The organism is Salinigranum halophilum (genome assembly GCF_007004735.1).
GTDB classification, from domain to species: Archaea; Halobacteriota; Halobacteria; order Halobacteriales; family Haloferacaceae; genus Salinigranum; species Salinigranum halophilum.
In genome coordinates, this window is record NZ_SSNL01000004.1 from 555,491 (window position 1) to 612,648 (window position 57,158).

The 57,158-nt window shown below is 66.9% G+C and carries 52 protein-coding genes (2 of these 52 running past the window's edge); 22 read left to right on the plus strand and 30 right to left on the minus strand.

The window, feature by feature from the left end; translation table 11 throughout:
* Positions 1-451 carry the 5' portion of a DUF7992 family protein gene (locus tag E6N53_RS11370; RefSeq protein WP_142859362.1) on the minus strand. It extends 11 nt beyond the left edge of the window, so the window shows 451 of its 462 coding nt (coding positions 1-451); its start codon is at positions 449-451; the stop codon falls past the left edge of the window.
* A gap of 112 nt (positions 452-563) precedes the next feature.
* Complete coding sequence (locus tag E6N53_RS11375; protein ID WP_142859364.1) at positions 564-1,184, minus strand: phosphoribosyltransferase; 621 nt, start codon at positions 1,182-1,184, stop codon at positions 564-566.
* A 356-nt stretch (positions 1,185-1,540) separates the two neighbouring features.
* Between E6N53_RS11375 and E6N53_RS11380 the strand changes: the two genes are divergently transcribed.
* A complete protein-coding gene (locus E6N53_RS11380; RefSeq protein WP_142859366.1) occupies positions 1,541-1,984 on the plus strand; it encodes an Hsp20/alpha crystallin family protein in 444 nt (147 codons plus the stop codon).
* On the plus strand, positions 1,981-2,439 hold the full coding sequence (locus E6N53_RS11385) for a VanZ family protein (protein ID WP_236642338.1): 459 nt from the start codon (positions 1,981-1,983) through the stop codon (positions 2,437-2,439). The genes E6N53_RS11380 and E6N53_RS11385 overlap by 4 nt, the downstream gene beginning before the upstream one ends.
* 79 nt (positions 2,440-2,518) lie before the next feature.
* Here the strand turns inward: E6N53_RS11385 and E6N53_RS11390 are convergent, their stop codons facing one another.
* A complete protein-coding gene (locus E6N53_RS11390; protein WP_142859368.1) occupies positions 2,519-2,956 on the minus strand; it encodes a DUF2267 domain-containing protein in 438 nt (145 codons plus the stop codon).
* 122 nt (positions 2,957-3,078) lie between these two features.
* A complete protein-coding gene (locus E6N53_RS11395; RefSeq protein ID WP_142859370.1) occupies positions 3,079-4,098 on the minus strand; it encodes a DUF7544 domain-containing protein in 1,020 nt (339 codons plus the stop codon).
* 167 nt (positions 4,099-4,265) lie between these two features.
* Between E6N53_RS11395 and E6N53_RS11400 the strand changes: the two genes are divergently transcribed.
* The 3 genes from E6N53_RS11400 to E6N53_RS11410 all read left to right on the plus strand — a co-directional run bounded on the left by E6N53_RS11400 (position 4,266) and on the right by E6N53_RS11410 (position 7,587).
* Entirely contained in the window at positions 4,266-4,913 is a 648-nt protein-coding gene (locus tag E6N53_RS11400; RefSeq protein ID WP_142859373.1) for a hypothetical protein, read from the plus strand.
* Between the two features lie 242 nt (positions 4,914-5,155).
* A complete protein-coding gene (locus tag E6N53_RS11405) occupies positions 5,156-6,652 on the plus strand; it encodes an amidase (protein WP_136590455.1) in 1,497 nt (498 codons plus the stop codon).
* A gap of 92 nt (positions 6,653-6,744) precedes the next feature.
* The gene (locus tag E6N53_RS11410; protein WP_142859375.1) at positions 6,745-7,587 is read left to right on the plus strand and encodes an aldo/keto reductase; all 843 of its coding nucleotides are present in this window, start codon (positions 6,745-6,747) and stop codon (positions 7,585-7,587) included.
* A 55-nt stretch (positions 7,588-7,642) separates the two neighbouring features.
* Here E6N53_RS11410 and E6N53_RS11415 read toward each other — a convergent pair whose 3' ends face one another.
* The 4 genes from E6N53_RS11415 to E6N53_RS11430 are packed head-to-tail and all read right to left on the minus strand — an operon-like array spanning position 7,643 to position 13,950.
* Positions 7,643-8,818 carry a hybrid sensor histidine kinase/response regulator gene (locus E6N53_RS11415; protein WP_142859377.1) on the minus strand — a complete coding sequence of 392 codons (1,176 nt, stop codon included), beginning with the start codon at positions 8,816-8,818 and terminating at the stop codon, positions 7,643-7,645.
* Complete coding sequence (locus E6N53_RS11420) at positions 8,811-9,245, minus strand: response regulator (protein WP_201741127.1); 435 nt, start codon at positions 9,243-9,245, stop codon at positions 8,811-8,813. Before E6N53_RS11420 ends, E6N53_RS11415 begins: the two co-directional genes overlap by 8 nt.
* Before the next feature lie 8 nt (positions 9,246-9,253).
* Positions 9,254-13,048, minus strand: a complete 3,795-nt coding sequence (locus E6N53_RS11425; RefSeq protein WP_142859379.1) for a PAS domain-containing protein — start codon at positions 13,046-13,048, stop codon at positions 9,254-9,256.
* The gene (locus E6N53_RS11430) at positions 13,045-13,950 is read right to left on the minus strand and encodes a winged helix-turn-helix transcriptional regulator (protein ID WP_161596546.1); all 906 of its coding nucleotides are present in this window, start codon (positions 13,948-13,950) and stop codon (positions 13,045-13,047) included. The genes E6N53_RS11425 and E6N53_RS11430 overlap by 4 nt, the downstream gene beginning before the upstream one ends.
* 325 nt (positions 13,951-14,275) lie before the next feature.
* On the opposite strand from E6N53_RS11430, the gene E6N53_RS11435 reads away from it, so the two are divergent.
* The 4 genes from E6N53_RS11435 (at position 14,276) to E6N53_RS11450 (ending at position 18,231) form a co-directional block, all read left to right on the plus strand.
* Positions 14,276-14,851: a hypothetical protein gene (locus tag E6N53_RS11435; protein WP_142859383.1), complete on the plus strand. Its 576-nt coding sequence runs from the start codon at positions 14,276-14,278 to the stop codon at positions 14,849-14,851.
* 175 nt (positions 14,852-15,026) lie between these two features.
* Complete coding sequence (locus tag E6N53_RS11440) at positions 15,027-16,106, plus strand: signal peptidase I (protein ID WP_142859384.1); 1,080 nt, start codon at positions 15,027-15,029, stop codon at positions 16,104-16,106.
* Positions 16,107-16,168: 62 nt separating this feature from the next.
* Positions 16,169-16,915, plus strand: a complete 747-nt coding sequence (locus E6N53_RS11445) for a hypothetical protein (RefSeq protein ID WP_142859386.1) — start codon at positions 16,169-16,171, stop codon at positions 16,913-16,915.
* A 233-nt stretch (positions 16,916-17,148) separates the two neighbouring features.
* Positions 17,149-18,231 (plus strand): DUF5305 family protein, encoded by a 1,083-nt coding sequence (locus E6N53_RS11450; RefSeq protein WP_142859388.1) that lies wholly within the window; start codon positions 17,149-17,151, stop codon positions 18,229-18,231.
* Positions 18,232-18,244: 13 nt separating this feature from the next.
* On the opposite strand, the gene gfo6 is transcribed toward E6N53_RS11450, so the two are convergent.
* Positions 18,245-19,336, minus strand: a complete 1,092-nt coding sequence (gene gfo6, locus E6N53_RS11455; RefSeq protein WP_142859390.1) for a D-xylose 1-dehydrogenase Gfo6 — start codon at positions 19,334-19,336, stop codon at positions 18,245-18,247.
* 264 nt (positions 19,337-19,600) lie between these two features.
* Here gfo6 and E6N53_RS11460 point away from each other — a divergent pair, with 264 nt between their 5' ends.
* Positions 19,601-21,445: an L-aspartate oxidase gene (locus tag E6N53_RS11460; RefSeq protein ID WP_142859392.1), complete on the plus strand. Its 1,845-nt coding sequence runs from the start codon at positions 19,601-19,603 to the stop codon at positions 21,443-21,445.
* Between the two features lie 64 nt (positions 21,446-21,509).
* The gene (locus tag E6N53_RS11465; protein ID WP_142859394.1) at positions 21,510-21,770 is read left to right on the plus strand and encodes a ubiquitin-like small modifier protein 1; all 261 of its coding nucleotides are present in this window, start codon (positions 21,510-21,512) and stop codon (positions 21,768-21,770) included.
* Here the strand turns inward: E6N53_RS11465 and E6N53_RS11470 are convergent.
* Positions 21,767-23,071 carry an acetamidase/formamidase family protein gene (locus tag E6N53_RS11470; protein WP_136592060.1) on the minus strand — a complete coding sequence of 435 codons (1,305 nt, stop codon included), beginning with the start codon at positions 23,069-23,071 and terminating at the stop codon, positions 21,767-21,769. The two genes, E6N53_RS11465 and E6N53_RS11470, sit on opposite strands and share 4 nt — an antisense overlap.
* 149 nt (positions 23,072-23,220) lie before the next feature.
* Here E6N53_RS11470 and E6N53_RS11475 point away from each other — a divergent pair, with 149 nt between their 5' ends.
* Together E6N53_RS11475 and E6N53_RS21450 are read left to right on the plus strand one after the other, a co-directional pair.
* Positions 23,221-23,463: a hypothetical protein gene (locus E6N53_RS11475; protein ID WP_142859396.1), complete on the plus strand. Its 243-nt coding sequence runs from the start codon at positions 23,221-23,223 to the stop codon at positions 23,461-23,463.
* 159 nt (positions 23,464-23,622) lie between these two features.
* Positions 23,623-23,754: a hypothetical protein gene (locus E6N53_RS21450; RefSeq protein ID WP_269090096.1), complete on the plus strand. Its 132-nt coding sequence runs from the start codon at positions 23,623-23,625 to the stop codon at positions 23,752-23,754.
* 238 nt (positions 23,755-23,992) lie between these two features.
* Here the strand turns inward: E6N53_RS21450 and E6N53_RS11480 are convergent, their stop codons facing one another.
* On the minus strand, positions 23,993-24,679 hold the full coding sequence (locus E6N53_RS11480; protein WP_394344752.1) for a bifunctional 4-hydroxy-2-oxoglutarate aldolase/2-dehydro-3-deoxy-phosphogluconate aldolase: 687 nt from the start codon (positions 24,677-24,679) through the stop codon (positions 23,993-23,995).
* 114 nt (positions 24,680-24,793) lie between these two features.
* Here E6N53_RS11480 and kdgK1 point away from each other — a divergent pair, with 114 nt between their 5' ends.
* Positions 24,794-25,747 (plus strand): bifunctional 2-dehydro-3-deoxygluconokinase/2-dehydro-3-deoxygalactonokinase, encoded by a 954-nt coding sequence (kdgK1, locus tag E6N53_RS11485; RefSeq protein ID WP_142859399.1) that lies wholly within the window; start codon positions 24,794-24,796, stop codon positions 25,745-25,747.
* A gap of 51 nt (positions 25,748-25,798) precedes the next feature.
* On the opposite strand, the gene E6N53_RS11490 is transcribed toward kdgK1, so the two are convergent.
* The 8 genes from E6N53_RS11490 to E6N53_RS11525 form a co-directional block, all read right to left on the minus strand.
* On the minus strand, positions 25,799-26,659 hold the full coding sequence (locus E6N53_RS11490; RefSeq protein ID WP_142859401.1) for an SDR family NAD(P)-dependent oxidoreductase: 861 nt from the start codon (positions 26,657-26,659) through the stop codon (positions 25,799-25,801).
* Between the two features lie 6 nt (positions 26,660-26,665).
* Positions 26,666-27,817, minus strand: coding sequence for a cellulase family glycosylhydrolase (locus tag E6N53_RS11495; RefSeq protein WP_142859403.1), 1,152 nt, complete (start codon positions 27,815-27,817; stop codon positions 26,666-26,668).
* An 83-nt stretch (positions 27,818-27,900) separates the two neighbouring features.
* Positions 27,901-29,052: a galactonate dehydratase gene (gene dgoD / locus E6N53_RS11500; protein ID WP_142859405.1), complete on the minus strand. Its 1,152-nt coding sequence runs from the start codon at positions 29,050-29,052 to the stop codon at positions 27,901-27,903.
* A 6-nt stretch (positions 29,053-29,058) separates the two neighbouring features.
* Positions 29,059-31,860: a glycoside hydrolase family 2 protein gene (locus E6N53_RS11505; RefSeq protein ID WP_142859407.1), complete on the minus strand. Its 2,802-nt coding sequence runs from the start codon at positions 31,858-31,860 to the stop codon at positions 29,059-29,061.
* Positions 31,861-31,992: 132 nt separating this feature from the next.
* On the minus strand, positions 31,993-32,760 hold the full coding sequence (locus tag E6N53_RS11510) for a YesL family protein (protein ID WP_142859409.1): 768 nt from the start codon (positions 32,758-32,760) through the stop codon (positions 31,993-31,995).
* A complete protein-coding gene (locus E6N53_RS11515; protein ID WP_136601597.1) occupies positions 32,760-33,605 on the minus strand; it encodes a carbohydrate ABC transporter permease in 846 nt (281 codons plus the stop codon). Before E6N53_RS11515 ends, E6N53_RS11510 begins: the two co-directional genes overlap by 1 nt.
* Entirely contained in the window at positions 33,602-34,525 is a 924-nt protein-coding gene (locus E6N53_RS11520) for a carbohydrate ABC transporter permease (protein ID WP_136592051.1), read from the minus strand. The genes E6N53_RS11515 and E6N53_RS11520 overlap by 4 nt, the downstream gene beginning before the upstream one ends.
* 6 nt (positions 34,526-34,531) lie before the next feature.
* A complete protein-coding gene (locus E6N53_RS11525; protein WP_142859411.1) occupies positions 34,532-35,851 on the minus strand; it encodes an ABC transporter substrate-binding protein in 1,320 nt (439 codons plus the stop codon).
* A gap of 186 nt (positions 35,852-36,037) precedes the next feature.
* Here E6N53_RS11525 and E6N53_RS11530 point away from each other — a divergent pair, with 186 nt between their 5' ends.
* Positions 36,038-37,147, plus strand: a complete 1,110-nt coding sequence (locus tag E6N53_RS11530) for an ABC transporter ATP-binding protein (RefSeq protein ID WP_142859413.1) — start codon at positions 36,038-36,040, stop codon at positions 37,145-37,147.
* 20 nt (positions 37,148-37,167) lie between these two features.
* Here the strand turns inward: E6N53_RS11530 and E6N53_RS11535 are convergent, their stop codons facing one another.
* The 4 genes from E6N53_RS11535 to E6N53_RS11560 form a co-directional block, all read right to left on the minus strand.
* Positions 37,168-38,130, minus strand: coding sequence for an IclR family transcriptional regulator domain-containing protein (locus tag E6N53_RS11535; protein WP_142859415.1), 963 nt, complete (start codon positions 38,128-38,130; stop codon positions 37,168-37,170).
* A gap of 167 nt (positions 38,131-38,297) precedes the next feature.
* Entirely contained in the window at positions 38,298-39,377 is a 1,080-nt protein-coding gene (locus E6N53_RS11540; protein ID WP_142859417.1) for a glycerol dehydrogenase, read from the minus strand.
* A 953-nt stretch (positions 39,378-40,330) separates the two neighbouring features.
* Positions 40,331-42,619 (minus strand): hybrid sensor histidine kinase/response regulator, encoded by a 2,289-nt coding sequence (locus tag E6N53_RS21040; protein WP_201741128.1) that lies wholly within the window; start codon positions 42,617-42,619, stop codon positions 40,331-40,333.
* A 142-nt stretch (positions 42,620-42,761) separates the two neighbouring features.
* Complete coding sequence (locus E6N53_RS11560; RefSeq protein WP_142859420.1) at positions 42,762-43,415, minus strand: helix-turn-helix domain-containing protein; 654 nt, start codon at positions 43,413-43,415, stop codon at positions 42,762-42,764.
* A 156-nt stretch (positions 43,416-43,571) separates the two neighbouring features.
* Here E6N53_RS11560 and E6N53_RS11565 point away from each other — a divergent pair, with 156 nt between their 5' ends.
* From E6N53_RS11565 to E6N53_RS11585, 5 genes are all read left to right on the plus strand, one after another.
* A complete protein-coding gene (locus E6N53_RS11565) occupies positions 43,572-45,635 on the plus strand; it encodes a hydantoinase/oxoprolinase family protein (protein ID WP_142859422.1) in 2,064 nt (687 codons plus the stop codon).
* Positions 45,632-47,491 (plus strand): hydantoinase B/oxoprolinase family protein, encoded by a 1,860-nt coding sequence (locus tag E6N53_RS11570; protein WP_142859424.1) that lies wholly within the window; start codon positions 45,632-45,634, stop codon positions 47,489-47,491. Before E6N53_RS11565 ends, E6N53_RS11570 begins: the two co-directional genes overlap by 4 nt.
* 29 nt (positions 47,492-47,520) lie before the next feature.
* Positions 47,521-48,162, plus strand: coding sequence for an isochorismatase family protein (locus tag E6N53_RS11575; RefSeq protein WP_142859426.1), 642 nt, complete (start codon positions 47,521-47,523; stop codon positions 48,160-48,162).
* Positions 48,163-48,237: 75 nt separating this feature from the next.
* Positions 48,238-49,191 (plus strand): isocitrate lyase/PEP mutase family protein, encoded by a 954-nt coding sequence (locus E6N53_RS11580; RefSeq protein WP_142859429.1) that lies wholly within the window; start codon positions 48,238-48,240, stop codon positions 49,189-49,191.
* Between the two features lie 252 nt (positions 49,192-49,443).
* The gene (locus E6N53_RS11585) at positions 49,444-49,899 is read left to right on the plus strand and encodes a DUF5658 family protein (RefSeq protein WP_142859432.1); all 456 of its coding nucleotides are present in this window, start codon (positions 49,444-49,446) and stop codon (positions 49,897-49,899) included.
* 157 nt (positions 49,900-50,056) lie between these two features.
* On the opposite strand, the gene E6N53_RS11590 is transcribed toward E6N53_RS11585, so the two are convergent.
* The 3 genes from E6N53_RS11590 to E6N53_RS11600 all read right to left on the minus strand — a co-directional run bounded on the left by E6N53_RS11590 (position 50,057) and on the right by E6N53_RS11600 (position 51,725).
* Positions 50,057-50,554, minus strand: a complete 498-nt coding sequence (locus E6N53_RS11590; RefSeq protein ID WP_142859434.1) for a metal-dependent hydrolase — start codon at positions 50,552-50,554, stop codon at positions 50,057-50,059.
* Positions 50,547-51,083 (minus strand): OB-like fold-containing membrane protein, encoded by a 537-nt coding sequence (locus tag E6N53_RS11595; protein ID WP_142859436.1) that lies wholly within the window; start codon positions 51,081-51,083, stop codon positions 50,547-50,549. The genes E6N53_RS11590 and E6N53_RS11595 overlap by 8 nt, the downstream gene beginning before the upstream one ends.
* Before the next feature lie 90 nt (positions 51,084-51,173).
* Positions 51,174-51,725: a diadenylate cyclase gene (locus E6N53_RS11600; protein WP_142859438.1), complete on the minus strand. Its 552-nt coding sequence runs from the start codon at positions 51,723-51,725 to the stop codon at positions 51,174-51,176.
* A gap of 563 nt (positions 51,726-52,288) precedes the next feature.
* Here E6N53_RS11600 and E6N53_RS11605 point away from each other — a divergent pair.
* Both E6N53_RS11605 and E6N53_RS11610 read left to right on the plus strand, forming a co-directional pair.
* Positions 52,289-53,080: an HAD-IIA family hydrolase gene (locus E6N53_RS11605; protein WP_142859441.1), complete on the plus strand. Its 792-nt coding sequence runs from the start codon at positions 52,289-52,291 to the stop codon at positions 53,078-53,080.
* A gap of 236 nt (positions 53,081-53,316) precedes the next feature.
* Positions 53,317-54,585: an MgtC/SapB family protein gene (locus E6N53_RS11610; RefSeq protein ID WP_142859443.1), complete on the plus strand. Its 1,269-nt coding sequence runs from the start codon at positions 53,317-53,319 to the stop codon at positions 54,583-54,585.
* Positions 54,586-54,628: 43 nt separating this feature from the next.
* On the opposite strand, the gene phnE (E6N53_RS11615) is transcribed toward E6N53_RS11610, so the two are convergent.
* The 4 genes in view from phnE (E6N53_RS11615) to phnD are tightly spaced (at most 48 nt apart) and all read right to left on the minus strand, a layout consistent with a single transcriptional unit that may run on beyond the window.
* Complete coding sequence (phnE, locus tag E6N53_RS11615) at positions 54,629-55,420, minus strand: phosphonate ABC transporter, permease protein PhnE (RefSeq protein WP_142859446.1); 792 nt, start codon at positions 55,418-55,420, stop codon at positions 54,629-54,631.
* Positions 55,417-56,229 (minus strand): phosphonate ABC transporter, permease protein PhnE, encoded by an 813-nt coding sequence (gene phnE / locus E6N53_RS11620; RefSeq protein ID WP_142859448.1) that lies wholly within the window; start codon positions 56,227-56,229, stop codon positions 55,417-55,419. The genes phnE (E6N53_RS11615) and phnE (E6N53_RS11620) overlap by 4 nt, the downstream gene beginning before the upstream one ends.
* A complete protein-coding gene (phnC, locus tag E6N53_RS11625; protein WP_136601581.1) occupies positions 56,230-57,063 on the minus strand; it encodes a phosphonate ABC transporter ATP-binding protein in 834 nt (277 codons plus the stop codon).
* Positions 57,064-57,111: 48 nt separating this feature from the next.
* On the minus strand, positions 57,112-57,158 hold the 3' end of the coding sequence (gene phnD, locus E6N53_RS11630; protein ID WP_142859451.1) for a phosphate/phosphite/phosphonate ABC transporter substrate-binding protein. It continues 1,180 nt past the right edge of the window; only the last 47 of its 1,227 coding nucleotides appear in the window; its start codon lies beyond the right edge, outside the window; its stop codon occupies positions 57,112-57,114.

Sequence of the window (57,158 nt, forward strand, 5' to 3'; positions counted from 1 at the left end):
ACGTCTCGTCTTCGAACTGTCCCGCCCAGACGTCGTCGTCGGGTCCTACCTCGCTCCAGTCCCCGTAGGTGCTCTCGAGGAGTTCGAGCACCGTGTCCGCGAGGTCCGTCAGTTCCGCCGTCACCCGCGCCGCGAACTCGCCCCCGTCCGCCCAGGCGTCAGGGGGAGGCGGCACCTCCGCGCGGAGTCGCTCCTCGGCGGGGTCCCAGTAGAAGTCCAGCGCCGTGAACAGCCCCGCGTCGTTGACGGTTCGATACTCCGCCTCCGAGAGGTCCGCGTACGCGGCCCACTCGTTGAACGCCTCCTCCCACGCCCCGTCGAGCAGCACGTCCTCGACGGCCTCGCGGTAGCGGTCGGCCTCGTCCCCGCCGGCCTCATCGGGGTCGACGTCGGCGGGCAGGCCACGGTTCGTCAGGTCCGGGGGGGTCGGTGTCTCCACGTCGAGTGCCATAGCACAGAGTTGTCAGACGAGAATAAATATGTGGCCGCCCCTCGCCGACGGGTCGGGTGTCCCGTACGGATGGGCGCGGCTGGGACGGGAGTCGACGCGCCGCAGCGCCTCGTTAGTCGAGGTAGCGCATCGCCTCGTCGTCCGACACCTGCGTGAACGACGCGTAGAACTGCCCGACGGCCATGAACGAGGGTGGCGTCTCCACGCAGAGGACCTCGTCTGCCTCCGCGCCGAGCCGCTCGATCGTATCCGGGGGGCCGACGGGGACGGCGAGGACGACGCGCGCCGCGCCCGCCTCACGAATCTGGCGCAGGCACGCGATCGTCGTGGCACCGGTCGCGACCCCGTCGTCGACGACGACGACGGTCTTGTCGTGCAGGTCGAGCGGAGGTCGGTCGCCCCGATAGCGGTCGACTTTCTCCTGTGCGGCCGCGCGCTCGCGTTCGATGGCGTCGTCGACGTACGACTCGTCGACGCCGAGTTGGTCGATGTACTCGTCGTTCAAGAAGACCGTCCCGTCGGACGCGACGGCCCCGATAGCGAACTCGGGGTTGCCCGGCGCGCCGAGCTTCCGGGCCGCGACGATGTCGAGCGGGACCGCCAAGGCGTCGGCGACGGCGCGCCCCACCGGGAGGCCACCGCGCGGAATCGCCAACACGACGTCGGCCTCGACGTCGTGGCCCTCGATGAGGTCGGCGAGCTGTCGTCCCGCATCGGTGCGGTCGTCAAACATCGACGTGCCCTCCGGTCCACCGCCCACCGCGTCCGCACCAGTGTCGGGAACGACGGCTCGCCGCCCCCGGTCGTTCCGCCTCGCACTCGTCTCGGCTCCGTGACTGGACACTCATGGACTCGTCTCCCCACAACACTTGGCGCGACGATGACAAATACGCACCGCCGTCGGCGGGGTGCGCACGCGCATCGGTCGCCCGCTGTGTCCGACGCCAGCTCCGATAAATATCACTAAGAGAGACTGTATCGGTTCGGATAACGGACTGCTGTGCGTGAGAGAGAGTCGTTTCAACGTCGTGAGAACCGACCGCAGATTTATGCGAACCACCGTCGTATCAACTAAATGGGGTGAATGACATGAACGAACGCACCAACCCGTTCGAGGAACTGGAGCGACTGTTCGACCGGATGAGCCGGCAGTTCGGGGAGGCGTCGACCCGGTGGGGTGGCATCGAGCCGTTCCAGGGGACGTCGCCGCTCGAGTCGATGGCTGTCGACCTCGTCGAACACGACGAGGAGTTCGTCGTGAGCGTCGACCTGCCGGGGTACGAGCGTGACGACGTCGACATCCAGGTCACGAACCACACACTCCGGATCGACGCCGAGCGCGAGGCCGCCGTCGACGAGGCGGAGGAGAACTACATCCGCCGCGAGCGGCGACACGAGTCCATGCAGCGGTCCATCCAACTGCCCGACGAGGTCGACACGGAGAACGTCGCGGCGACGATGAAAAACGGCGTGCTGACCATCACGATGCCGAAGCTCGAGGTGGAAGCGGCCCGGCAGATCGAGATCGAGTGAGCGCCGCCGCCGACCTCGCTTCTTGCGACGACCCCGACAGCAAAGAGCCCAGAGCGCAGAGCGATGGTATGGGTCGTCGCTGCTCGGAGTGGCTGTGTGCAGTCGGGCTCACACTCGTCCTCCTCGTCGCATCGCTCGTGCCGTCACCGCTCGAGCGACACCCGGAGTGGGAGTGGCTGGGGCCGGACAAGTTCTTGCACTTGGTGGGACACGCGGGGTACGCCGCGGTGCTCGCCGAGGCACTCAGTACGAGGCGGTGCTCTCGCGGGGAGGCCGCCGTCGGTGCGGTCTGTCTCTCGACAGTGCACAGCCTCGTCACGGGGCGACTCCAGACGTACGTACCCGGCCGCGCGTTCGAGCCTGCCGACGTCGTCGCGGGCGTGTTGGGCTCGGTGCTCGCCGCCGCCGGCTGGTACGTCCAGACTGCCCCGGCCGGTTCGGAGACGTCCGGGTGAACGGTCGGGTCGGACTCCGCCCACAGCTAACGCCGTGGGGCTCTGCCGGACATCCGCTGGTGAGTCCGGCCACCGCCGCTCAGCCGTCCGTGTCTCCTCGGGTCCCCTCCCACCCGCCCGCGTCGACGACGGCGAACAGCTTCTGCCAGTTCTCGTCGTCCTCGGCCTCGGGGAGCTGGTTGCGGAGCTGCTGGAAGTCCGACGCCGGGACGAGCGTGGCCACCAGGTCGACGATGACCTGTGCGTGATACGCCGCCGTCGACGGGTCGACCCCCTCGATGGCGGCGACCCGGTCGACGAATTCGTGCCAGTCGAACCGCTGGCTGTGTGTCTCGACGGCCCCGGTCAGGTACCAGTTGATCTCCATCGGGAGCGACGCCGCGAGGTCCTCCGCCCCGCCCGCCGGGATTCGCTGTCCCAGGGTCAAGAGCGTCGCTCGGATGGCGCGGACCGTCTCGCCGGTCCCGGGCAGTTCGAGTCGGTGCTGGACCGTGCCGGTGAACGTATCGAAATTCATACACGGCTAGTTGACATCGAGGCGTCATTAATGTGCGCACGTGTGCCTTACGCAAGAGAGAGAGAGAGCGAGGCGCACGGCGTGACATCGCCGCGGCGTCAGCGGGCGGCGAGAGCGCGTCCTCAGCCGTCGGCCGTCGACGGGTCGCTCCGGATCGCCCGTCTCCGTTCGGGAATCACGTCGAACGCCTCGTTCGTGTCGCCGAGGACCAACAGCGCGTAGTAGCGCAGGAACGTCTGGACCGGGACGGCGACGAGCAGGGTGAGGACGAACAGCGCGACGACGAACAGCGCGACGGCGAGGCCGATGAGGACCCACCCCACGACGTGGACGACGCCGAGGAGGGCCCCACCGACGAGGCCGACGATGGCGAGGGGGATGCCGACGGCGATCGCCCCGACCAGCGTCGCCAGCGCGGTGACGATACCGCCCGCGAGGGCCAACACGAGAGACATGAACAGGTACGCGAGGTACTGCTTCCACTCGCGCCGCACCGTGGGCCAGAACCGCCGCCACGACGCGAGCACGCCGCGCGCTTCGAGCAGCATCACCGGGACGACGAACATCGTGGTGAAGCCGTCGAGGATGCCGCTGAGAATCACGACTAAGACGAGGACGGGCACGGCGAGGAACAAGAGGCCGAGCGCGGCGACCTCCCCACCCAGGAAGACGGGGGCGAACACGGCGACGAGGACGCCGCCGACCACGCCGATGGTGACGACCGAGAGGGCGAGTCGGAACCCGAAGAGGCGGAGGCCCTTCCGCCAGTGCTCGCGCCAGTACTGCCTGATGCTGACCGCCTCTTCTCGCAGGGACTGGACGAAGACGAACTCCATGACCGACCCCACGAAGAGAAAGCCGAGGAAGACGAGCGCGATGATGGCGATGATGGCCGCGATGATGGCGACCTCGGGGGTGCCCAGCGACGGGAGTTCGGGACTCGGCGTCGGGCCCGGCCCCGGGGTGCTGGGTGTCGACGGCGTGCTGCTCCCCGAGAACTGGAACGGGTTGAACCCACCGACGCCGCCGGTGAAAAAGAGGACGACGGCGAGTCGGAGCCACCGTCCCCGCTCGATGGGCCAGAGGAACTCTCTGGTGGCGTCGATGGCATCTTCGATGTCGTCGAGCGCATAGAGCGTCATCGAGTCGACACCCCGTCGGGAAGGCATCGGAACTGTTCGGTCGGATGGAGGGGACCACAGTCGGGCATACGCAGTGGAGATGTCACGATAGTGGGATAAAACTGCTTCGTCTGGCGACGCTCGACGTTTCGGTGTCGTTTTCAGCGGTCGTCCGCAGGGCCTAGGCGATGGACTTCGACACAGGTCGCCGCCGGTTTCTGGAACTCGCCGGAACCGGGACCGCACTCTCGCTCGCTGGCTGTAGCGCCCTCCAAGACGACGCCGCGCCGCAGACGACGGCGGAGACCGCCACTGCGGCGGGTTCCGAAGGCGGCACCCGTCGGGTGACCGTCGCCCTCCAGGCCGACCAGCAGGCACTCCAGCGCCGCCAGCAGGAGATCTCGTCGGAACTCCGCGCGGGCAACCTCACCCGAAGCGAGGCCCAACAGCAGTACCAGGCGACACAGCAGGAACTGCTCTCGAACGCCGTGGCCTCGTTCACCGACCGCGTCGAGTCGACGGCGTCGCTCTCGGTCGTCGACAGCGTCGACCAGTTCGGCGTCTTCCTGGTCGAGGGGTCTGCGACCGCGGTCCTCGACACGCTGTCGTTCGGGTCGGTGAACGCGCTGCTCGCCGCGGAGACGTTCCAGCAGGCACGACAGCAGGCCCAGCGGCAACAACAGCAGGCGCAGGCACAGACCGAACAGTCGAACACCACCACGACTACGACCACGAACGCGAACGCGACTGCGACCGATTCGACCGCGACAGAGACAAACGCGACCGATTCGACCGCGACAGAGACAAACGCGACCGACTCGACCGCGTCGAACTGACGGCCGACGAGGACAGCGGCGCTGTCTCGCTGTCCGTCCGTCTCGCTGGACCGACCCCGCGTCCGTCTCGGTGGCGTCGCCCCGTCGAATGCTGACCAACCGGGACGACACGCGCCTGCCACCGACGACAGCGGACAGCCACCGCGCCGTCGCGGAACGCACGACCGGGCCGACGACCGCGAGGCGGCACGAACAGTTATGGTATCCCGTCGACATGAGATGGTGCGCACTGAGATTCAATCATGAACGACATCACCGAGGCGACCATCGACGACATCCACGTCGCGTACGAGGGCGGCGAACTCACCTGCCGCGAACTCGTCGAAGCGTATCTCGACCGCATCGAGGCCTACGACGAGAACGGTCCCGCACTCAACGCCATCGTCACCGTCAATCCGAACGCGAGGGCGCGGGCGGACGAACTCGACGCCGCCTTCGACGAGAGCGGCTTCGTGGGCCCGCTTCACGGCATCCCCATCGTCGTCAAAGACCAGGTCGAGACGGCCGGAATCACGACGACGTTCGGTTCCGAGGCCTTCGCCGATTACGTGCCCACGGAGAACGCGACGCTCGTCACGCGACTCGAGGACGCCGGGGCAGTCATCCTCGCGAAGACGAACCTCCCCGACTGGGCCACCTCGTGGTTCGGCTACTCGTCGGTCATCGGACGCACCAAGAACCCGTACGACCTCGACCGCGACCCCGGCGGGTCGTCGAGCGGGACCGGCGCGGCCGTCGCGGCCAACCTCGGCACGGTCGGCATCGGCGAGGACACCGGCGGCTCCATCCGCCTCCCGGCCGCGTACACCAACCTCTTCGGCATCCGCGTGACGCCGGGGCTGCTCCCGCGGACCGGGATGTCGCCGCTCGTCGTCTCGCAGGACACCCCGGGCCCGATGGCGCGCACGGCGAAGGAGTTGGCACAGGTCCTCGACGCGACGGTCGGCTACGACGCGGCCGACGAGTACACCGCGGTGAACGAACTCACTGAGGCCGCCGGCCACTACACCGACTCGCTCGATGCGAACGCGCTCGCGGGGGCCCGCATCGGTGTCCTCCGTGACCTGTTCGGCGACAGGGACGCCCCCGACAGCGGCCCCGTCACGCGGAAAGTCGACGAGGCGGTCGAGACGATGGCCGACGCCGGGGCCGAACTGGTCGACCCGGTCTCGATTCCGAACCTCGGCGAGCACTTCGAGGCCACGCTGCTCTACATCGCCCAGTCCAAGCGCGACCTGAACGAGTTCTTCGCCGCGCGCGAGGACGCCCCCGTCGGCTCGGTGTCGGAACTGTACGAGTCGGGGCAGTACCACGAGGTCCTCGACCTGTTCATCGGCATCGCCGAGAACGGGCCGGAGGACCCCACGGACGACCCCGGCTACTGGGAGGCCGTCGCCGCTCAGTCCGCGTTCCAGCGGGCGGTCCTGAACGTCTACGCCGCACACGACCTCGATGTCCTGCTCTGTCCCGACGCCCAGGTCATCCCGCCGACGGCGGCGGCCATCGAAGCGGGCGAACTCGACACGATGACGTTCCCGACCAACACCATCCTCGCCTCGCAGTCGGGGCTCTGTGCTGTCTCGGTCCCCGCGGGACTGACCGACGACGGCCACCCGGTCGGAGTCGAACTCATCGGGAAGCCGTACGACGAGTCGACCCTCCTGTCGCTCGCGCACTCGTTCGAGCAGGTCGCGCCCGCGCGCGTGCCACCGGCGACGACGCCGCCGCTCGACGACTGAGTCGGGGAGGCGTCCAGGCCTGGGCGCGAGATACCCACGTCGACTGCTCCGACCCGTATCTTCATCCGACGGCGGGAACGAACAGCCGGCACATGGCAGTTCCCACACACACGCTCCCGAGCGGCGACGAACTCCCCGCGGTCGGCCTCGGGACCTGGAAACTCGACGACGAGACGGCGAAAGAGAGCGTCCACGCGGCGCTGGACGCGGGCTACACGCACGTCGACACCGCCGAGGGCTACCGCAACGAACGCGGTATCGGCGAGGCGCTCGCCGAGTCCGAACACGACCGCGACGACGTCTTTCTCACCTCGAAGGTCCTCCCGAAGAACCTCACCTACGACTCGCTCATCGAGGCGTGTGAGGCCTCGCTCGACCGACTGGGAACGGAGTACCTGGACCTGTACCTCATCCACTGGCCGAACCCGGCCATCTCGCTGCGGGAGTCACTGGACGCGATGGCGACGCTGTCGGACCGCGGGCTGGTCCGAAACGTCGGCGTGTCGAACTTCAGCGCCTACCAGCTCAGCTGTGCCCACCACGTCAGCGACGTCCCCATCGCGGTGAACCAGGTCGAGTTCCACCCGTGGTTCCAGCGGCCCGACCTCGTCGACTACTGCCGCGACACCGAGACCGTGGTCGAGGCCGCGGCACCGCTCGCGCGGACCGAGATATTCGCTGACGAGGTGGTACGCGAACTGGCCCAGAAGTACGACACGTCCGCGGCACAGGTCGTCCTCCGGTGGGCGCTCGACCGCGACGTGGTCGTCCTGCCGAAGTCCTCCTCGCCGGCGCACGTCCGGCAGAACCTGGAACTCGACTGGGAACTGGACGACGCGGACCGAAGCCGCCTCGACGACCGCGACCGCGACCAGCCGGTGTACGACACGCCCGCGCGTGACTGGACGGGGGACACGTACGGCATCAACCGGTGAGCGAGAACCAGGACGGGGACTCGATGTGGATCGAGTGACGGAAGGCGGGAGACCGCTATCCGAACGTCTGACGTGACGGCTCGTCGCGGGCCCGGTCGAGCGTGACGACGAGGACGCTGCCCGTTGGACTGTCTCCGTCGGTGTCAGTCGGGGTCGTGTCCACGTATTCTTCTCCCTGGCTGTCTTCGACCTGGGTGCGGTCCTCGACGTGGACGGAGCCGTCGTATATGTCGACGAGTGTGTCGACCAGATAGAGCCCGAGACCGGACCCGGGGCTCTCCAACCCCATCTCGCCGCGGCCGAAGATGACGTCCTTGCGACTGTCGGGGATACCCGGGCCGTTGTCGGCGATTCGAACCGTCACGGTGTCGGGGTCGACTGTGACTGACACGACGACCTCGGGCGCGTCCGTATCGTTGTGGACGACGGCGTTCGTCAGGAGGTTGCCGAAGACGGAGGTGAGGAGTTCAGTCGCTGCGACGTCGATCCCGTGTGGGAGAGCGCTGTCGACAGTGACGACCGCGTCCTCGTGTGTCGACTGGATTTTTGCGATCTCGGTCTCGAGCAGTCGACCGAGGTCGACGGCGTGGAGGTCGGGGTCGCTATCGGATTCGAGCATCTCGAGGAAGTCGCCGACGGTCTGGGCGATTCCGTTGATGTGCTGTCCGGAATTGATGATGAACTCGAGGTACTCCTCGCCCGCCGGGTCGACGTGGTCGTGAAGGCGGTCACCCCAGCCGATGATGACCGAGACGTCGTTCTTGATGTCGTGCCGGACGATGCGGTTCAACAGCGCGAGTTCCTCGTTTCGGCGGGCAAGTTCCCGTTCGCGACGTTCGCGCTCGACGGCGTACTGGAGTGTCCGTCTGAGGAGTTTCGGCGTGAGGTCCGACTTGATGACGTAGTCTTGGGCCCCACGTTCGACGGCCTCGATTCCGACGCGTTCGTCATCGAGACCAGTGAGCACGACGACCGGTTCATCGCCGGAGGCGTCGAGCATCGCCGCAAGGGTTTCCAGCCCCGAACTGTCCGGGAGTTCGAGGTCGAGCAAGACGAGATCGACCTCCTCACCAGCTGTGGCAAGGGCCCCGTCCAAGCGTTCGACCCGGTGGAGTTCGGGCCTCCCCTCGAGGCCGGGCCAGTGTTCCTCTCGGAGGTACTCCTCGATGAGGCGTGCGTCGCTTTCGTTGTCCTCGACGAGCAGGATTCGTTCGGGTGCCACGTCAGTCATGTGTCGAAGGGGTCACCTCCGGAATCCAGAACCGCATCGTCGCGACGACAGTCTCGATGAACGTGTCCGGGTCGGTTGGCTTCATAACGTAGGCGTTAGCTCCTGCTTTGTATGCGGCGGCAATATCCTCTGGGTTTTCCGAACTCGACAGGACGACTACGGGCGTGTGGCTCGACGCGCGGTCACGAAGCGCGTCGAGGACCTCGAGTCCGGACCGGCCCGGGAGGTTCAGGTCGAGCAATACGAGGTCGAGGTCGAAGTCGACGGGGCGACGGTCGGCGGCGAGCCACTCGATCGCGTCTGTCCCGTTGGCAATGACCTGAACTGTGACGTCGGTCGGCGCAGCCGCGACGCCCTCCTCAATGAGGTGGACGTCGCCGGGGTTGTCCTCGAAGACGAGGAGGCACGCCCCGTCTGCTGGCAGCACGCAGTCGGTCACGGCGCTCGCTTCCGCTGGAGCCTGACTCGGAACGTCGACCCACGGCCGGGAGTGGATTCAGCTCGGATCGTCCCACCGTGGTGGTCGACGATTTTTCGACAGACCGAGAGGCCGATACCGGTACCGGCGAACTCCTCACGGGTGTGGAGTCGCCTGAACACCTCGAAGACGTCGTCAAGTCTGTCGGGGTCAATGCCGATTCCGTTGTCCGTGACGGCGTACTCCACGACGTCGCCGTCGTGGTCGACGGAGACGGCGACACGGGCGTCGTCTTCGCTGTACTTGATAGCGTTCTCGACGAGGTTCTGGAACAGTTGGACGAGTTGGCTCTCGTCGCCGGCGACAGCACCTGCAGACGAGGGGAAGCTGACGGTCGCGTTCGACTCGTCGATCATCAACTCGAGGTTTCTCCCGACCTGCTCGAACACGGTGGCCATCTCGACCGGCTCGAACGCGGCATCGCTCGTCGTCACCCGCGAGTAGGCCAATAGTGCCTGAATCATCTCTCGCATCCGGTCGGCGCCATCCACGGCGAAGTCGATGAACGTCTCTGCGTCGGCGTCGAGTTCGTCGCGGTAGCGCCGTTCGATCAGTGTGAGGTAACTCGAGACGGTCCGAAGCGGCTCCTGAAGGTCGTGGGATGCCGCGTAGGCGAACTGTTCGAGCTCCTCGTTCGATCGTTCGAGCTGGGCACGCGTCTCGTAGAGGAGTCGCTCGTGCTCTGCGCGATTCAGTGCCTCCTCGACAGTCGCCGCGAGAATCGTGAGCAGTTCTCTGTCGGTCGCAGAGATGGCGCGGCTCACAGTCGACGCACTGACCAGCACGCCGTGGCCGCCAAGGGGCACGATCATCTCCGACTGCAACAGCGTCTCGTCGTTGTACCGACCGTCGACCGACTGGAGGTCGTCGTAGACGAGCGGCTCGTTCCGCGCGAACGACTCCCAGGCCAGCGCCTCGTTCCGCACGAACGTCGGCTGGTCGCCGACCACCTCCGCCGCCGCGTCGGTCATCACTGCGGGGGCGAGCGAGTTCGTCGGCTCGTCGTGCCACCAGACGCCTGTTATCGGGAGTTCGAGGACCGACTGTGCGCTCTCGATGGCGATGCGGGCAATCTCGTCCGCGTCGCCGGTCGTCAGGAGTCGCTGGGCGGTCTCGTTGAGGCGCCGGAGCTTCGTCTCTACCGCGTCACCGGCGAGTTCGTACCCGACCCACTGGACGAGCAGGTCGGCGAACGCCCGCTCCGTCTCGTCGAACGGGTGTGTCCGGTTGTCGTGGTCAGCGAAGCAGAGCGTTCCATACACGTCCCCGTCGACGACGACCGTCCCACCGAGATAACAGCCGAGACCGAACGCCTCGTATGCCGGGTCGTCTTCCCACCCCTCGTCGGCGGCGCTTCGGACGTGGAAGACGCCGCCGGTCTCGACCGTCCGGCGACAGTACGTCTCACTCAGTGGGACTGACGTGCCGGGCTGGAGGTCCGGATGGTCACCCCACGCCTCGACGACGTGTTGGCGGTCGTCGTCGACACGGGTCAGGAAGCCGTGGTCGACACCCAGTCGGTCACAGCCGAGGCGGAGCACCGACGCCAGTTTCGTCCCGAAGTCGCGGTCGGCGTCGGCAGCGACCGCGGTGACCTCCCGGAGTGACTGCTCGCTCTCTCGGAGCGACTGTTCTAGACGCTTTCGCTCGGTTATGTCCCGGGCGAACCCAACCCACTGTGCGACGCGGTTCTCCGCGTCGAAAATCGGGAACGTGAGGTTCGAGAGGTACCGGAGGTCGCCTTTGGTGTCGTAGATGCGGTAGTCGTCTTGTATCTCCGCTGGTGGGTCGTTCTCGTCGGCCCACTGTGCCATCCGGGTCGTCATCTCGAGTTGTTCGCGTCGATCGTCGGGGTGGACACACGAGAAATACGCCGTCAGGTCGTCGTAGAGTTCCTGTTTGGAGAGGCCGGTCGTCTCCGCAATCGTGTCGTTGACGTAGAGTACCTCGGTCATGTCCGCCGTCCCGAGCCAGATACCCGTCTGACTGGAGTTGACAATCTGCATCAGCGAGTCGAGAAACTCGGCACGGGTACTGTCGGCGAGGGTCGCCCGCTCGACGGCCCGGTCGAGCTGTTCTTTCAGCTCGCGGATGTCCTGTTCGCGTCGGTAGCGTTCGGTGACGTCGCGATTCGTACAGATGAGTTTGCCGTCGTCGAGCAACGAGAGTGCGATCTCCTGTCGGACGGGACTGCCGTCGCGTTTCCTGCCGATTGTCTCACCGCGCCACTCGCCCGCACACTCGATCTCCGGGAAGACCTCGCGTTCGATCCGCTCGATCTCGTCATCGTCGTACAGCCGTCGCCAAGTGCTGCCGATGAGCTCCTCGGCCTCGTACTCAAAGATGCCGGCGTGTGCCTGATTCATGTAGATGTACTCGTCGTCGGTGTCGAGGACCGAGATGCCGTCCATCGCCGCCTCCATCGCCGCCGACTGCATCTCAAGCGCCTCCTCACGGCGCCTGAGTTCGGTGACGTCGGTCGCAACACCCAGGACGGCCGGGTCGGTCGACCCGACGGGGTCGTACGGGATTTTAGTCGTCTCGTAGACGCGTCGTTCGCCATCGGCGGTCGTCAACGGCTCCTCGGCGATGTGTTTCGGCTCGCCGGATTCGATGACCGCACGGTCGTCAGCACGGAATCGCTCGACCTCTGTCCGCGAGCTGGCGAAGTCGGCATCGGTCGATCCTTCCAACTCGGCAACGGTGGTGCCGTAGGCTGCGGCCGTCGCCTCGTTTGCGAGGAGGAACGTCCCCCCGGCGTCCTTGACGAACACCAACTGCGGCAGGATATCGATTATCTGACGGAGACGGTCCCGACCGGCACGCACCTCCCTGCGGTCTCGCTGTCGACCCAGTTCCTTGCCGACCCACTGTGCGACCAGTCGAACAAACGTCTCTTCGCTCTCGGAGAACGGAGTCGCTCGGGGTTGACGGCTGGAGAAGTTGACCGTTCCGTACCGTTCACCGTCGAGGACGACGGGTGCGCCGAGGTAGGCTTCGAGCCCGAACTCACGGTACGCCGGGTGTCGCTGGACCTCCACGCCCGCGTTGTGGAAACCAACCACCTCGTCCGACTCGACGACAGACGCACAGAAGGTCTCAGTCAACTCGAACGTATCTCCGGTCCCGATTGCGGTGTCGGGAGTCCCGGCTGGCGTGACGACGTGACCGACGGTGTACACCGGCGGCTCGATTTCAGCGAGGATACCGACGTCAAGTCCGAGGTGTGACGCCCCGAGTTCCAAGACGGCTCGCAGTTGGGCTTCGAACGGCCGCGTCGAGTCGGTCGCGATGTCGTGAAACGCGCGGAGTGCCCGGTTACGCCCGAAAGCGCGCGTTTGACCGTCGTTGGTGTCGGCCGAAGCTGAGCGTGTGTCGGCCGCTCTCGGCGTGGTCCCACCGGTCGACCACTCGTCGAACCAGAGCGTCGTCCCGTCGGGGCCGGGGTACACCCGGACCGCGTGGCACGCGGCTCGCGCGTTGTCGACCCTGTCGATCAGAGCCGGCGCACCCGCGTCGACTGCACGACGGAGCGGGTCGCTCACGGTGAGGTCGGCGAGCCACGGGGCCACCTCCCAGATAACGGTTCCCAGGAGGTCGTCAGCATCGCGGTCAAAGAGGGCCGCAGCCTGTGGACTACAAGACGTTATCCGCCAGTCGGTGTCGAGACCACAGATTGAGCCGTCGATGCGTCCGAACACGTCGTCGGGAACGCGCGCCGATTCGGTTGGGTCGTGCGATCCCGAACTCATCTGTCTCCCCCGGCACCGAGCGGTGCGGGACGCCGAGGGTCGGTCTTGTCGACGGACTCGGTCTCGTCGAGTCGGTCGCTGAGCGATTCGAACCGCTCTCGGAGGCGTCCGTACGCGTCGCTCGCCTCGAGGGCGACACGCGAGTGCTCAGCCTCGAGCGCGTGCAGTTTCGATTCGAGTGCACGGTACTGTCTGACCACCCGGCCGGCTTCGTTTCGCTCGAAGAGGTCAGCAACGACTGCCCGGAGGTCGGCCTCGTGAATCGGTTTCGAGATGTACGCGTCGAAGTCCAGGTCGACGACGTCGAACGAGGGCTCGACGGACGTCAGCAGTGCGACCCGACAGTCGTAGTGCTGAGCGCGGATCCAGTTGAGTACCTCGTCGCCGGAGGTCCCCGGCATCCGGCGGTCTAAGACGACGATGTCGACGTCGTCGTCGAGCACCCGGAGCGCTTCGTCACCGTCGTGAGCGGTCCTGACAGTGTAGTCGTCCTCGAGCCAAATCGCGTGCATCTGTGCGAGCCGCCTGTTGTCCTCCGCGACGAGTACGACCTGCTCGTCGGCATCGGCTGCGAGGTACGTCTCACCCCACTCGGCGAGGGCGTCGATTACCTCGGCCAGCGCGTGGCCCCGTTCGGTCAATGAGTACGCAACGCGCAGTGGCCGGCGACTCACCTCGGTTCGTTCGACAACCTGGTACGTCTGGAGTTCGACGAGGGCGTCTGTCAGTACCTTCGCCGAGATACCGTCGAGTCGGTCCTCCAAGTCGCTGAATCCGATTCCGTCCCCCGCAGCGAGCGTCCGGACGACGTGTGGGTGCCACTTTTTCGAAAGCAGCGCAGCGCTCTCACCGAGGTACTCCCCTGGGTCTGCATCTGGCGAACACGTTCGGGGATGATTCATGATAGCTATGACATCTCTCTGGCTATAATCCTTCTGTAGTGAGAGAATGACACTATAACATGAATGTCTGAACATCGTTGGACGCCCGACAGACGGCTGAAATGGTACGCGTTGCCCGCCGCGGTCGGTCCGGAGCCTCGTGTCACTCCGGCGCTGTCCGTGCCGCGCACGCGCGGAGGCGAGGATCCAATGATTCGACGCCACTGATTGGGGCGGACGCAGTCCAATCACAGCAAGAACCCCCGCACTAACCTGTCGGTAAGCGACCCGCAAACAAATCAGTAAGCAGACACTTATTGCTCGGGCGAGGAACCGTTCGGTCGTAATGATACGAATCACTCACGCAGTCCTCATGGCAGGACTCGTCCTCGTCGCCACGACCGCAGTCGGCGCGAGTGCGTTCACCTCCGCGAGTATCGACCGCGAGGCGAACGCGAACGTTGTCGCAGACCAGAACGGGTTGCTCTCGCTCACCGACGGTAACTCCGGCGACCTCATCTTCGAAGACGACTCTGGGCAGCTCGCCATGGATCTCACCGCCGGGTCGGCGAAAGGCGCGAACACCGACGCGCTGTTCGTCTTCGGTGACCGCCAGTCACCGAGTACCACACAGGCGTTCACGCTCACGAACAACGACGCCACGACACACGACATCACGGTCTCGTACGACGGTACCGACGACAACAGCGCGGCGAACCTCAAGTTCGAAATCTACGACGCGGAGGGCTCGTCCGTTGGGACTGTCGACGAGGAGGGTACGACTGCGACCATCAGCGCCCCAGCTAGCGCCACGTACTACGTGGTCGTGGTGCTCGACACCGGCCACGGTCAAGCGGGCGTTCTGCAGGAGGACACAGACCTCTCGGGGACGCTCAGCTTCACCATCGACGACGAGAACTGACACCGACTGACGAGCGGTCGGACCGACCACACAACCATCGCCGACCGACCGCGCGGCGCGGCCACCACCACACGACCGCCCTGCACGACTGTCACCGACCGGCCCAGTATCGGTCGGCCGGCCACCACGGTCTGTCGGGCAGACCATCCAGAGGCACCCACCGCTTGAGACACCGATGATCCGATCCGTTCTGCTCGCCGTCGTACTCCTCTCCGTCGCGCTGGCGCTAGCCGCACCGGTAGTTTCGCCAGTCCATCTGTCGTACGTCACCTCCGACAGTATGGCGCCGACGTTAGAGCCCACCGACGGGTACGTGCTGGTCCCCGCAGGCACTATCGAACCGGGCGACATCGTCACCTACGACTCCCCGGAGCGAGCAGGACTGGTGACCCACCGGGTGGCCGCTGTGACCGCCGTCGGCCTCGTCACACGGGGCGACGCCAACCCCTCGACCGACCAGGCGGCGGGCTACCCGCCGGTTCAGCGGGACGACGTCGTCGGCGCGGTACTGACGCTCGGTGGCGAGCCAGTCGTCGTCCCGCGGCTCGGTGCGGGAATCGCCCTCGTAGAGGCGTACTGGTACCTGGTCGTTGGAGTGCTGGTCGGGCTCGGACTCATCGACGTCACGCGGACGTCCAGCTCCAGACGACGGATGCGAGCGGTGGTCGTCCGTGGTCGAGACGTCGTGTTCCCCGCAGCTATCGTCGCCGTCCTCGTCGGCGTCGCGCTCGTCTCGATGGCTGCGGTCGGCCAGACGCAGACGTATCAAGTCGTCGAGACCGAGACGGCAGGCCCCAGCCAGCTGACCGTCGGCCAGATACACACCGAGACGGTCAACCTCCAATTGGCGAGGACGTCGATGACGCACGTCGTGTACGACACAGAGGGCATGGAGTTCGTTTCCGTCGCGTCGACCGACGCGGCGTCGGCACCCCGTCCTGCTTCCGGTGACCCCGCCGGCCGGATTTGGGACCGGTTCTACAGTACCTCAAGCCGGACGGTGACGGTCAGCGTCCCACCGCAAGAGGCGCTCGGTACCCATCGAACGCGGCTCAGCGTCTCCCCGTACCCGGCGACGCTCCCTTACGGCGTGGTGGCTGCGCTGCACGAGGTCCACCCACTCGTCGCCGCACTGTCGACCGTGCTGGTCGTCGTCGGCTCGTTCTCCGCCCTCTACTGGCTGCTGGTTGACACCGCGACCCCACTCCGGGGAAGTCGGAGCCGTCGGTTGCACCATCTCGGGAGGCGGCGATGAGGCGCAGGCGGCGCTGGCAGCCGCGTGGTCACCGTCTGCCGTGGCTGAGGGTGCTCCTCGTGGTGTGCGTACTCGTATCGGCAGTAGGGGCCGTCTCGATCGGGCCGAGCACGGCGTTCACGAGCGCCACGCTCGCTCGGGGGTCGGCCGCGCCCGTCACCGGCGACGCCACCGGCTTGCTCGGACTCGACGTCTCCCCGAGCGTGTCGGCGGGCACCGAGAGTCGACTCGTGACCGTCACGAACCGGTTCAGCAAGTCGGTGACGGCCGTCGTCACACTCGACGGTGGTAGCGGGACGCTTTCGAACGCTCGTGGCCTGCTCGCACCTGGCGCGTCGATGGTCACGACGGTGACGCTGGGGTGTGGCACGCCGCCCGACAGCGTCACGTTCAGCGTCGCCACGACGGCCAAGACGGAGCTCCGCGCCGCGGCGAAGCGGTCGACCACCGTCGACGCCAGTGGCTGTACGCGCGCGTCCGCTTCGTTCGCGAGCATCAGCGTCGTCGACCAGAGCGACCAGCGCCCGCCGCGGAAGGCGCGGTACACGGTCCAGTACGTTGTCGACGCGCGCGAGACGACGTTCGAGCGCGTCACTGTCGAGTTCGACAACCGCGACCGCAACGAGGTCGAGATGCGCTCGTCGACGGCGCCGAACGACGTCGTCCAGTTCGCGAGCGGTGGCAACCGGAAGGGAGAGACGTACGTCATCACGATTCGACTGTTCGACGCGGACGGCGAGGTCGGGACCGCGCGGATCGAGGTGACCGACAGTGCCGACGGCGACGGGACGGTGTACGCGGCACCGTGACGCTGGCTGTCGACAGATGAGACCGCAACGCGGGACCGCTCGCTCGCAGACAGGTCAGCCCACGCCTGTGTCGAGGCTCCACACGGTGGCAGCCCGCTCGCGTGTACGCCGTGGCCACAGCCGACTTTCCTCGCGGTAAGTCGGGAGCGAAGGTCAGGGTTAGCGCGTGCTTTTGCGGTAGCAAACCAACGCCAGTCCATGCAGAACCGTTCAGCCGCCGAGGGGGAGACGAGGTGAACGGCTCACTCTCACTCCGCGCGCGGTACCTCTGTGTGAAGTACGGTCGCGTCGTCATCGTGTCGCTGGTCGTCGTCAGTCTTCTCAGCTTCGCAGCGGCGGCGACTGTGGCCACAGCCACGCCGGAGCCGGAACGAGTGACGGTCCAGACAGATATCCAGAGCGTCCAGTCGTCGCTCACGGCGGGCGCGGTCGTGACCGGCAATACCACGCTCTACGACTCGGGGGCAGTCGTCGCTGACCAGCCGGTCTATCTCCTGGCGGCGACGCCGAACCTCACGGTGTCAGGGATGACGCGGGTCCCCGACGACCGGCCCGTCACGATCTCCCAGGAGCTCACGCTCGAAATCGCTGCGACTCGGGACGGTGAGGCCTTCTGGACGGAGCGACGAACACTGGCCGCAACGACTCGTGAGGTGAGAAAGGGGACCGCTCGGACCACGGCGACGGTCGACGTCGAACGGCTCAGTCGTGGGCGGTTGGCCACTGTACGCGCGGAGGCGGGGCAGGTTGGAACCGTCACCGCGAGGGTCGTCTTCGACGTGCACTACGACACGGGAACCTACGCCGGCCGGCTTAACGCGAGCGCTCCGCTCGTCGTTACCGACCACGCCTACGAGTTCGAGACGCCTCGGACGACGGCACGGAACCACTCGACACCCGTGACTCACTGGGTCGAGCCGTCGGCTGGCAGGACCGAGGGCGGCACGGGAGGATGGTTACAGTCGCCCGGCCGTCCGGCTTGGCTCGGCGGCATGGGCGCAGTGGCGCTCGGCGCTGGCGCGGCCGTCGTCGCCGTTCGCCGCAGCGTCGGTGACGCCGACTCCCTCAACCGAGAGTACGAACGGCTGCGCTATACTGAGTGGATCTCGCGGGGACGCATCCCTGCTCACGGGGCCACGGTCTACGTTCACATCGAGAGCCTCGTCGAGCTCGTCGACGTCGCGATTGATTCGGAGAAGCGAGTGATTCACGACGCCCAACAGAACCGCTATGCCGTCATCGACGGAACCGTCATGTACGAGTTCCGTGACGACGACGCGGAGACGAGTGACACAGGTGTCGATTCGCATCGCTGACCGAGCGAACAGGTCACTCCGAGAGACTGACTGGCGTCTCTCGTTCGGCCGATTCGTAGACCGCGTCCAAGACGCGCATGTCGACCAGCGCGTGCCCGCCGTCGGGGTGAAAGGGCGTTGCCGTCAGGAGGTGGTGTCCGAAGTACGCGAACTCCGCTTCGAGCTGGTGGACCGGGTCGAACTCGAGGGCGGCCTCCATCCCCCCGCGGACGACCGTGACCGCTCTGGCTTCCCGTTCGTAGAAGGCCGGGTCGAGGACGAGTTTCCCCTCGGTCCCGGTGAGTTCGAGTCGGCTCGCGTGCTGTGCGTTCTGGCTCACGGTACAGTGCGCCTGCACCCCGTCGGGGAACTGCAGGTCGAACGAGGCGTGCTCGTCGACCCCGCCGAACGCCTCGTGGACCGAGCGGGTGTGACCGGTCACCTGTTCGGGGTCGGCGTCGAGGACGAACCGCGTGGTGTTGAGCGGATACACCCCGAGGTCCATCAGCGCACACCCGCCCGAGAGCGCCGGGTCCAGCCGCCACTGGTCCGTCGACTCGCTCAGTTCGCCGAGCATCACCTGTGACATGGAGGCGTGGACGTGGACGACGTCGCCGATGAACCCCTCGTCGAGCAGCTCTTTCACGCGACGGACCGCGGGGTCCGTCTGCATCCGATAGCCGACCATGAGTGGGACGTCCGCGGCCTCACACGTGGCGACCAGCCGCTCGGCCCGCTCCAGCGTCGCCTCCAGCGGTTTCTCACAGAGGACCGCCTTCCCCTGTTCGGCCGCGGCCTCGACATACTCGAGGTGGGTCGCGTTCGGCGTCGCGACGTACACCGCGTCGTACTCGTCCGCGACGTCGCCGTCGGTGAACGCCTCCGGGGTGACGCCGGTGAGGTCGTGCTCGGTGGCCAACTGCTCGACTGCGTCGTCGTCGACATCGGTCACCACCGTCGCCTCCGTGAACGCCGAGCGCTGGATACCCGGGAGCGCCCAGCCACGTGTGAACCAGCCGAGACCGACGACCGCGACGCGGACGGGGTCCTCTACGGTCGCGGGGTCGCGCGTTTGCCAGTCGCGACGGGTGAAGTCGTCGAAGAAGTCGTCGAGGTGTGCGTCCATCGTGACCGACTGTCTCGGGGGAGGCCAATAGTTCCGCCGACGCGGCCCGACATCAACCCTCGCCCGAACCGAAGACGCCCCGGCAGGGGACGGGGAACGAACGGGGCTCGTGCGGACGCTTCGTCCCACCCCACGGAGCGGTGCGCGCAGGACAGTTATCGGGCGTGAACTGGTCGAAAAATGGGTCGAAAAGGTCTGAGGCGCACGATTATTCGGCACGCACCCACCAAGGGCTTAAGCCCGCTCGGCCCTTCGTTTCAACTGATGAGTTCTCCCCACAGAGCCGACGCTGACCGACGGGATTCGGTGTCGTACGAGACGGTCGACCTCGGCGTGCTGGTGATCGGTGCGGGTGCAGCGGGAGCGCGAGCGGCCATCGAACTGGTCGAACAGGGGGTCGACCCCGAGGAGGTGCTGGTCATCGGGAAGCGGAGCCACGGCGACGCACACACCACGTGGGCGCGCGGCGGCATCAACGGGGCACTCGGGACGCACGACTCCGAAGACGACTGGACCGTCCACGCGGCGGACACCATCAACGAGGGCCACCACCTCAACGACCCGGCGAAGGTCGAGACGGTCACGAAGCGGATGCCCGGCCTCCTGCGCGAACTCGACGAGTGGGGGATGCCCTACAGCCGCACCGCGGCGGGCGACATCGACCAGCGCTACTTCGGCGCGCAGTCGTTCCGGCGGACGGCCTTCGCGGGCGACCACACCGGCGAGTCACTCTTGAACACGCTCGTCGAGCGGGCCCAGTCGCTGGCCATCCCCTACCGCGAGAACGTCTACATCACGCGACTGCTCGAATCCGACGGGCGTATCCACGGCGCGGCTGGCTTCGACATGGACACGGGCGAGTTCGTCCTCTTCGAGGCCGAGACGGTCGTCCTCGCCGCCGGGGGGTACACGAGCCTCTACGACCGCCACTCCTCGCGGGACGACGAGAACACCGGCGACGGGCCCGCGCTCGCGTACCAGGCCGGTGCCCGGCTGATGGATATGGAGTTCGTCCAGTTCCACCCGACGGGGATGGTCGGCGCTCGCTACGGTGCGGAGTGGGATGGCCGCCTCGTCACGGAGGCCGTCCGCGGTGAGGGTGGTCGGCTGTTCAACGACGAGGTCTCCGAGAGTGAAACGCGTGGTGGCTCGGGAGAACGGCGTTCTCCCGGCGGCGAGCGGTTCATGGAGCGGTACTCGCCGGACCAGATGGAACTCGACGCACGGGACGTGGTCGCTCGAGCCATCGCCCAGGAGATCAGCGAGGGCCGCGGTACCGACGCGGGTGGTGTCTTCCTCGACATCTCACACCGCGACCGGTCGTTCATCCGAGCGCGACTCCCCCGGATGTACGAGCGCTTCGCCGACCTGGGCGTGGACCTGGCCGAAGACCCCGTGGAGGTCGCACCGACCGCCCACTACGGGATGGGTGGCGTCGTCGTCGACGAGACGGGCGAGACGGACATCTCGGGGCTGTACGCCATCGGCGAGACGATGGCAGGGGTCCACGGGGCCAACCGGCTGGGCGGGAACTCCCTCGCAGAGACCATCGCCTTCGGAGCGGTCACCGGTGAGGCGATCGCCGAGCGCCTCGACCAGCGCGACCGAGCGGCGAGTGACACCGTCGCGGACCACGCACGCGTCCACCTCGCCGCACTGCGCCGACTCGCAGACAGCGACGGGACGTACGACCCCGAGGCGCTCATGGACGACCTCCGGGCGGTGCTGTGGGACCACGCGGGCATCCTCCGCGACCAAGAGACGCTCCAGGAGGGGCTCGAACAGGTGCGCGCGATTCGTCGCCGTGCGGCAGACCTCTCGGTCGGCGGGCTCACCAGCCGCTCGTTCGAGTTCGCGATGAACCTCACCTTCGCGCTCGACGTCGCCGAGGCCATCCTTCGCGGGGCCGCGATGCGGACGGAGTCGCGTGGGGCACACGCCCGGACCGACTACCCCGACGAACACGACGAGTGGCAGCGCAACATCGTCGTGAGCCGGGGCTCGCTCGGGTCGATGCGACTCGACACCGCGCCGGTCCCCGAGCCGAGCGACGCGGTCCAGGCCGCGCTCGACGCGGGCTTCGAGCTGGACTACCACCAGCTCGAGTGACCCGCCACGACGGGCTCGTGCGACACCCCGGACGTTATCCCCGTGTGTGCAGTGGCTGCTACGTATGGAACTCACCGTGTACGGCCCGCTTCGGGCGGCGACGGGCGAGAAGACCGTGCGGGTCGACGCGGCCGGCGAGACGGTTCGCGACGTACTCGACGCGTTCGTCGACGCGTACCCCCGTGCCGGCGCGCATCTGACCGACGACGAGGGGGCGTTGCGACCGAGCGTCCGCGTGGTGGTCGACGCGGAACGGGTCGGTCTCGACGAGTCGGTCGCCGGAGTCGCGTCGATGCAGCTGTTCCCGGCGATGCGCGGCGGCTAACGGCCGTACTGTGCCCGGACGACGTCGGCGAGGCCGACGTCTTCGAGCACCGCCATCGGGGCGAGCATCGACAGCTGGACGACGCCCGGGAGGCGGGCGATCTCGACGCCGCCGGTGAAGGTACAGCGCGAGCGGACCTCCCCTTCGCTCATCCCGAACAGCTCACACGCCCGGTCGAAGGCGTTCTGTGTCGCGTCGTTGATGGTCGCCCCCGAACCGATGAACTGTATCGGTCCGGCGTCGTGGAGGTGGTCGACGCCGTACTCGGCGGCGAGGGCCTCGCCGACGGACCGCTCCTCGTCCGTGTAGGGCTTCGCGATGTGGGGCAGGTCCTCCTCGTTCGGGAGGAGCAACGGGCCCGGCAGGTCGAGTCCTTTGATGACCTCGACCTCGAGTTCCGTCCTGCCGCTCACGTCCGTCGTGTGCAAGGAGAGCTCGCCGTCGCCCTGGTTCGCGTGGAGGTCGCCGACGTAGAGGCCGGCCCCCTCGACGCGGACGGGGCAGATGAGCGTCGCCCCCGGGCGGACGTCGTTCGAGTCGAGATGCCCGTCCGTCCGGGCTTCGAGCGCTTCTTCGTCGGGCAGGCCCCAGTCGTGGCCGGCACCGATGAGGAACTGCCCGAAGTCGCCGGCGTTGTGCGAGTCGGGGAGTTCGACCGCGGGCGTCGTCCCGATGTTGCCGATGAACGGCCGCAGGCGACCGAGCGCGCCGGGCATCTCGTCGGGTTCGTACAGGAGAATGGGATGCTGACGCGAGTTCTCCGGGAGCGCCATCGCCTCCTCGGCCCGCTCGGCCAGGTCGTGTGCCCCCTCGTGGCCGACGGTGATGCCGACGGTCCGGTCGTCGTCGAAGACGACGGTGTAGCCGTACTCGAAGCCGAACGACGAGGCGTTCGCCCCGCACTCCGCACAGCGAATCGCGCCCTCGCCCGTCCCCTCGACGACCGACTCGGGCCACGGTGTCCCACACTCCGGACACTGGTGGTCGACGAAGGGGTCGTCGCCGAACGCCCCCTCTCGCTCGGCCATGCTCCCGGTGCTGGTGGCGATACTGGTCACCTCGACGTCCTTGATACGGACGACGAGCGCGTCGCCGGGCGCTGCGTTCTCGACGGCGATGGGCCGCGTCACCTCGTGACCCCCGCGGAACTCCGGCGTGATCATCGGCCCCCAACACCCTGCGGGCGTGTGCGTTCGGACGGTCCCGCCGTCGCGGACGGTTCCAGCCCACTCCTGTTCGGGACCGACGAGCCCCAGCGTGAACTCGTCGACGTCGAGGACGTCTGAAATCTGTTGGGACATACGTCTCACTCTTCGCCTGTAGTGTGTTAGCTATTGTGTCCGAGGAGGCCGTCCCCGACACACCCCGTCGTCGCCGCCGACAGCCGTTCACCCACTCATGCTAACTGGTAGCAACCATCAAGTCAATCCGTGTCGTAGTTCCCTGTCGTATGCGCCTCGTACACTCGGGGGAGTCGTCCGCGGCGTCCGACTCTCTCACCGGCTCCGCAGCACAGGCGGGCGAGCGGCTCCTGCAGGCCGGCGCCGGGCTCGGCATCGCGCTCTACGCCGGTGGGCTCGTCCTGGGTGCCGTCGACCTCGCGACGCTGGGCGTCGTCATCGGCGTCAGCGGCGCTATCGGAAACCTCCTGCTCGGGGCGTTCCGGCGCTCCGTCGGGGACACCACGAGCTGAAACGGGCTGGAGTCACGTCCGGAACCGGGTCGACGGGACACAGCGAGTCGGCGGCCCGAGCGCGGGAATCACTCGTCGGACTCCGTCCACGACCGGAGTCGTGAGGTTCCTTCGCGCGTCCCTGTGAGCGTTTGCGTACGGCGTCCGACAGTCGGCAGCGTGAGTGCCCCGACAGCGCTGCTGGACGTCGTCACCGAGGAGGCGACGGCGTTCACCGACGGTCTCGGGCGTGTCGTCGCCCGACGAACGGTCGAGAGCCACCACAGAGCCGATTCTGGATGGTATATTTAGATAGAATTAATTAGACTAAATAGATGATATCGGTTCGGACATATCTCTCGGAGAAAGTTGCAGTTACTAGCAGTTATATAGCGTACAGCACAAATGTCGGATGTATATCTATCGGTGACGGGTACGAACACGCAAAATATTTCGGCGCACTGCTCGCGGCTGGACCGGTCATAATCAGACTGGCGTACCCGTGTATGGAGAACGGCAGTGCGTTCTTGTCTCCAACTATTTTAGTGTATCACGGGTTCTTCGTCGACACCTCGGACGCGAATCCCCGCGACACCGAGCGGTGGTCTCGGGCGACCGAGAGGAGTTCGGACGCACGCCGTTCGACCTCGGCGAAGTCTTCTGTCTCGACTGCGGCCGTGGGCGCGATCGCGCTCCCGATGCCGAGTGCCACCGCACCGGCCTCGAAGAACGCGGGGGCGTTCTCGCGGCTGACACCGCCCGTGGGGACGAGCGGAATCTGCGAGAGCGGCCCGCTCAGCGACGCGACGAACCCCGGCCCCAGCGAACTCGCCGGGAAGACCTTACACATCGTCGCCCCCGCCTCGTACGCGGAGAGCGCCTCGGTCGGCGTCGCGACGCCCGTCAGCACCGGCACGCCGTAGCGGTTCCCGGTCCGGACGACGCCCTCGTCGAACGTCGGGGTGACCAGGAACTCCGCGCCGGAGGCGATTGCGGTCTGTGCCGTCTCCGAGTCGAGGACGGTCCCGGCCCCGACCGAGACCGCTTGGTCCTCACACGAGGCCGATACGGCTTCGAGCGTGTGCTGGAACCCCTCGGTGTTCGCCGTGATTTCGACGGCGCGGACCCCGCCCCGTGTCAGTGCTGCTGTCGTCCGGAGCGAGGTCGACTCGTCGAACCCACGCAGGATGGCGACGACCCCCGTCTCGCGGATACGCCGTGCTGCTTCGGTCATCACGGAATCCTTCGCAACCCAGCGGATTAATCCTCCCCTTCGACGCGACGGGTCGGCCCCTGGCGCGGCATCGGTAGGCTCTTGCCGGGGTGCGGAGACCTGCGCAGTACCGCACCCATGCCAGCATTAGCCACCTTCGGAGAGACGATGGTCCGACTGTCACCACCCGCCGGCGAACGGCTCGAGACCGCTCGGAACCTGGCGTTCCGAACCGCGGGCGCAGAGAGCAACGTCGCGGTCGCCGCGGCCCGACTCGGCGTCGAGTCGACGTGGCTCTCGAAACTGCCGGACTCACCGCTCGGCCGCCGCGTCACCGGCGACCTCAGACGTCACGGCGTCGAGCCGAACGTCACGCGTTCGGCGGACGGACGACAGGGGACGTACTACCTCGAGTTCGGCGGCGAACCGCGGGGGACCGACGTCATCTACGACCGCGAGCGAGCGGCCATCACGACGGCTACCGTCGACGACGTCGACCTCGAGGCGATTCGTGACGCGGAGGTCTTCTACACGAGCGGCATCACCCCGGCGCTCTCGGAGACGCTCCGGGAGACGACCGCGGCGCTCCTCGCGGAGGCCACCGCGGCCGGCACGCGGACGGCGTTCGACCTGAACTACCGGTCGAAGCTCTGGACGCCCGACGAGGCCAGCGCGTGCTTCGAGGAGCTCCTGCCGGACGTCGACCTCCTCGTCACCGCCGAGCGCGACGCCCGGGGAGTCCTCGGTCGCGAGGGCGACGACGAAGCGGTCGCCCGCGACCTGCGGCGAGCGTTCGACATCGACGTCGTGGTGCTCACGCGCGGGTCCGACGGCGCGCTCGCAGTCGACGCGACGGACACCTATCGGCAACCAGCGTACGACGCCGACACCCTCGACCCGATCGGGACGGGTGACGCGTTCGTCGGGGCGTTCTTGGCAGGCCGGCTTCGCGGAGCGTCGGTCCCCCGGGCGCTGAACGACGCGGCGGCGACCGCCGCGGTCAAACGGACGCTCTCTGGCGACCTGGCTGTCGTCACCCCCGAAGAAGTCGAGGCGGTACTCGACGGAGCGGCCGCGGACATCTCGCGGTAGTCCGCGACGAGTCGATGCAGCGGCGGCGACTGGACTCGCTGCCGTGTGTCGTCAGTCCGCGCGCTGTGTCGGCCGCTCGCGCTCGTCGTCGGTGCGAATCCCGTCGGCGTACTCCACGAACGTGTGGTCTTGCATCACCGCCGAGCGCCCGCCGTCGACGAGGAGGCTGGCCCCGGTGATGAACGCCGCGTCGTCGCTCGCGAGGAACGCGACGGTGCCGGCGACGTCGTCGGGGGTGCCGATCCGGCCGAGCGGGTGGAGCCGTTCGACGCGCTGGCGCTCGTCCGCCGGGAGTTCGTCTCTCGTCCGCTCGACCTCGACCCAGCCGGGGTTGACGGTGTTGACGCGGATGCCGTGTGGGCCGAGTTCGAGCGCCATCGCGCGGGTCATGCCGTTGATGCCCGCCTTCACCGCGTTGTACGGGAACAGGCTCGGCATCGTCGAGAACGCGTGGTTCGAGGACATGTTGACGATGGCCCCACCCTCGGACATGTACTCGGCCGCGTGCTTCGCACAGAGCCAGAAGGAGCGGAAGTCCGTCTCGAGGACGAACTCCCAGTCGTCCATCGTCGCCGCCGCGGCCGTCGTCTCGGTCTGGACGCCCGCGTTGTTCACCAAGACGTCGATGCCCCCGTAGACGTCGGCCGTCGCCCGGACCAGCGCGTCGATATCGTCGGGGTCGCGCATGTCGGCCCGGACGAAGTGCGCGTCGCCGCCCGTCCCCATCGACGTCGCGCGCGCGGTGAGGTCGCTGGCGACCGCCTCGCCCTCGTCGACGGACCGCCCCGTGACCACGACGTTCGCGCCCTCCTCGACGAACCGCCGCGCGACCGCCGCACCGATACCTCGGGTCGACCCCGTGACGAGTGCGGTCCGGCCGGCGAAGCGTCTCGAGGCCCTGGTGTCACTCATCCTGTGTCACCCGTGGTACGGCCCCGGTCGGTCGTCGTGCGGTGGTTCACCGTCGACATCGGTGTCGAGCGCGCCGCTGTCGACGCCCGGTGCGCGTTCGACGAGCGTTTCCATGGCGGGCGGGCGCTCGTCTCGGACGACGTACCGCTGGAACGTCTCGTACTCGTCTCGTCTGTAGGGCGTGCCGTCGTCGTGGACGAGGTCGTGGAACCACGTGTCGGTGTCCTCGTCCTCGATGGCCTCGGCGATGGAGGTCTGTGCCGTACTCCACGGGAGGTGTGTCTGGAGTTTGCCGTTGACGAAGCCCCAGGTGTAACAGCCGATTCCCTCCCGCTTGAAGTACGGGAGATGCGTCTCGGCCAGGTTGTCGCGCGTCCGGGCGAGCCACTCCGTACAGAGCAGCGGCCGGCCCCACGCTTCGGTGAGCGAGTCGACGCGGTGGGTGGTGAACGCGAAGTCGCTGTAGTCGTGGAAGGAGACGATGTCGGCCTCCTCGCTCCCGATGCGGTTCTGTTCGGAGCGGTTGGGGTCCCAGTTCACCCCCGCCGTGATGGGGTGGATGGGGTCGGCCTCGCGCGCCCACGTGAACGACTCGCGCAAGAGCGGATTCGACTGTTCGTCCATCTTGCTGTTGCCGGGTTCGTTGTAGGTGTCCCAGCAGAAGACGCGCTCGTCGCCGCGGAAGCGGCGGATGACGTCGCGGACGTACGCCGCGAGGTCCGTCCAGGTCGAGCGGTCGACGACGCGCTCGTGACCCGGACTCGGCGTCCACTGGCTGTTGTGTGTCCCCGGGATGGGCGCTTTCTGCGGGCCGAGATACGGCTCGTCGCCCGAGAAGCCGACGTCGTCGAAGAGGACGAACATCGTCGAGATGCCGTGGCTGTCGGCGACCTCCAGGAAGCGGTCCATGCGCCGTTCGAGCCCCTCGGGGTCGTCCTTCCAGACGAGATACTGCAAGAAGACACGGACGGAGTTCATCCCCCAGTCCGCGGCCCAGCCGAGTTCCCTGTCGATGGTCTCGGGGTCGAACGTCTCAGCCTGCCACATCTCGGTCGGATTGACCGCCGTGGAGGGGAGGTAGTTACAGCCGACGGGCCACTCTTTCTCTCGATACCAGTCCCACGCCTGTGCTTCGGTCCATCTGTCGCGTTCGGTCATGTGTCGTGTGTCGTGTGTCGTGTTCGGTGTCGGTCAGCGTACGATGCGCGTGTTCGGTGCCGGTCGGCGTGCGGGTCGGGTCGTCACCACTCGGCGACGCTCCCGTCGTCGTGCCGCCAGACGGGGTTGTGCCAGTCGACGTCGCCGGCCCGCTCTTCGACGACGTCCTCGTCGATGTCGACCCCGAGACCCGGTCCGTCCGGGAGGTCGACGTAGCCGTCGCGGTAGTCGAAGACGCCGGGTTCGACGAGGTAGTCCAGCACGTCGGAGCCCTCGTTGTAGTGGATGCCGAGGCTCTGCTCCTGGATGAGTGCGTTCTGACAGACCGCGTCGACCTGCAGGCAGGACGCCAGCGCGATGGGGCCGAGCGGACAGTGCGGCGCGAGCGCCACGTCGTACGCCTCGGCCATGTCGGCGATTTTCTTCACCTCGGTGATGCCGCCCGCGTGCGAGAGGTCGGGTTGGATGACGTCGACCGCGCCCTGTTCGAACACCCGCTTGAAGTCCCATCGCGAGTACATCCGTTCGCCCGTCGCGATGGGTGTCGACGTGTGTGCGGCGATGTCGGTCAGGGCCTCGTTGTGTTCGGGGAGGACCGGCTCCTCGACGAACATCGGGTCCGAGGGCTCGAGCTTCGAGGCCAGCCGCTTGGCCATCGATTTGGCGACCCGGCCGTGGAAGTCGACGCCGATGTCGACGTCGGAGCCGACGCGCTCGCGCACCTCGCGGATGCGGTCGACGGCTGCCTCCACGGCTGCGGGGCTCTCGACGCGGCGGAACTCCGGGGTGGCGTTCATCTTCAGCGCGGAGAAGCCCTGGTCGACCTTCTCCGCCGCGGCGTCGCCGACGTCCGCGGGGCGGTCGCCGCCGACCCACTGGTAGACCCGCATCTTCGCCCGGACGGGCCCGCCGAGCAGGTCGTAGACGGGGGCATCGAACGCCTTCCCACGCAGGTCCCAGAGCGCCTGGTCGATGCCGGCGATGGCACTCATCAACACCGGGCCGCCCCGGTAGAACCCCCCGCGGTACATCGCTTGCCAGTGGTCCGAAACGGGGTGTGGGTCCTCGCCGAGGAGGTACGTCTCCATCAGCTCTTCGACGGCTCCGCGGACGGTGTGGGCGCGCCCCTCGACGACGGGTTCGCCCCAGCCGACGCGGCCGTCGCTCGTCTCGACGCGGAGGAACAGCCATCGCGGCGGGACCTCGTACAGGTCGTAGTCGGTGATTCGTGGCATCGGTGCTCACTCTGCGGTGGCTTCCCGCGCGGCGAGGTCGGCGACGAGGCGGTCGAACAGCACCGTCGCGACCGCGTGGTCGCCGTACTGGGTGCCGAGCGGGAACGTACAGGTACACGCCGTCCCGTCGCCGAGTCGGCGGAAGGCGAGCGGCGAGCCCCAGTTGGCCATCCAGCCCTCGATGTAGCCGACGTGGACCTCGTCGGAGTCGCGGTGGAGGTCCGTCGCGACGGCGTTCGGGAAGATACCCTCGAAGGCCCAGCCGAGACGTTTCTCGCCGGTCAGGTCCTCGAGTAGCGGGCTGTTCTGGGCGTACATCGCCGACGCGAGGTTCCAGTTCTCGCCCGGCGGGAGTTCGTGGTAGCTGAAGAGGTTCGTCCGCGGGTGGAACTCGTCTCTCCCCGGCAAGAGCAGCGCCGACGCGCCGTGTTCGACGAACTCGCCGACGTGGTCGCCGACGTGGGTGACGATGGCGACGTCCGCGGCGTCGATGTCGTCGACGACCGTGTACCGGGCACCGCGGAGGCGCTCGGCCAGCGCGTCGTCACCGACGAACAGCCGGACGTCCTGCGTCGTCGGGAGCGCCCGCGGCGCGACGACGACGTGTTCGCGGTTGGTCGCACTGCCGGCCTCGCCGTCGACGGCCAGGTCGACGGTGAGCCGCGTCGGCTCGCGACCGGCCTCGGGGACGAACGAGACGGTCCCGAGGTCGGTCGTCCCGAACGGGTCGAGCGTCGTCTCCTCGAGGCCGCTCGCGACGACCGTCTCGCCGTCGCGAACAGTCCACTCGACTGCTGCGGCACCGCCGGTGCCGGTGTCGTTCACGACGCTGAGGTCGAACGCGAACGGTTCGCCCGCCCAGCCGACGTGTGACGCCGGCTCGGCGGTGACACAGAGCGCGTCGTTGATCTCGACGAGCCGGTCGTGGAACACCTTCTCCTCGCGCAGGTAGTCGAGGATGCCGTTGAACTCCCACTCGAGGTCGGTCCACTCGGTGACGACGTAGCCCGCAACCTCGTCGCGGCGTCGCAGCTCCTCGATCTGGTCTTTCAGCGAGACGAACTCGCGCCACTGCCAGGTCTCGACGGCCTCGCCGAAGTCGTCGAACATCTCGGGCAGTGCGGTGTCCGCGTACCGCTCGTCGAAGCCGGCGGGCGACCGTCGGACGCCCGATTCGAGGTGGAGATGGTGGCTGTCGAGGTCGCCGCCGCGGAACTCCTCGGGCACGAGGAAGGGGTGGTAGAACCACGGCGGGTTCCCGTCGTACACGTCGCGGAGCCGGTCGGTGTCACAGAGACCCCAGGTCCCGAACTCCGAGACGACGATGGGCGTCTCGTGGGGGTCGGTCCACTCGGCCGCGTAGTTCTCGTGCGGATGCGTGAGGATGTGGTCGAGGTCCGCGGCCCACTCGGCCGACCGGTCCGGGCTCGCGAAGTACCGGTGGTAGTCGTTGATGTCGGTGGCGACGTGCGCCCAGCCGGAGTTGTCGCAGACGAGCCGCGTCGGGTCCCACGCCTTCGCCTCCTCGTAGAGATGCCCGAGCGTCTCTTGCTTGCCGGGGTCGTCCCAGACGTACGTCTCCTCGTGGTGGTGGCCGATGCCCCACTCCTCGTTGTAGAGGCTCCACGCGATGACCGATGGGCGGTTGTAGTCGCGCTCGACGAGGCCGCGCGCCTGCTCGCGCACCTCGTGCTTCGAGCGCTCGGTGTACCGCGCGGGGTTCGCGACCTCCTCCCAGACGAGGATGCCGAGGCGGTCGGCGGCCTCCACCCAGTCGGGGTGCGCCGGCTTGATGTGCTTGCGCAGGAGGTTGAAGCCGAGCGTCTTTGCCGTTTCTATCTCGCGCTCGAAGAGGTCGTCTTCGAACGGGCGGTACAGCGTCTTCGGGTAGTAGCCCTGGTCGAGCGCGCCGCGGATGAACAGCGGCTCGCCGTTCAGATACAGCTGCCGCCCCTCGAAGTCGACCGACCGCATCCCGAAGTAGTCCGCGTACGTGTCGACCGCGTCGGTGCCGTCGACGAGGTCGACGACGACGTCGTACAGGACGGGGTCGTCGGGATGCCAGTAGTCGGGGTCGTCGAGTGAGAGCGTCGCGCTCGCGTGCCCCCTGTCCGGGTGCTCCGGTGTCTCGGTGACCGTGACCGGGTCGGCCGCCGCGACGACGTCGCCGTCACGCTCGACGTGGACGCGTGCGTCGAGGGCTGTGACCGACTCGACACCGACGACGTCGACGTCGACCGTCGCACTGTCATCGTCGAGGTCTGGCGTCACGCGGACGCCGTCGACGTGTGTCTGTGGCCGCGTCTCGAGGGTGACGTCCTGCCAGACGCCGCTGACCCGCGTGTACCAGGGGTCACCCTGCTTCCCGTGGGGAATCTCGTCGATGTTCTCGGGGTCGTCGACCCGGAGCGTCACGACGTTCTCGCCGGGGTCGAGCGCCTCGGTGACGTCGACCTCGAACGGGAGATACCCACCCCGATTGCCGCCGCACTCGACGCCGTTGACCCACACGGTCGTCTCGTAGTCGACGGCGCCGAACCGGAGGCGTGCCACGTGCGTCTCGGGGAGGTCGTCGACGGTCACGCGTCGCCGGTACCAGGCGACGCCGGTGTAGTCACGGCACGATTCGAGCTCTTGCCACGCGTGGGGGACGTCGACCGACAGACACTCGTCGTCTCGCCAGTCGTCGGTCGCGGTCCACGACTCGTCGCGCCCCCGGTCGTCGGGGTCGAGTCGGAACGTCCAGCTTCCCGCGAGGGAACGTGACGTCCGCTGTGTCGCTGTCGCCTCTCGTTGTTCGATACTCATTGTCTCTCCGTTATTCGTTGCATTCTCGCATTCATTGTATGTAGTTTTCTATGCGCATCTCGAGGAGAGCCCGGTCGAGTCCGACCGCGCAGCCTCGTGCAATCGGCCGCGAGGGGCACCCGGGTGCCGCCGTCACCGTGTCGCGAAACTTGGGAGCGCCTCCACCTCCTCGGCCGTCGTGCGGACGATGACCTCGACGTGGTACGTGGCTGTGACGCCCGCGAACAGCAGGAGGAAGCCCACGCTGAGCCCGACCGTCGCGACGAGCAAGGCGGCGGTCACGAGGAGTAACTGCAGACCCGTCACCGGCGACCCCGCGAGCCACACGTACGACTCGCGGAGCGCGGTCCGCGGCTCGACGCCACCGGCCATCGACACGAACGTCGGAATCAACAACACCCCGACGTACAGGCCCGCGTACAACGCGACGGCGGTCAGGGCGGTGCCGACGAGTCCGCTCGCCAGTCCGGTGAGGACGTACAGCGACGCGATGGCGACGAACGTCACGGGGAGGAACCCCAGCAGCGTCGCCGGGACGAGGTTCGTCCGAACCGTCTCAACGACGCGTTCTCGGTCGACGCGTCCGGTCTCCCGGAGCGAGAGCACCACCGCGTACACGCCCAGGCTCGCGGGCCCCACCGTGACGAGCGGGAGCGAGCAGAGGACCCAGAGGAAACTCGCCGGGACGAGCGCCGTGCTGTGGCGGTAGACGAACTTCAGCGTAGTGACGAACGCGTTCGAGCGCCGGTCGTCGTGGTCGTCGTCGGCCTGGTCGGTGCGGGTGCCGCGGCGAAACACCGACGTCTCTGGGTCGACGACGCGCCGACTGGAGCGGGGGTCGTCGCGGTCGCCGTCGGCCCCGACGGCGCGAGACGAGCCCGCGGGGGTGCTCCCGGACATTATCCGGTCGTCCCCTGCATCTGCACGGCGTTCACCAGGTGTTCTTGCAGGATGAGGAAGACGACGAACAGCGGGAGGACCGCGAGGAAGGTCCCCGCCATCTCCGCACCCGGCTGGAACACCTGCGTCGGCTGCATCGTGACGATGCCGACGGGCAGGGTGAACTGCTGTTGTCCCTGGAGCACGATGAGCGGCCAGAGGAACTGGTTCCACGTGTAGACGAACGTGTACAGCGACAGCGCAGCGATGGCCGGCTTCATGAGCGGTAACACGATCTTGTAGTAGATCTGGAACGTCGAGAAGCCGTCGAGCTTCGCAGCCTCGATGACCGAGTCCGGCAGGTCGTTGAAGAACTGCGTGAACAGGAACACGCCGATGGGCATCGCGCTGAACGGTAAGATGACCGCCAGCGGGTTGTTGATGAGCCCGAAGTCGGTGATGATGGTGTACAGCGGCACCATGTTCGCGAACACCGGCACCATGAACGAGGCGACGATGATCGTGAACACGATGCGCTTGCCCGGCCACTCGAGTTTGGTCAGCGAGAACGCGATCATCGAGTCGAGGATGACCACGAGCACCGTCGTGGTCGCCGCGATGATGAACGTGTTGACCCCCCACTGGATGATCGGTGCGCCCGCGAGGACGGCCTCGTACCAGCGGGTCGTGAGCTCCGGGGGAATCCAGTAGGGTTGGCTCGTGAACGTGTACTGCTCGGGTTTGATCGAGGTCGACACCATGTACGCATACGGCACGAGAAAGAGCGCCGCCGCGCCGTACAGCGCGGCGTAGACGCCGACAGAGCGGACTCGCTGGGACAGACGGTGTGACCCGACGGTGCTCATGCGGTGTCACCTCCGCTGACGAAGTAGTAGTTCCCCAGCGACACCGCCACCAGGACGAAGAACAGGAAGTAGCCGACAGCGGCCGCGTAGCCGAACTGCCCCTCGTTGAACGCCATCCGGAAGAGGTACATCACGAGCGTCTGGGTGGATTCACCCGGGCCACCGTTGGTCATGATGTACGCCTGGCCGAACACCTGGAACGACCAGATGAACTGGACGGTGGTGACGAAGACGATGGCCGACCGCATCTGCGGGACCGTGATGTCTTTGAACGCGCGCCAGGAGCTCGCGCCGTCGATCTTCGCCGCCTCGTACAGGCGCTCCGGCACGCTCTGGCGGGCCGCGAGCAGGATGACGAAATTGAACCCGACCGTCCACCAGATAGTCGCAATCGCGATCGCGGGCATCGCCCAGGTGAACGAGTTCAGCCACGACGGCGGGCTCTCGATGAGGTAGCCGACGTAGTAGTTGATCGCGCCGTACTGGGGGGCGTACAGCTCCGCCCAGATGAGCGAGACGACCGAGACGGTCAGCACGTACGGGCTGAAGAAGACGGTCCGGAGGAGCCGTTTGCCCTTGACGTCGCGGTTGACGCCAAGCGCCAGCGCCAGCCCGAGGACGACGAGCGTCGGCACGGTCAGGACGACGAACACGACGGTGGCCCTGACCGACTTCCAGAAGGCCGGGTCGCTCAGCATCCGCGTGTAGTTCTCGAGGAGGATGAACTCCGATTGGGCGGGGGCGAACGCGTTCCAGTCGAAGAGGCTCATGTAGAAGCCCTTCACGAGCGGATAGAGCAAGAACACCGAGAACAGCGCGAGGTACGGCAGCGCGAACAGGATCCCGTCGCGCGTCTCGGCGTCACTGAGGTCTATCGACTGGAGCCTGCTGCCCAACGACAGACGGTCTTCAGTTGCCATCGACGGTCATCCCTGGAGGTTGCTCGTGACCTGCTCCGCGGCGGTCGGGATGGCGTCGGCGGCCGCCGCCTGTCCGGAGTAGATCTGCTGGATTGCCTTGTTGACCGGCCGCTGGTAGTCCTGGTTGTTCTCCGTACTCGGCATGTAGGCGAGCGAGCCGTTCTGTGCCATCTCGTTGTACGTCGAGAGAGTCTTCTCCCAGACCGTCGCCGACTGGAGTTCGTCGGACTGCAGGACCGATGACGACGCGGGCAAGTGCCCGGCGTCCGTCCCCCAGGTGAGGCTGTTCTGCGTGAGCCACTCGGCGACCTCGGCGGCCGCCTGTGCCTTGTCCGTCCCGGCGGGGACGCCGAGCGTGTGGCTGTTGGCCCACGTGAGGTCGGTCTCCTGCCCGGGACCGACGAACGGCTTGGCCATCCCCCAGTCGAAGTCCTGCTGCTGGAGGACGCCGAAGTACCAGGTGCCGTTGATGGTCATCGCCATGTCGCCCGACCGGAACGCCTTGGTGCCGCGGTTCTCCGTCGCGTCGGCCTGGTCCCACCCCCAGTCCCCGGTGACGTTGCCGTAGAACTCACCGAGGGCGACGCCGTCGGAGCCGCCGAACTCGGCGCTCGTCTTGTCGTCCGAGAGGAACGAGCCGCCGCGACCGCGGAGCCACGCGATGTACTGGCGGACCTGGAATCGGTTGTAGGGGTCCGGGCTGAACGCCAGGTAGTCCGTCTCGGACTCGACGGCGTTCGCCGCCTCCTGCAGTTCCGCGAACGAGGTCGGCGGGCTCTCGGGGTCGAGGCCGGCCTCCTCGAAGATGTCCTTGTTGTAGTAGAGGCCGTTCGGGTGCGTGTCGAGCGGGAGGGCGACGCGCGAGCCCTCGTACTGCGTCTGGTCCCAGATCGAGGAGACGTACGCGTCACCCGCACCGTCCGAGAGCAGGTCCCCCAGCGGCTGCATCGCCTGGACGAACCGCTGCAGTTCGGTCGTGTGGAACACGGCGAGGTCGGGGGCGTTCCCGCCTGTCATCGCGGTGAACAGCTTGTCGTAGTACTCGGCGAACGGCTGGCGCTGCCGTTCGACCTGAATCGAGTCGTGTTCGGCGTTGAACTGGTCCACCATCGCCTTCATCGCCTCGCCGTCACCACCGGCGAACAGCGTCCAGAACTGGAGGGTGGTCGTTCCGGAGCCGGAACTCCCGGCGGAGCTGCCGTTCCCACCGCCGCTCCCGGAGCCGCCACCACCGGTACACCCTGCGAGTCCAGCGATGCCCGCTGCACCCGCCGCCTTGATGAACGTGCGTCTACCCGTCGAAGAGTCGCTCTGCTTGCGAGCCATCACTGACCCACTTTCGAACCGCGGTATATAATTGTTGTTATTGAAAGACGTGCAGACCCTCCAGCGGACGGGGCGCGTCCGCGCTAGACGCGCGTACGAGGCCGTCTCCGTCGGGTTTCGAACGGGTGATGCGTTCCCAATGAAAAATTATATACGTTTCCTCCGGACACGTGCAACCGGTTGACCATGAGCGGAGTCACATTCAGAGATGTCAAGAAGACCTACGGCGACGTCCTCGCCGTCGAGAACGTCGACCTGCAGATCCGAGACGGGGAGTTCGTCTCGGTGCTCGGTCCCTCGGGGTCGGGGAAGTCCACCGTGCTTCGGATGGTCGCGGGGCTCGAGAGCATCAGTGACGGTGAGATCTCCATCGGTGACCGCGTCATCAACGACGTCCACCCACGAGACCGCGGCATCGCGATGGTGTTCCAGAACTACGCGCTGTACCCTCACATGACCGTCAAGGAGAACATGTCCTACGGGCTTCGCCTGACGACGGACCTCTCCGAGGACGAGATCAGCAGCCGGGTCACGGAGGCTGCGCGGATGCTCGAGATCGAGGGCCACCTGGAGAAGAAGCCGGCGAACCTCTCGGGGGGACAGCAGCAGCGTGTCGCGACGGGCCGAGCCATCGTCCGCGAGCCCGACGTGTTCTTGATGGACGAGCCGCTGTCGAACCTCGACGCGAAGCTGAAGATGCACATGCGCACCGAACTCCAGCGCATCCAGGAGGAACTCGACACGACGACCATCTACGTCACCCACGACCAAGAGGAGGCGATGACGATGTCGGACCGAATCGTCATCATCGCCAACGGGACGATTCAGCAGGTCGGCACGCCCGACGAGATCTACAACCACCCCGCGAACCTGTTCGTCGCCGACTTCATCGGCAGCCCGGCGATGAACCTGTTCGACGTCCGAATCGACGGGACGACGCTCGTCGGCGAGGGGTTCGAGTACGAACTCTCCGAAGAACTCGCGCGGACGGCGCGAGCGGGCGGGAGCGACCTCGTCCTCGGCATCCGGCCCGAGGACATCCGCATCGCCACGGAGGCCGGCCCGAACACCGTCGAGACACAGGTCGAAGTCGTCGAACCGGTGGGCTCGGACAACTACGTCTACGTCACCCTCGCCGGGCAGGACTGTACCGTCCGTGCGGCCGCCGACGTGCGGCCGGCGTCGGGTGACCGCGTCCTCTTGACGTTCGACGAGTCGGCCATCCACCTCTTCGACGCCGAGACGGAGACGAACGTCCACGAGGCGGACACGGCCGTCGTCGAACAGCCCGCCTGAGCGTCGGTCGCCTGCCAGCCCTAGAGGTAGATCGAGTTCACTTCGATGACGTTCGCTGCCCCTGTCACGAGCTCCGGGAGCGACTGCTCGAAGCGGTCACCCTTCATCCGACTCTGCGGTGCAGTGACGCTGACGGCGCCGTACAGTTCACGGTCACCCATGACGACCGGGGCCGCGATACACCGGATGCCCGGTTTCGCCTCCTGGTCGTCGATCGCGTACCCCCGCTCCTGTGTGCGGTCGAGGTCTTCGAACAGCGTCGCTCTGTCGGTGATCGTGTGTTCGGTGAACGCGGGGAGTCCGTGTTCGTCGACGATGCGTTCGACACGGTCACGTGGGAGTTCCGAGAGGATGGCCTTCCCGAGGCCGCTACAGTGCAGTGGCTCCCGCAGACCGATTTCGTGGGCGGTGTGAATCGCGTCGGCCCCGCTCGACTTGTACAACAGGACGTTCTGTCCGTGTTCGAGCACGCTCAAGAGGGCGAGTTCACCGCTCTCGCTGGCGAGTTCGTCGACCTGTTCGGCCGCGATGTCGAAGATACCGGTCTCGTACTTCACCCGTTCGCCGATGTCGAGGAACTTCAGCCCGTTCTTGTAGACGTCCCCCTGCTTCGTGATGTAGCCCTTCTCCTCGAGCCACGAGAGGTAGTGTGAGACGGTCGCCTCGGAGCGACCGACGGTCGACGCGATCTGAGCGGGCGTCGCCCTGTCGAGTTCCTTCAGCGCCTCCACGACGGCGAACGCCACGTTGGCGCCCTCCGTCTCGCGGAGCGAGCGTCGGTACGCGCCATCGTGCTTCTCGACGAGCCCCTCTGCGACCAGCGTCGCGAGGTGACGGTGGACGGCGCTCTTCGACAGCTCCAGCGCCGATGCGAGTTCGGTGACGCCCGCCCGTTCACGGGCGGTCACCTCGTCCAGCACCCGGAACGTCGTCCGCGCTGTCTTCACCGTCCGTCCCGCCTCGTCCTCCTGTGTCCCTGCCATATCTCCACATACCGAACGTTGTCATATATACGTTTTTATAGCGATAACGCACACAGTGTCGTTCTCTGGTCGAGAACACAGGATAGATGAAATCCGTCTCCTGGAACAAACAATCACGAACTATCAGGTGAGATTCCGCCGCCACGCTGGCGACGCACGAACGCCGCTCACTCGAGGGACCGACCGAGTTCGTCGGCCGCGTACAGCGCGTCGACCACAGCCGACGGTGTCGGGTCGCCCGGTTGGTTGTGAATCGAACTCTCGTCGCCGAACGCCCCCTCGGCGACGGCCTCGACGCGACCCGCAGCGACACCGACGTCGGCGAGCGTCACGGGCAGGCCGAGGTCGTGAGCGAAGCGGGCGACCTCCCGGACCGTTTCGTCCGGGCGTCTTTCGAGGACGAGTTGTGTGAGCAGGCCGAGACAGACCTTCTCGCCGTGGGTGGCCGTCGTCTCCGTCGCCGCGACGATTCCGTCGTGGACGGCGTGTGCAGCCGCGAGCCCGCCGTTCTCGAAACCCAGCCCGGAGAGGAGGACGATCGCTTCGACGGTCTCCTCGAGCGCCTCCGTCACGGTGCCGTCGCCCGCGGCGTCCACGGCCGCGGGCGCGTGTGTGCGGAGGACATCGTAACACCGCTCGGCCAACGCCACGCCCGCCTGTGAGGGTCGTCCACCCGCGAACGTCTGGCCGCCGCTTTTCATCGTCGCTTCGGCCTCGAAGCGCGTCGCGAGCGCGTCGCCGACGCCCGACACGAACCAGCGACGCGGCGCGGAAGCGATGACGGCGGTGTCGACGAGCACGAGGTCCGGACGCTCGCGGTGGACGAGTCCGCCAGCGATGTGACCGTCGTCGGTGTACACCACCGAGAGCCCACTCGTCGGGGCGTCCGTCGAAGCGACCGTCGGGACCGTGACGAGCCCTCCGCCAGTCTGTCCGCGAATCCCCTTCGCGACGTCGATGACCTTCCCCCCGCCCATCCCGACGACCACGTCAGTCTCCTCGGAGCGGGCCACCTCGGTGAGCCGAGCGATCTCGTCCTCGGTGCACTCACCGCCGAACAGGGCGGTGTGATACGCTGTGCCTGCGGCCGAGAACGACCGGTCGACGTCCGCGCCGACGACGTCCACGACGACGTCGTCGGTGACGAGAAGCGCACGCCCCCCGAGGTCGTTCACGTGGCGGCCCAGTTCGTCGAGTGCACCGGGCCCCTGGAGATACCGCGGCGGAGAGACGAACGAGCGTTTCATGCGATGAAGGTTAGTCGACGGGGGTATGACTCTTTTGACACACCACGCGCCGAACCCGGCGTTCCAGATAACAGAACGGAATCGACCTGTTCCAGATGAGAGAACGGGACGTGGGGGGAGTGTCATCGCGAACGCGAGAGGGCGAGGCTGCACCGACACCGCTTCACCGACCGGGTTTCCGTTACAGACGTACCAGTGTAATTTCGTCTGTCGGCTCCAGTTCGAACGGTCGGGCTGTGACGTCGGTTCCCTTCCACGGCCGGGTCTGTGGGCTACTTCGGGGCGACCGTACGAGGTGGTTCGAGCCGTTCGGCAGTGGTCGACGATGGGGGTTACTGTCGCTAAAGTCATAGAAGTGATTGAATATCTACCGGTGTCGCTCCTCATCTCTATCTCCGCCCCCGACGGCCTGCGACACGACGCGACGCGAATCGGTGGACGAGTCTTCGACCCGCGCCTCTCAGGAACCGGGCCGACAGGCGGGACCGCTCTCGGATTCGGGAGTTTTCGAGGGACGGCGTAGGCGGGGAGACCAGACGGAGTCGGGTGGTTTCGTGGAGCGTGTGGCCTGGATTCGTGCCGCGTTCGAACTGCGTCCGTGAGTCAGTGGCGACGACCGGCGACCCGGCTGGCAGCGCCGTCCGTCACGTGGCGTGCGACCGAGGCTGTCCTTCTGCCGCCGAGTCGTCCGCGGACACGTCGTCTCCGTCGGGCGCTCGTTCGCGAGACGGCCACCCACCCCCTCGGACACACCGGCCGTTAGTGAGCCACGGCCGACGTCGTGGGCGTCCGCCGTGTGCCTGTGTGAGCCCACGGGACAGCGACGAGCCGTCGTTCCTGATTGTCCGAAAGTTTATCTAATCACTTTTGTATATGTGCAGTGCCAGACGGTCGAATACCGCTGTGTCGTTTCGCGCCGGACCGGGCTCGTCCGACTCCGTTCGGCGGCCGCCTCAGTGGGTGTTTCGGGTCTCGTTACGGGTGGTGGTCTCGAGGCCGGTGTCGTCTCCGGTCACCTCGAACCGAGCGCCGCCGTGTGTGCTTTCGGTCACCGAGACCTCCCAGCCGTGCGCCTCGGCGATCTGTTCGACGATGGCCAGACCGAGCCCCGTCCCGTCGCTGTGTTTGGAGTAGCCGGCCTCGAACACGGTCGAGCGGTCCGCGCGCGGGATGCCCGGCCCGTCGTCGGCGACGTAGAACCCCTCGCCGTCGACGAGTTCGCCCACGGTGATGGTCACATCGGTGCCGCCGTGTTCGACGGCGTTGCGGAACAGGTTCTCCAGGAGCGTCGTCAGCCGACTCCGGTCGGCGCTGACGGTCGGCGGACTCTCGACCACGAGTCGTGCCTCGGCCGTCTCGACGTGCTGCCAGCAGCGGGGGACGAGGTCACAGAGCGAGACGGGAGCCACCGCCCCGACGGTCTCACCTTCGCGCGCGAGCGTCAGCAGGTCCGTGATGAGCTGGTCCATCCGGTCGAGCGCCCGCCCGATGGCGGGGAGCGCGTCGCTCTCACACTCAGTACACGCGAGTTCGAGGTACCCACTCGCGATACTCAGCGGCCCCCGAAGGTCGTGTGAGACGAAGCCGGCGAACTCGTCGAGGCGGTCGCGCTCGCGACGGAGCTCTCGCTCTTTCCGCTTGCGCTCGGTGATATCCGTTCCGGTGATGAACACGTGCGAGTAGTCCTCGGCCGCGGATTCGGGGACGTACAGGTCGAGCATCTCGTCGTGCCGTTCGCCGTCGAACGACCGGTAGACGGTGTCGCCTCTGAACCGTCTGTCGCCGTTCGCAATCGCGGCGAACTCCGCAGCCAGCACCTCGTACGCGTCTTCGGTGAAGACCCGGTCGAGAGAGTCCAGGAGGTCCTGTTTCGACTCGGCCCCGTAGTACTCGACCGCGTTCTGATTCACGTCGATGACGTCGACCGTCGCGAGGAGCTGTCGAAACTCGTCGGGGTGTGCCAACAGGTACGTCTCCACGTCTTCGACCTCGTCGCGGAGGTCGTCCAGACGGGCTTTGGTCTCGGAGAAGTCCTCCTCCCAGATGGCGAGCGGGTTGTTCTCGAACAGCGATTCGTACCGCTCTCTGGCCGCGTCGAGGTCTGCTTCGCGCCGCTTGCGCGCCGTGACGTCCGTCGCGACCCCCGCGAGTTCGACGACCGCACTCGTCTGGTCTCTGATCGGCTGCACCCGGGTGAGGACCCAGCGGAGCCCGTGCGCGGGATGCTGGATGCGGAACGTCTGCTCGACCGGCCACTCGGCCGAGCCGCACTGCTGTCGGCGCAGTGACTGTCGGAGTTCGGTGCGGTCGTCCGGATGCACGTGTCGGAGCCACGTCTCGGGGTCGGCCGCCGCCTCGGCGGCCGAAATCCCGTAGATGTCCTCGATGCCGCTGTTGACGAAGTACGTCTCCGAGTAGTCGGCACTGACGAGGAAGAACCCGTTCGGGACCACGTCCGCGAACCGCTCGAACCGCTCGCGGAGCCGGTGGAGTTCGCTCGCCTGTGCTTTGCGGTCGCTGATGTCGCTGACGACGCAGATGAGTTCGCCGTCGTCGGTCGTCGCGAGGGTGTGGTCCTCGACGAACGTGCTGCCGTCGGCGCGGAGCCCGGTCGTCTCGCCGTGCCAGTATCGCTCGCGTTCGACGGTCGGGAGGATCTGCTCGCGGGCGACGGGAATCTCCTCGTCGGGGTAGACCAGCTCCCAGTGCTCGCCGAGCAGCTCCGCGGTGTCGTAGCCGTACAGGTCGGCGTAGGTCTCGTTGACGTAGACGAAGCGGCCGTCGGCGTCGAGGATGCTGATGCCCTCGGTCGCGTTCTCGATGGCCGCGAGATGTCGGTCGCGGGCCTGTTCGGCCCGGGTGCGCTCGACTGCGTTGGTGATCCGGTTGGCGAGCAGGGTGTACTGGTCGGTGCCGGTCTCCTTCTGGAGGTAGTCGGTGACGCCCGCGGAGATGGCGTCGCCGGCCACCTCTTCGCTCCCCTTCCCCGTGTAGAGGATGAACGGGAGGGTCGGATTCGCGTCGCGGACGGTCTCGAGGAACTCGATGCCGTCCATGCCGGGCATGTCGTAGTCACTGACGACGCAGTCGATGGTCGTCTGCTCGAGCCTGTCGAGCCCCTCGTGTGCGTCCGTTGCCGTCTCCACCGTGAGCCTGTCGTCTTCACGCGGCAGGTACTCCGCGACGAGCCGTGCGAGCGGGGGCTCGTCGTCGACGACCAGTACCCGAATCGAACCCTCCATTAGTAGCGGGCTTCTCCTCGCGGCATCATATAGTCACCTACGTGCACGCCCGGTGTGTCCACCGTGCGAGCGACGCTGACCGAGAGGTCGACGCACGCGACGCGAGCCGGTCGGTGATACCGAGACACGAGTCGAGCGAGCCTCACGACTCCGTCGGCGTGAACTGGCCGCCTGCGGTCCGCTCGGGACGGTCTGTCAGTGCGGCCGACAGCAGGGTGCGTTCGGCCTTTCGCAGGTGTTCGTGTAGCGTCGCTCGACTGATACCTAGCTCCTCGGCCAGTCGCTCGTTCGTTATCTTCCGTGGCCAGTCGTAGTAACCACGTGCGAGCGCCTCCGTCGTGACCTCGCGCTGTCTATCGGTCAGCGCCGAGTCGCTTCCGGCTCTGAACCGCTTGAGTTTGCCGAGCGTGACCGTCCCGAACCCCTCGAGGTCGTCGATGATCGCTCTGAGGTCTTCGCGCCGGAAGACGAGCACGTTGTACTCCCGCTGGCGACCCGAGATGGTGTTCGACCGCCGAAGCGTCCCGTGGTTCCGGTAGATAGCCGAGTACGCCCCACAGGAGGGTTTGGTCACGAGGAGGTTGTCGGCGTCGAGTCGCTGGACGTGTTTGACGTGGTCGGCCGCCGCCAGCGCCGTCTGGAAGCTGTCGGCGTGCGAACCGGCGCGGAGCACAAACGTCACGAAGCCGTCCTGTATCTCCTCGATCTCGATCGGCACCGGGCTGTCGACCTCGGCGGTGAGCTCTCGGAGGATACACTCTCGCTGCTGGGTGAAGTGGACCGTCGCGAGGAACATGGTGTGGTGTCTACCGGTGAGAAGACAACCCGCGATGAAAAAGCTGTGCGGCCGTCCACACGTCTTCGAACCCCCGCCCACACGTATAATGCGCCAACAGCTGTTGGGGAAATCCTTACTCATCAATCGCCGCAAACCAACGACGAACGATATCACATGACATACAATCTCGGCGTCGACGTCGGCGGGACGTTCACCGACGTCATCGTCTTCGACGAATCGACGCACGAACTCACGATCGACAAGGTGCTCTCGACGCCCGCGAACCCCTCGGAGGGGGTGTTACACGGCATCGAGGAGGCGACGGCGAAGGCGGACACGTCCGTCGCCGAACTCGACCTCGTCTTCCACGGCACGACCGTCGTGACGAACATGCTCTTAGAGGAGACGGGGTCGCGCGTCGGCCTCATCACGACGGCCGGCCACGAGGACATCCTCCACCTCGCCCGGGCGTGGACGCCCGGGCCGCTGTACGGGTGGATGGGAATGGAGAAGCCGAACCCGCTCGCGGACCTCGTCGACACGCGTGGCGTCGGCGGCAGCATCGCCTCCCCCTCGGGTGCGGAGACCGAACCACTCGACGAGGACGCGGTCAGAGCGGCCGTCTCCGACCTCGCAGACGCCGGCGTCGAGTCGCTCACTGTCGCGCTGTTGAACTCGTATCTCAACCCGGCCCACGAAGAGCGCGTCCGCGAGATCGTCGAGGAGGAAGCACCCTCGCTGCCGGTGTCGATCTCCTCGGAGATCGTCCCCGAGTACGGCGAGTACGAGCGGACGCTGACGACGGTCATCAACGACTACGCGCGGCCGACCGTCATCGACTACCTCGACGACCTCGACGCGTCGCTGGCCGACGCCGGGTCGTCGGCGACGATGAACATCGTCCGCTCGGACGGCGGGCTGATGAGCACCGCGGCCGCGAAGGGTCGCCCGGTCGAACTCGCGCTGTCGGGTCCCAGTGGCGGGGTCGTCGGCGCGGCGACCATCGCCTCGAAGAAGGGCGTCCCCGACGTCCTGACGCTGGACATGGGCGGCACCTCGACCGACGTCTCGCTCGTCGAGGAGGGCACCCCGGAGACGACACGGCAGACCAAAGTCGGCTATCGGGAGTTCACCTCTCGGTCGGTCGACGTCAACACGGTCGGGGCCGGCGGCGGGTCGGTCGCCCGGGTGCAGTTGAACGGCTCGCTCCAGGTGGGGCCCGAGAGCGCCGGTGCGGACCCCGGTCCGGCCTGTTACGGCCAGGGCGGCGAGGAACCGACGGTGACGGACGCGAACGTCGTCCTCGGTCGGATTCCGTCGTCAGCCCAACTCGGCGGCCGGATGGAGTTGGATAGAGCGGCTGCCCACGACGCCGTCGCGACTATCGCCGAGGAACGAGGGACGACCGTCGAGGAGGCCGCACAGGCCATCCTCGACATCGCCAACGAGAACATGCACAGTGCGCTGCGCGTCGTGTCGGTCGAGCGGGGGTACGACCCGCGCGAGTTCGGCCTCGTCGCGTTCGGCGGGGCTGGCCCCATGCACGCCAACGCGCTCGCCGACGTGATGGGTGCGTACCCGCTCATCATCCCGCCCGGCCCGGGCGTCATGTCGGCGTTCGGCTTCCTCACCTCGGACATCCAGAACGAGTTCGCCGAGACGTATCTCGAGACCGAGGCGGACGTCGACGGGGGGGACATCTACGACGCGCTTCGCGCGCTCGAAGCGGAGGCGAGCGACTGGCTCGTCTCCGAAGGCGTCGACGAGGCCGACCACGCCTTCGACTACGTCGCCGACTGCCGCTACTTCCGACAGGACATCCAGATGTCGATTCCCGTCGCCATCGAGAACCTCCGCGGGGAGGCCGGCCTCGCGGAGATCAAAGACGACTTCGAGGCCCGACACGACCGGCAGTTCGGCTTCTCGCTCGACGCCCCGCTCGAAATCGCGAACCTCCGCGTCATCGGGAAGGGGACGCTCCAGGGCGTCACCATCGAAGAACACGAGGCGGCCGGCACCGACCCGAGCGCGGCCGAACTCGACACCACGGAGGTGTACTTCGACGACGCGTACCACGAGACGCCGGTGTACGACCGCGACCGACTGCGTGCGGGCAACGAACTCGATGGCCCTGCCGTCATCACGGAGGACGACTCGACCGTCGTCGTCCAGCCGGCACACGTCGCGACGGTCGACCGCTACGGCAACATCGAGATCAACAGAGGTGAGACCCAATGAGCGACAGCGACACCCCCGAGTTCGTCGGCGAGCACGACATCGACCAGACCACCCTCGACATCATCGAGAGCACGCTCTCGAACACGCGGTACGAGATGGACCGGGTGTTGGAGACGACGGCCATCAGTCCCGTCATCCGCGAGCAGTCCGACCAGTTCCCCCTCATCGCCGACGCCGAGGGACGGATGGTGATGGGGCAGTTCGGGTCGGCCATCGAGACCATCCTCGAGAACTCGTCGTTCGACCGCGCCGACCTCGAAGACGGCGACGTCATCGCGACGAACGACCCCTACATGTGCGCCGGTGCGGTCTCGCACACCCCGGACATGCTCCTCTTGCGCCCCATCTTCTACGACGGCGACCTCGTCGGCTTCTCCAGCCAGTGGGGGAACCTGATGGACGTCGGCGGGAAGACGCCCGGGAGCATGCCCGTCCAGGCGCGGACCATCTTCGAGGAGGGGATGCGCCTCCCGCCGGTCAAACTGTACAAACAGGGTGTAATCGACGAGGAACTCCTCGAGTCGTTCGCGCACAACACGCGCCTCCCCGACCACGCCGAGGCCGACATCAAGGCCCTGGCCGCGGGGACGAAAGCCGCCGAGACACGCATCTGTGAACTCTGCGACAGGTTCGGCAAGGAGACGTATCTCGAAGCGTGCGACGCGATTCTCGACCGCACCCGCGACGGGATGATCGACCTCATCCACGAGTTCGTCCCCGAGGGCGAGCGCTACACCTTCGAAGACCACGTCGACGACGACGGCCTGGGCAACGGGCCCATCAAACTCCACCTCGAAATCTACCGCGAGGGCGACACCGTCTACCTCGACTGGACCGGGACGGACGAACAGGTGCCGGGGACGGTGAACTTCCTCCTGAACGAGAAGATGTTCAAGATGTTCACCGGGGTGTTCCTCATCATGGCGTTCGACCCGCTGCTCACGTTCAACGACGGCTACTACGACCTCTTCGAGGTGACGCTCCCCGAGGGGTCGGTGCTCCAGCCGGAGTTCCCGGCGGCGCTCGGCAACCGGTTGCCGCTGATGGCGCGGCAGTTCGACGTGCTCCAGGCGACGTTCTCGAAGCTCATCGAAGGCTTCTCCGTCGCCGGCAGCTACGGGACGTCGCCGAACCTCGTCTACGCGGGGACCGACTCGGACGGCAACGACTTCCAGATGCTCGAAATCCTCTACGGGGGCATCCCGGCCCGTCCCGGTGGGGACGGCCTCGACGGCCACTCGTGGTGGCCGATGTTCCGGACGGTTCCGGCGGAGTACCAGGAGGCGTACTACCCGCTCTCCATCGACGAGTACAGCACGCGCGCGGGCACCGGTGGCGCGGGTGAGTTCCGCGGCGGCCACGGCATCACCAAGGTCTACACGTTCGAAGAGGACGGTGCCATCACCTTCCAGGACGACCGCGCGCACACGTACCCGTGGGGCGTCGACGGCGGGAAGTACGGGGGGACGAGCGAGAAACGGCTGCTTCGCGCCGACGGGACCGAGGAGGACCTCCCCTCGAAGGTGGAGAACGTCGCCGTCGCGGCGGGCGACAAACTCGTCTTCAGCACGGCCGGTGGCGGTGGGCTCGGCGACCCACTCGACAGGGAGCCGACGGTCGTCGCCGGCGAGGTCGAGCGCGGGCTCGTCTCCGCGGCCGCGGCGCGCGCGGAGTACGGCGTCGTCGTCGCCGACGACGGCACCGTCGACCAGGCCGCGACCGAGGAGCGACGCGAGGAGATCCGCTCGTCCCGCGGGGAGCCCAGCCAGTTCGACTACGGCCCGCTCCCCGACGAGGAGACGCTCGCGGCTCGCATCCGCGAGGAACGAGACACGTTCGAGAACCGGCACAGCTGAATCACCCCACGACCTTTCGCTATCACATCATGGATTGGCCAGACGACATCGATGCGGACTACGACGACGAGGCGTTCGGCGCGAGCGTCGGGCTCGGCGACCGACCCGCGCTCCTCGTCATCGACCTGATAAACGCCTTCACCGACCCCGAGACGGACCTCGGGTCGGACGTGGACGACGTGGTCGACCGGACGGCCCGCTTGCTCGACGCGTTTCGAGACCGGAATCTGCCGCGGTACTTCACGACCGTCGCGTACGAGGACTCGTACGGCGACGCCGGACAGTTCATCGAGAAGGTCCCCGCGCTCCGGGAGCTCCGACTCGGCACCGACGCCGTCGAGGTCGACGACCGTCTCGCCCCCGAGGGCGACGAGCGTGTCGTCCTGAAGAAGTACGCGAGCGCCTTCTTCGGCACCGACCTCCAGACGGAGTTGACGACAGACCGCGTGGACACGCTCGTCCTCGCCGGCGTCACGACGAGCGGCTGTATCCGTGCGACGGCCGTCGACAGCCTCCAGCACGGCTACCGGACCATCGTGCCCGCCGACGCCGTCGGTGACCGCGCCGAGGGCCCACACCACGCGAACCTCTTCGACATCGACGCGAAGTACGGCGACGTCGTGACGACGGACGTCGTCCTCGACCACCTCGCGGAGGACGGCGATGACTGACCGACGCCGCCAGGAGTCGGTGACGGTGACAGCGGGCGTCGCCACGACGTCGCCGCGTCCGCACGGAGGGGCGAGATGACCGACGCCGGCGCGCGACTCCGTGCGCGTCTCGCGAGCGACGACCTCCTCGTCTGTCCGGGGGTCCACGACCCGCTGACGGCGGCCGTCGCCGACGTCATCGGGTTCGACACCATCTACATGACCGGCTACGGGACGTCCCTCTCGAAGATCGGCTACCCCGACGCGGGCTTCATCACGATGCCCGAGATGATCGAGAACGCCGCGAACATCCAGGAGCGAATCGACGTGCCGCTCATCGCCGACGCCGACAACGGCTACGGCAACGCGACCAACGTCGTCCGCACGGTTCGAGAGTACATCAAGGCGGGCGTGGGCGGCATCCACATCGAAGACCAGACGTTCCCCAAGCGGTGCGGACACACCAAGGGCCGGCAGGTGATTCCGCGCGAGGAGGCCGTGGGGAAGATCCAAGCGGCGTCGGACGTCCGCGACGAGCGAGGCGAGGAGTTCGTCCTCATCGCCCGGACCGACGCCCGCGGGACCGGTGACGGCTCTCTCGACGAGGCGATCGGCCGGGCGAACGACTTCCTCGATGCCGGCGCGGACGTGGCGTTCGTCGAGGGGCCGACCGACGAGGCCGAACTCCAGCGGGTCGGCACCGAGGTCGACGGCCCGCTCGTGTACAACTTCGTCGGCGACCTCGGTTCGTCGCCGTACGTCGAACTCGACGCGCTCTCGGGATGGGGCTTCGACGTCGTGTTGTTCCCGATTACGGCGACGCTGTCGACCATCGCGAACGTCCACGAGGACCTCAGCGCGTTCGCCGACGACCCCGTCGCGGGGATGCGCCGCATCGACGACAAGTTCAACGGACAGCCGGTCGGGAGCCTCCACGAGTTCTCCGGCTTCCCCGAAGTCGTCGAGTGGGAGCGGTCGTACCTCCCCGACGAGGAGCAGGACAAGTACGAGGGCTCGCTCGGCGACGAGGTCGACGCCGAAGAGAACTGACCGACCGTCGCTGGGCCCTCGCGCCTCGCGTCCTGCGACCGTCTCGAACGCCGCGCTGTGGTGACGAGTGCGTCGACGGCGACCGGCCGATATCGACCCGTGACCGCATCGAACGGACGGCTGGCCCGGGCCGATTCGACCGCGGATTCCCGGCCGAGCGCACATATAAACAGTACTTAAACGGGGGTCGTTCGGGTATCGTACCACGTTTAAGAATAATCACTTATTAGGTACGTCTTCGTAAGACAGTCAATGCCGAGTGAGAGCATCAAGGGCCGCGATATTGGGTTTTCCGGCATCTTCGATGTACAACGTATCAGGAAACGTATTGTTGGTCGCGGGCGGCTACGCCGGGGACCTGCGACTCATAACTCAGCCGGGGGTGACGGGTGGGGCCTGTCGCGGACGCACTGGTTCCGTCTCGAGGTCGGACTGTGGCTGGTCGTCTCGCTCGCGTTCGCCCTCGACGGCGTCACCACGACGGTCGGACTGCAGCACGGGTTCGTCGAGTCCAACCCGCTGCTGCGTGCGGCCTTCGCCGTCTTCGGGAGCTCGGTCATCTGGCCGCTGAAAGCCGGCGCTCTCGCCCTCGCACTCGCGTGCTGGGCCACCCTGCCTCGCGACGAACGGGTGCTCGTCCCCGTCGTGTTCGGCCTCCCGTGGGCGTTCGCTGTGGGCGCTAATCTCGGGCTGTTGCTCACGCTGTGAGGGTGCTGTTGCACCGACCGAGACAGCCGACTCTCCCGAGCGTGTGTCACCGACTCGCCCTCGCTTCGCTCACCGGTGTCTCGTTCCTTGCGGAAGGAGACGCCGTGCGAGCGGCTCAGTTTCGATTCGCCCACTCCAGCGAGAGAACGGGTGAGCTTCACTCGGCACGCTTCGTGCGGAGTCGCGTCGCGACGAACACGACACTCGCGACGGCCGCAGCGACGACCATCGGTTCGGGGTCGGTGCTCAGATACAACCCCGGCGTCGGCGGGTGGAGGTACGACAGCGGCCAGAAGAGCGGGTACGAGTGTCCCGAGGCGTTGAGCAAGAGCGCATCGGCGAGGAGATGCGACGCCGCACCGAGACCGAGCAGGGCGGCGACACGCCTTCGTTCGGAACTCGCGACGAGGACCACCCCGATGGCGAGCGAGACGAGACTCCCCCCGAGGGTGTGGAGCGCGAACCAGTCGAAGGGTATCCCGAGGACGACTTCGACGAGTTCGCTCGAGAACAGCAGGTCGACCTTCGTCAGGTCGGGGACGAACGCCCCGGCCATCGCGACGGTCACGTACGGTGCGGAGAGCCACTCGTAGTGCCACGACAGGAGCGTCGCGAGTGCGTACGCGATGAGCGCGTGTGCCAGGAGGTCAGGCATCGTCGTTCGAGCCTCCGACCCCCAGCCGCGTGCGGACGCCGTCGAGCGTGAGTGGCTCCGTGCGACGAACGAGTGCCCCGGCGTCGAGACGCCAGTGGGTGGCGAGTCGAGTCAGGACCCACAGCCCGCTGACGAACGAGACGACGTAGGTGTAGAGATAGCCAGCCGGCGGGACGGCGAAGGCCGTCGTCGCCGCGACGGTGTCCTCGTCGACCAGCGTCCCGAAGACGCGGAGTTCGTCGCCCGGTTCGACAGGCGTCTCGACGTCGGTGATGGTGAGCGTGCGCGCTTCGGTCCCGCGGTACGTGATGCGCATCGTGACGGGGTCGGTGTCGACGACGGGGCCGGCGAGGGTGACCGGCCCGCCGACGTACTGGTCGGGCGTGGGCCCGACGACCTGTTCGGTCGGGTACGCCCCGAGCGCTGGCGCGACGCCGTAGCTACCGAACCAGACACAGAGACCGAAGAGGGTCGCGAGGAGGAAGGCGACGGCGAGGACTCGGCTGCGCCGAGTGGAGAGGGCGCTCATCACCCCGAGAAGGTACCGTCGCACGTATGAATGATTCGTCCGCGGCCGGTGTTGGTCACGGCCCGTTCGGGTGTCGAGTCGGTGACGGCGCTACTCGGGTCGCCACCGTCCCCCGAGCTCCGCCCGTTCGTAGTCCTTGTACGTTCCGTCGACGAACGTGGTGACCCGGCCGTCCTCTTCGCTCAGCGTGATGGCCCAGAGCACCTGCCGACGGGTCGACGCCTCCAGTGCACTCAGATGCTTCGTCCCCATCCACTCGGCGGCGACGACGTCCTCACGCTCGCTCTTTTGACTGTTCAGGTTCCGCACGCGGACCATCTGCTCTTGGACGGTGCCGTCCCCGGAGATGATGACCGCGCCGTCTCGGGTGAACGCGACGTCTCTGGCCGCTTCGATGAACGATTCGGGGTCGTTGGCGACGACCTCACACCACTCGACCGGCCACACGTTTCCGCCCAGTGGGTCGGTGTAGTCGCCGAAGTCGATGTCGGCGACGATGAGACAGTAGAGGCTCGGGCCGGTCACGTACTTTTCGTCCCACCGCGTGAACTCGAGGCTCAACGTCTCGGCGGCGTACCGGACCAGGTCCATCAGCTCTTGACTGGTCGCGTACTCGGCGCGAAGTGCATCGGGGTGGTTCATCCTTCTCTCTCACCTCTCACGGGCACGTCCTGGTCGGACAGGTCAGTATCACGGAATCTCGTACCGGACGAGTCGGGTGGAGCCACACCGTGGACACTCGTCCGTAGCGACGTCGACGGTGGTGCCGCACCTGCGACACTCGCAGTGGACGGTCCGGTTGTCCCCCCACGAGAGCAACCGTCGCCAGGTATGAATCATATCGTGTACCCTCCATCAGACGGCCGTGGCGCAACCTACGCTCGCGTTCCGGATATATCCCGACCTCGGTTCCCACGTGTTGAACATCCGACACCGTGTCGGTGGGCGGCTCCGTCCGGCTTCACGAAGCGTACGTCGGCGCGTCACGACGACGCTGACTTCCACGGAGCGTTCAGGACGCGAGAGCCGGCGGCTCTCGAAAACGTTGCAAAACTATTATTTAGAATCTCGCTGTCTCGTTCAGTGATGCATCACAGAGCGCCGGTCCACTCCCCCAGATGGGGGCCGAACCGGACGCCGGAGTCGGTGGACGCCGCATCGCCACCCCGACTCGGAACCGCGAAACCTGCAGGTCGGGGCGGACGATGAGCGCGAACGAGTACGAAGCGGCCGTCCTCGACCTGGACGGGACGGTCTATCTCGGTGAGAACCTCATCCCGGGCGTCGACGCGGCCATCAGTCGCCTTCGGGACGCGGTCGGTCCCGTGCGGTTCCTCACGAACAAGGCGATCGATCGCCGCCGAGAGTACAGCGACAAACTGCGCCGCCTCGGAATCGACGCCGACCGGAGCGACGTGGTCAACTCGGGGTGGGTGACCGCTCAGTACGTCAGCAAGCGGTATCCGGAGTCGGAGGTGTTCGTCATCGGCGAGTCCCCGCTCCTCGCGGAGTTCCGCGACGCCGGCGTCGAGACCACCACGGACACTCCCGGCGACCTCGTGGTGGCGTCGATGGACCGGGGGTTCGACTACGACGACCTGGATATCGCCCTCCGGAGCCTCGAGCAGGGGGGCCCATTCTTGGCGACGCACCCGGACCGGACCTGTCCGACCGCGTCCGGTGAGATTCCCGACGCCGCGGGGATGATCGGTGCGGTCGAAGGGGTGACCGGCCGAACGGTCGACGAGGTGCTGGGGAAACCGTCGCCGCGGATGATCGAGACGACTCTCGACGACGTCGGCGTCGACCCGGCGGCGTGTCTGGTGGTAGGCGACCGCATCGAGACCGACATTCTGATGGGCGAACGCGCGGGGATGACCACCGTGTTGGTCCTCTCGGGGGTGACCGACCGGGAGATGATCCTGGGTGCCGACATCGACCCCGATTACGTCCTCGAGTCGCTCGCGGAGATCGACGACGTCCTTACCGACCGCTGAACGCGGATTCGCACCGTCGCTCGACGTCTCCCGGAGAGCCTGCACACAGTCAGTCCGTCAGTCAGTGACCCATGACTGCCGTCGTGACCCCTCGTGTCGCTCTGTGACCAGTGGGCCGCCCGACCAACGGGGGCATCGTTAAGTACCCCCGAGTATATAGTCTACATAGACAAAATAGTAGTACATATTGGTATGTTCCCGCTCGACCACGCGACGCCGGCCCTCCCTCCACGGCGATGACCCAAGTCGGCCCCGAGGTGATCCCGGTCAACACGGACGTGTTCAATCTCTTCGTCGCGGGAGCGCTGGGTATGCTCCTGGGGCTCGAACGGGAGTGGTCGAACAAGGCGGCCGGAATCCGAACGTTCACGCTCACCAGTCTCGTAGGCGTCGCGGCCGCGACCCTCGGCCAGACCGTCCTCGTCGTGCTGGGCGGGCTGTTGGTGCTCGGGCAGGGCCTCCTGCTCGGTGCTCGCGGACTGGTCTCCGACGCCCGTGGCGAGGGCGTTGCGGACGAGTACGGCCTCGCACTGACCACCTCGACGTCACTGCTCGTCGCGTACATCGTCGGAATCCTCGTCGGGACGGACCGCGTCCTCGTGGGGGTCGTCATCGCCATCACCTCGTCGTTCCTGCTCGTGCTCCGTCGGGAACTCCACCAGTTCGCCCACGAACTCTCACACAACGAGGTCCGCGGTGCCGCGGAGTTCGCCATCATCGCGTTCGTTGTCTACCCGCTCCTCCCGGCGGGGACCTACGGGCCGTGGGACGCGATCGACCCCCAGCTCATCTGGATGCTGGTGATCGCGGTGAGCGGAATCGGCTTCGCCAACTACGCCATCATGCAGCGCTACGGCGGCCGAGGGATGCTCATCACCGGCTTCTTCGGCGGCCTGGTCAACTCCACCGCCGTCATCGGCGAGATCGCGAACCGGGCGAAGGCCAACGACGGCATCGTGACGCTCGCGGTGGCCACGGTGCTCGTGGCCGACGCCGCGATGGCGGTCCGGAACCTTGTGATCGTGGTCGCGTTCGTCCCCCAGTCGGCGCTCAGCGTCGGCCTCCCGCTCGGGCTCATCGCGCTCGGTGGGGTGGCCATCACCGCCTACGACCGAAACGTGGGCGGCGACATCGACCTCGACCTCGACTCGCCGTTCAGTAGCCGGAACGCCCTGCTGTTCGGGGTGTTGTTCCTCGTCGTGCTCGTCCTCACCGCGGCCGCCCAGCAGACGTTCGGGACCGCGGGCTTTCTCGTCACGAGCTTCCTCAGCGGGCTGCTCTCCAGCGGGACGACCACCACCACGGCCGTCTCCCTCGCGAGCACTGGCCAGATCACCCCTGCCGTCGCCGCACAGGGCGTCTTGGCCGGCACGCTCGCGAGCATTCTCGTCAAGGTCTGGCTCGCCGCGGGTATCAACCGGACTCTGTTCGTCCCGGTCATCAGCCGGTCGGCGGTGCTCTCGGTTCTCGGGGTGGCCGGCGTCCTCGCGGTCCAGTTCGTGTGAGCCGGTATCGTCGCCAGCCGACCAGTACGGAAGCGAGCCGTCGTCAGCGCACCTTGCGCCGCAGGTACGCTGAGACGACCTCGCTGATAATCACGATTCCGAGGATGGCGAGCAGGATTGTGAGCACCTGCTGCCACGCGAAGAAGTTGATGGAAGTGTTCAGTTCGACGCCGATCCCGCCCGCACCGACGAACCCGATGATCGTCGACGCGCGGACGTTGATGTCCCAGCGGTAGGTGGCCACGCCGATGAACGCGGGTTTGATCTGCGGGACGATCCCGTAGATGGCCGCCTCGATGGGGTTCGCACCCGTCGCGGTGATGGCTTCGACCTGGCCCGGGTCGATCTCCTCAATGGCCTCCGCGATCAGCTTCGAACAGAAGCCGATCGACCGGACCGCAATCGCGAGCGTCCCCGCGAGCGCGCCGGAGCCGAAGATGATGACGAACACCAGCGCCCAGATGATGACGTTCACCGACCGCGACGCCGAGATGATGAACTTCCCGAGGAGGAACGAATACCGGTTGGGCGTGGTGTTCTCCGCACCGAGCAGCGACACCGGCACCGACAGCAAGATCGCGAGCGCGGTCCCGAGGATGGCGATGTGGACCGTCTCGATCATCGGGCCGATGACCTCCCCGGTGTACCCGACGTTCGGGGGATACATCCGGGTGACGAGGTCCATGAACTCCCGCGGTGCGGTCCCGAGGTAGCTGTACTCGATCTGTAACAGCTGCCAGGAGACCGCCGCGGCGACGAGACCGAGCAGGATCAGGACGTACCGTCCGAACCGCTGTCGCGGCGTTCGCCGCTCCCAGGTCTGGTAGTCGGTCATTGGATCCGCCCCCTGACGTAGGTGCTGATGAGTTCACCGATCATGACGATGGCGATGATCGCGAGGACGATGGTCAAGAAGAAGTCGTAGTCGTACTTGTCGAAGGAGTTCAGGAGCGTCGCGCCGATGCCCCCGGCCCCGACGATCCCCACGATGGTGCTGTGACGGATGTTGATGTCCCACCGATAGATGGTCAGCCCGACGATCCGCGGCATCACCTGCGGGACGACGCCGAACAGGAGCGTCTGCACGCGGCTCGCACCGGTGGCCTCGACGGCCTCCATCTGTCCGGCGTCGATGTCTTCGATCTCTTCGGCCAGCAGCTTCGCGAAGAAGCCGATCGTCTTGTACGACAGCGCGATCACGCCCGCCAGCGCGCCGATTCCCACGGCTTTGACCGCGATGATGGCGATGATGAGTTCGTGCAGCGCGCGTGAGCCGGTGATAATCCCTCGGCCGGTCCAGTAGACGGGTTTCGGCGCGATGTTTTCGGCGGCCATGAACGCCACCGGGATCGAGAGGATCACGCCGACGATGGTCGCGACCACCGACATCGCCACGCTCTCGACCAGCCCCTCGATCAGGAGTTCGTTCTTGAACTGGGTGGTGACCTCCGGCGGCACCATCCCCTCGACCAGCCCGACGGTCGCCCCCCACCCGGCCGTGATCCGCTCCGGGGAGATCCGCATGTTCCAGGCGCTCCACAGGAGGAACACCGTGATTAGCACGTACACCGTCCACTTCACGTAGTGGTTGTAGAACGCGGTCGGACGCGACCACGACCGACGGGGTGATTCTTCTGTCGCCATCTATGTTCGCCTGATATCGCCTTCTTCGCTGACCGATTCGCCCGCGCCGGCAGCGCCCGCCGCGACCTTTCCGGTGGGCCCGGCCCCCTCGGGAATCTCCTCGCCGCGGTAGATCTGTCCGCGGGCGGTCTCGTCGAGTTCCTCGGGGTCGCCCTCGAACACCTTCTGCCCGTCGCGGAGTCCGACGACGCGGTCGGCGTACTCCACCGCGAGGTCGACCTCGTGGATGTTGATCAAGACGGGGATGTCGTCCTCGGCGGCGATCTCGGTCAGGAGGTCCATGACCGCCCGGGAGGTTTCGGGGTCGAGGCTGCTGGTCGGCTCGTCGACGAGCAGGATCTTCGGGCGCTGGAGGATGGCCCGCGCGATGCCGACTCGCTGGCGCTGCCCGCCGGAGAGTTCGTCCGCGCGGTTGTTCTCGTGACCTTCGAGGCCGACGCGTTCTAAGACCTCGTAGGCCCGCTCGATGTCCTCGCCCATGAACTTCCGACGGAAGGCGTCCCAGGTGCTGACGTAGCCGAGCCGTCCCGAGAGGACGTTCTCCATCACGGTCAGCCGCTCGACGAGGTTGTACTCCTGGAAGATCATCCCCATGTCCCGACGGGCGTTCCGGAGTTTCTTCCCCGAGAGGCCGGTGATCTCCAGCCCGTCGAGTTCGACGCTGCCACCGGTGGGCTCGGTGAGCCGGTTCACACACCGGATGAACGTACTCTTTCCGGCGCCGCTCGGGCCGATCATCGATACGGTTTCGTTGCCTGTCACATCGAGCGAGACACCTCTCAGCGCCTCGTCACCCGATGGATACGTCTTCTGTAGGTCTGTTACTGAGAGCATCGTGTGGCTGTGGAATCTGCGTCTTGTAAAAACCGCGACCGACGGCCGTTACTCCGAGAGGTTGCCGGTCTCGTACTCGACTTCCAGCGACTCTT

Bases quoted from the DNA above. Each gene is read 5' to 3' on its own strand.
- E6N53_RS11520 (WP_136592051.1), bottom strand. From the start codon at position 34,525: ATGGCAACTGAAGACCGTCTGTCGTTGGGCAGCAGGCTCCAGTCGATA.
- E6N53_RS11415 (WP_142859377.1), bottom strand. From the start codon at position 8,818: ATGACTGACGTGGCACCCGAACGAATCCTGCTCGTCGAGGACAACGAA.
- E6N53_RS11440 (WP_142859384.1), top strand. From the start codon at position 15,027: ATGATCCGATCCGTTCTGCTCGCCGTCGTACTCCTCTCCGTCGCGCTG.
- E6N53_RS11575 (WP_142859426.1), top strand. From the start codon at position 47,521: ATGGATTGGCCAGACGACATCGATGCGGACTACGACGACGAGGCGTTC.
- E6N53_RS11390 (WP_142859368.1), bottom strand. From the start codon at position 2,956: ATGAATTTCGATACGTTCACCGGCACGGTCCAGCACCGACTCGAACTG.
- E6N53_RS11475 (WP_142859396.1), top strand. From the start codon at position 23,221: ATGCGCCTCGTACACTCGGGGGAGTCGTCCGCGGCGTCCGACTCTCTC.
- E6N53_RS21040 (WP_201741128.1), bottom strand. From the start codon at position 42,619: ATGGAGGGTTCGATTCGGGTACTGGTCGTCGACGACGAGCCCCCGCTC.
- E6N53_RS11395 (WP_142859370.1), bottom strand. From the start codon at position 4,098: ATGACGCTCTATGCGCTCGACGACATCGAAGATGCCATCGACGCCACC.
- E6N53_RS11435 (WP_142859383.1), top strand. From the start codon at position 14,276: ATGATACGAATCACTCACGCAGTCCTCATGGCAGGACTCGTCCTCGTC.
- kdgK1 (WP_142859399.1), top strand. From the start codon at position 24,794: ATGCCAGCATTAGCCACCTTCGGAGAGACGATGGTCCGACTGTCACCA.
- E6N53_RS11610 (WP_142859443.1), top strand. From the start codon at position 53,317: ATGACCCAAGTCGGCCCCGAGGTGATCCCGGTCAACACGGACGTGTTC.
- E6N53_RS11530 (WP_142859413.1), top strand. From the start codon at position 36,038: ATGAGCGGAGTCACATTCAGAGATGTCAAGAAGACCTACGGCGACGTC.
- E6N53_RS11490 (WP_142859401.1), bottom strand. From the start codon at position 26,659: ATGAGTGACACCAGGGCCTCGAGACGCTTCGCCGGCCGGACCGCACTC.
- E6N53_RS11460 (WP_142859392.1), top strand. From the start codon at position 19,601: ATGAGTTCTCCCCACAGAGCCGACGCTGACCGACGGGATTCGGTGTCG.
- phnE (WP_142859448.1), bottom strand. From the start codon at position 56,229: ATGGCGACAGAAGAATCACCCCGTCGGTCGTGGTCGCGTCCGACCGCG.
- E6N53_RS11510 (WP_142859409.1), bottom strand. From the start codon at position 32,760: ATGTCCGGGAGCACCCCCGCGGGCTCGTCTCGCGCCGTCGGGGCCGAC.
- E6N53_RS11375 (WP_142859364.1), bottom strand. From the start codon at position 1,184: ATGTTTGACGACCGCACCGATGCGGGACGACAGCTCGCCGACCTCATC.
- E6N53_RS11605 (WP_142859441.1), top strand. From the start codon at position 52,289: ATGAGCGCGAACGAGTACGAAGCGGCCGTCCTCGACCTGGACGGGACG.
- E6N53_RS11565 (WP_142859422.1), top strand. From the start codon at position 43,572: ATGACATACAATCTCGGCGTCGACGTCGGCGGGACGTTCACCGACGTC.
- E6N53_RS11580 (WP_142859429.1), top strand. From the start codon at position 48,238: ATGACCGACGCCGGCGCGCGACTCCGTGCGCGTCTCGCGAGCGACGAC.
- E6N53_RS11595 (WP_142859436.1), bottom strand. From the start codon at position 51,083: ATGAGCGCCCTCTCCACTCGGCGCAGCCGAGTCCTCGCCGTCGCCTTC.
- E6N53_RS11400 (WP_142859373.1), top strand. From the start codon at position 4,266: ATGGACTTCGACACAGGTCGCCGCCGGTTTCTGGAACTCGCCGGAACC.
- dgoD (WP_142859405.1), bottom strand. From the start codon at position 29,052: ATGCCACGAATCACCGACTACGACCTGTACGAGGTCCCGCCGCGATGG.
- E6N53_RS11425 (WP_142859379.1), bottom strand. From the start codon at position 13,048: ATGAGTTCGGGATCGCACGACCCAACCGAATCGGCGCGCGTTCCCGAC.
- phnC (WP_136601581.1), bottom strand. From the start codon at position 57,063: ATGCTCTCAGTAACAGACCTACAGAAGACGTATCCATCGGGTGACGAG.
- E6N53_RS11590 (WP_142859434.1), bottom strand. From the start codon at position 50,554: ATGCCTGACCTCCTGGCACACGCGCTCATCGCGTACGCACTCGCGACG.
- E6N53_RS11380 (WP_142859366.1), top strand. From the start codon at position 1,541: ATGAACGAACGCACCAACCCGTTCGAGGAACTGGAGCGACTGTTCGAC.
- E6N53_RS11515 (WP_136601597.1), bottom strand. From the start codon at position 33,605: ATGAGCACCGTCGGGTCACACCGTCTGTCCCAGCGAGTCCGCTCTGTC.
- phnE (WP_142859446.1), bottom strand. From the start codon at position 55,420: ATGACCGACTACCAGACCTGGGAGCGGCGAACGCCGCGACAGCGGTTC.
- E6N53_RS11405 (WP_136590455.1), top strand. From the start codon at position 5,156: ATGAACGACATCACCGAGGCGACCATCGACGACATCCACGTCGCGTAC.
- E6N53_RS11465 (WP_142859394.1), top strand. From the start codon at position 21,510: ATGGAACTCACCGTGTACGGCCCGCTTCGGGCGGCGACGGGCGAGAAG.
- E6N53_RS11535 (WP_142859415.1), bottom strand. From the start codon at position 38,130: ATGGCAGGGACACAGGAGGACGAGGCGGGACGGACGGTGAAGACAGCG.
- E6N53_RS11505 (WP_142859407.1), bottom strand. From the start codon at position 31,860: ATGAGTATCGAACAACGAGAGGCGACAGCGACACAGCGGACGTCACGT.
- E6N53_RS11570 (WP_142859424.1), top strand. From the start codon at position 45,632: ATGAGCGACAGCGACACCCCCGAGTTCGTCGGCGAGCACGACATCGAC.
- E6N53_RS11495 (WP_142859403.1), bottom strand. From the start codon at position 27,817: ATGACCGAACGCGACAGATGGACCGAAGCACAGGCGTGGGACTGGTAT.
- E6N53_RS11585 (WP_142859432.1), top strand. From the start codon at position 49,444: ATGCCGAGTGAGAGCATCAAGGGCCGCGATATTGGGTTTTCCGGCATC.
- E6N53_RS11540 (WP_142859417.1), bottom strand. From the start codon at position 39,377: ATGAAACGCTCGTTCGTCTCTCCGCCGCGGTATCTCCAGGGGCCCGGT.
- E6N53_RS11600 (WP_142859438.1), bottom strand. From the start codon at position 51,725: ATGAACCACCCCGATGCACTTCGCGCCGAGTACGCGACCAGTCAAGAG.
- E6N53_RS11560 (WP_142859420.1), bottom strand. From the start codon at position 43,415: ATGTTCCTCGCGACGGTCCACTTCACCCAGCAGCGAGAGTGTATCCTC.
- E6N53_RS11410 (WP_142859375.1), top strand. From the start codon at position 6,745: ATGGCAGTTCCCACACACACGCTCCCGAGCGGCGACGAACTCCCCGCG.
- E6N53_RS11525 (WP_142859411.1), bottom strand. From the start codon at position 35,851: ATGGCTCGCAAGCAGAGCGACTCTTCGACGGGTAGACGCACGTTCATC.
- E6N53_RS11470 (WP_136592060.1), bottom strand. From the start codon at position 23,071: ATGTCCCAACAGATTTCAGACGTCCTCGACGTCGACGAGTTCACGCTG.
- gfo6 (WP_142859390.1), bottom strand. From the start codon at position 19,336: ATGGACGCACACCTCGACGACTTCTTCGACGACTTCACCCGTCGCGAC.
- E6N53_RS11430 (WP_161596546.1), bottom strand. From the start codon at position 13,950: ATGAATCATCCCCGAACGTGTTCGCCAGATGCAGACCCAGGGGAGTAC.